We start from the raw sequence: 57671 nt of genomic DNA on the forward strand, positions 1-57671 counted from the left end.
TAAATCCGATAAGCATGAAGCACTATATAATTGGGGAAGTGCTTTAGCTGATCAAGCGAGGGCATTGGCGCAGCAAGATGCACAGGCAGCTCAAGCTGCTTGGCAACTCGCTGGAAAGAAATACGCAGAAGCGTTGCGCATTAAACCCGACATGCATGAAGCACTACATAGTTGGGGAAGTGCTTTAGATGATCAAGCGAGGGTAATGGCGCAGCAAGATGCCCAGGCAGCACAAGCCGTTTGGCAACTCGCTGGAGAGAAATACGCAGAAGCGTTGCGCATTAAACCCGACATGCATGAAGCACTACATACTTGGGCAATTACTTTAGCTGCGCAAGCGAGGGTAATGGCGCAGCAAGATGCCCAGGCAGCACAAGCCGTTTGGCAACTCGCTGCAGAGAAATACGCAGAAGCGTTGCGCATTAAACCCGATAAACATGAAGCACTAAATAATTGGGGAATTACTTTAGCTGCGCAAGCGAGGGCATTGGCGCAGCAAGATGCCCAGGCAGCACAAGCCGTTTGGCAACTCGCTGGAGAGAAATACGCAGAAGCGTTGCGCATTAAACCCGACATGCATGAAGCACTACATAATTGGGGAATTACGTTAGCTGCGCAAGCGAGGGCATTGGCGCAGCAAGATGCGCAGGCAGCACAAGCTGTTTGGCAACTCGCTGGAGAGAGATACACAGAAGCGTTGCGCATTAAACCCGATAAACATGAAGCACTAAATGATTGGGGAATTACTTTAGCTGCGCAAGCGAGCGCATTGGCGCAACAAGATGCGCAAGCAGCACAAGCCGCTTGGCAACTGGCAGGGGAGAAATACGCAGAAGCGTTGCGTATTAAACCCGATACGCATGAGGCGCTACATAATTGGGGAAATGCTTTAGATGATCAAGCAAGTGCATTGGCGCAGCAAGATGCGCAGGCAGCACAAGCCGCTTGGCAACTGGCAGGGGAGAAATACATAGAAGCGTTGCGTATTAAACCCGATGAGCATGAGACGCTACATAATTGGGGAAATGCTTTAGATGAACAAGCAAGTGCATTGACGCAGGAAGATGCGCAGGCAGCACAAGCCGTTTGGCAACTGGCAGGGGAGAAATACATAGAAGCGTTGCGCATTAAGCCCGATAAGCATGAAGCACTAAATGACTGGGGAATTACTTTAGCCATGCAAGCGAGTGCATTGGCGCAGCAAGATGCGCAGGCAGCACAAGCCGTTTGGCAACTCGCTGGAGAGAAATACGCAGAAGCGTTGCGTATTAAACCCGATAAGCATGAAGCATTAAATAATTGGGGAAATACTTTAGATGATCAAGCGAGGGCATTGGCGCAGCAAGACGCACAGGCAGCACAAGCTGTTTGGCGACTCGCTGGAGAGAAATACGCAGAAGCGTTGCGCATTAAACCCGACATGCATGAAGCACTAAATGGTTTGGGGAGTGTTTTGCTGAATCAGTGTCATATGAGCGAAGATGATAATGATAAGGTGAGGTTGTTAGAGCAAGCTGAAGAACTAATCCAGAAGGGTGCAGAAATCAATCGAACTGAAGCGTTGTATAACCTAGCGTGTGTCTACGCGATGAAAAGAGACAAAGAGAGATGTATCTCTTATTTGGAAGAAAGTCGATGTGCAGGAGTTTTGCCGAATCAGAGTCATATCGATACCGACAAAGACCTTAATTTTGTCCGACAGACTCCGGATTTTCAGGTGTGGTACAAGTCCGTATTTCCAACTACATCAGGTGTAGATGTTAATATTGAACAGTGATTGAAATCGAGACACACTCGCATATTGTTGTTTATCTGAGTAGGATGGCGCCATTTGTAGGATTTTTGTCGGTTTCTACATTTCAAATAGAGAAATTTTTTATCATGAGAAAACGCTTCGTGTGTTACCACCCCGAAGCGTTTATCTGAATCCATTAAAAGTTCGACTAAAACCCAATCAACCCAACTTAGCAAACTGCTCCTTCATCTTGCTTAAAGTCGCGGAGAAATTCGCCATGCGTTCTTTCTCTTGTTCGACTACAGCGGCTGGAGCGCGGGCGACGAAACTTTCATTGCCTAGTTTCGCTTGCGCTTTGTTGATTTCTGCTTCGAGCTTTGCCATCTCTTTGGAGAGGCGTTCGCGTTCTGCAGCGACGTCGATTTCGACTTTCAACATCAGCTTGGTTTCACCAACGATGGAGACTGGGGCTGGTGATTCTGGCAGTGTGTCGAGGATTTGCACTTCGGAGAGTTTCGCCAAAGCGGCCATGTATGGTGCATAGCTTTCCATGCGGGCTTTGTCGGCAGCGTTGGCTGGTTGCAGCAATAGCGGTACGCGTACTGCTGGTGACAATTGCATTTCACCGCGCAAGTTACGGCAGGCGTCGGTGCTGGCCTTGAGGCCGGTCATCCAACGTTCTGCTTCTTCGTCGATGGCTTCCGCATTGGGCAAAGGATAGCTTTGCATCATGATGGAATCGCCTTCGGCTTTCAATGTCTTACCAGCCAATGGTGCGACTGTTTGCCACAACGCTTCCGTCACGAATGGAATGATAGGATGGGCCATACGCAAGGTTACTTCCAAGACGCGCAGCAAAGTGCGACGTGTGGCGCGTTGTTGTGCATCGTTGCCTTGTTGGATTTGTACCTTGGCGACTTCGAGGTACCAGTCGCAGTATTCATCCCACACGAACTTGTAGATGGCGGATGCGATGTTATCGAAGCGGTAGTCGGCGAAACCTTTTTCGATTTCAGCTTCAACGCGTTGCAAGGTGGAGATGATCCATTTGTCCGCTTGCGAGTACGCTAAATCATTGTCAGTTGCAGTACCGGTGAAGCCGCAATCTTTGCCTTCGGTGTTCATTAAGACGAAGCGGGTCGCGTTCCACAATTTATTGCAGAAATTACGATAACCTTCGCAACGGCCTAAGTCGAAGTTGATGTTGCGACCTAAGGATGCATAGCTCGCCATCGTGAAGCGCAAAGCGTCGGTGCCGTAAGCGGGAATGCCGTCGGCGAATTCTTTGCGTGTGGCTTTGTCGATGCTTGCGGCTTGTTTTGGGTTCATCAAACCGACAGTACGTTTGGCTGCCAAATCATCGACACTGATGCCATCGATCAAATCGATAGGGTCTAGCGTATTGCCTTTGGACTTGGACATTTTTTGGCCGCTGGAATCGCGTACCAAGCCATGCACATATACCGTGTGGAATGGTACTTTGCCAGTGAAGTGCGCAGTCATCATGACCATGCGCGCTACCCAGAAGAAGATGATATCGAAACCTGTGACCAAGACAGAGGATGGCAAGAACAGTTTGCTATCGACGGTCAATTCTGGCCAGCCCATGGTCGAGAATGGGACGAGTGCAGAAGAGAACCAAGTATCGAGCACGTCGTTGTCGCGATTCAATGCGCCCGTGTAACCCGCGGCTGCGGCTTTTTCTTTCGCTTCTGCTTCATTGCGCGCCACGAAGACTTCGCCGTTCTCGCCATACCATGCTGGGATTTGATGGCCCCACCATAATTGGCGTGAGATACACCAGTCTTGAATATTGTTGAGCCATTGGTTGTAAGTGGTGTTCCAGTTTTCTGGGACGAATTTCACTTCACCATTCGCGACTTTTTCGAGTGCGACTTCAGCAATCGATTTGCCTGGGAAGTGGGTACCTTCTGGAGCAGGTTTGCTCATCGCCATGAACCATTGGTCCGTCAACATTGGTTCGATGACGACATTCGTACGGTCTCCACGTGGCACCATTAGTTTGTGTGGCTTGACAGATTCGAGCAAACCTAATGCGTCGAGATCCGCCACCATTTGCTTACGCGCGACGAAGCGGTCCAAGCCTTGGTAAACAGTAGGGCCGTTTTCATTGATCTTGGCATCCAAAGTTAAGATGCTGATTAAGGCTAAGTTATGACGTTGACCTACAGCGTAATCGTTGAAGTCGTGTGCTGGTGTGATCTTGACGCAGCCGGTGCCGAATTCTTTATCGACATAGCTATCAGCGATGACAGGGATTTCTCTATCGGTCAAAGGCAGTTTCAACATCTTGCCAACGAAAGCGGTATAACGCTCGTCAGTTGGATCAACCGCCACGGCGACGTCACCGAGCAAAGTTTCTGGACGTGTGGTCGCTACAGTCAAATGACCGCTGCCATCGGCGAATGGATAACGGATGTGCCACATCGAGCCGTCTTCTTCTTCCGATACTACTTCCAAATCGGATACCGCTGTCCCCAATACTGGGTCCCAGTTCACCAAACGCTTGCCGCGATAAATCAAACCTTGTTCGACCAAGCGTACGAACACTTCGGTCACGACTTTGGAGCGCTCTGCATCCATCGTGAAATATTCACGATTCCAATCAGCAGACGCGCCCATACGACGCATTTGGCCCGTAATTGTGGAGCCGGATTTTTCTTTCCATTCCCAGACTTTTTCTAAGAACTTTTCACGGCCTAAATCATGACGCGAAATTTTTTGAGCATCGAGTTGGCGTTCCACTACGATTTGTGTCGCGATACCGGCGTGATCGGTGCCTGGCACCCATGCCGTGTTGTGACCACGCATACGGTAGTAGCGTGTCAAGCCGTCCATAATGGTTTGGTTAAACGCATGGCCCATGTGCAAAGTGCCCGTGACGTTGGGTGGCGGGAGTTGAATACTGAACGATGGTTTGGACTCATCAGTCGTGGCTGTAAAGTAACCGCGTTTTTCCCATTCCGTGCGCCAAAACGATTCAATATTGGCGGGCTCAAAAGATTTGGCTAATTCCATGATGTGCAATGTCGAGTAATTGTTTGCCTATGCTAAGGGCTGCATAGTGCAAGAAGTTAAATAGCGAAACCTTTGATTATAAATGAGTGAGACTGTGGTGTCCCGATTTATAGGGAAATATAGGTCATATCGGTAATTCTGACCGCACATGTCTTAGTGATGAATCACGCCGATGAAAGTAGCGGATTGGCCAGCCGTAAGCTGGGAAAAGTATTTCAGCGAACACCTTGATCGGATCGCTTGTATCGCGGATACGCGCCGAACAGAAGCCGACATCGAAGTCTGGTCAGCATTGGTTTAGGCTATATTCTTGTGCCTTCGACTGGGTGGCGGAGATCTTGTTGGTCAAAATGTAATATCGGCTCATCGTGGTTGGCGAAGATCCCGAGGTCGAGAGAACTATCCTAGATTCTTATTGATAAAAAATACAAAGCATTTTGAATTGTTGTTTTGAAAATTCGACGATTCGCACTAAAACTGTCGCTTATCCGCGAGTCTGGCAAAAAAAAGTAATGATGCTTTTGGGAAAATGCTAGCATACGATCTCTGCACAATAAAATATAAAACAAGCAAACGGCACATGATGATCGGCCCTGCGAGACCAGCTTTTTTCGTGCACGCAAAGCAACGTGAACGAGGTATGAGACACATGAAACGCTTACACAATATGAATGCAGCAGCGAGCGCTGGGTTAGTGCGTATTGTTGCTGATTTAAAATACTACTTATTGTTGCAAGTTTTTGTGCTGTTTGGCTGCCTAGCTTTTTCTCAAATGAGTTGGGCGGATGACAAAGCCATCATGGCTGAGTTGGATGCGATCCAAACTTTGTCTGACAAAAATAATCAAGCGGGATTGCTACGCCTGCTTGAATTCAAAAAAAATCTCCCTGCTGAAACCAAACCCGAAATTCGACTAGAAATTTTGGCGGTATTGAGTGGTCTCTACTATGACGCCGGAAAAGCGAAATTGGGCGAGGAGACGGTCAAAGAGCTGCGCGATCTAGCTAAGCAGATGAAGAATAAGAATGCTTTGTTAATGTTAGAAATTTTTGAGGCCTACGATATTTTTGAAAAGGCAGGGTATGCAGCTGGATTCGCGCACTTGGAAAAGTTAGGTCCTGTCGTTGCTCAATCGCCTAGTATTGAAGTGAAGTTTCGGTACTGTGCGGCCTTAGCGGGTTTTTATAGCAGCAATCTCAAATTTGATGACGCATTGAAGCAGTATCTTGAGATGCTGAAGCTAAGCGAGAAATTATCACGTCGTCAGATCCAAGCGAAAATGTCAACTTGGGGTTCGATTTCTGGTCTGTATTTGCAAATGAAAGATCCGGAAAAGGCTTTGGCCGCGACCACAGAAGCATTGGGGGTGTCGTCTGCCAGCGCTGCACCAAAATCGTTTATCGAGATCTCGATTTCGCGCGGTGTGGCGTTGAGTGCTCTAAAGCGAAATGATGAAGCACTCAAAGAATATGAAACCGCGTTGAAGATCGCAACAGAGGAGAAGTTGCCTTATTCGGTTGCTTTGACGTTGTTTAATATCGCTGACCAGTATCTCATTAAAAAAGATTACAAACGCGCCGAATCCTATGCGCGTGAGGCTGTAGCAAAGTCTGAAGCACTCGAAGATAAATGGGGTGTTGCGGGCGCTAAGGTCAATCTTGGATTGGCATTGGGGTATCAAGGAAAAGTTAAACAAGGCGCTGATTTGGTGAAAGAAAGCATCGCTTTTTTTGAAAAGGGCCATGCGAAATCCGATGTCGAGACCATCATGGGTGAGTTGTCGCACATGTATGAGGCCGCTGGCATGTATAAAGAGGCCTTAGATCAAGTGCGCGAGCAACAAGAGCTGGGAAGTGAAATTTTTCAATCCGATCGTGCGAAGGCGGTTGCAAAACTGCAAGAGGAATTCGATTCTGAACAGCGTAAGCGGCAGATAGAAATCCTAGCGAAGGACAATGCGCTGAAAGATGCCGATATTAAGAATCACCGTCTGCAGCAAATGGTTGCACTGTTGGCGTCGCTAGTCGGCATTTTGGCGGGTAGTTTTATTTATATGCTGTATCGCCGCAGTAAGAAACTCAATGAGCAATTACAAGAAGTGAATATGCAATTGGAGTTTCATGCAATTCGTGATGCATTAACTGGCTTGCATAATCGTCGTTCGTTCATTAGTTTGATGGCTAATCGCGTCAATCGAGTTGAGGTTGAACGTCGCGAAGGGAGCTATCGTAATCCAGACTGCATGGTCTTAATGGATATCGATCACTTCAAGAATATTAATGACACATGGGGTCATGCGGTCGGCGATGCTGTTTTGAAAGAAGTCGCCAATCGCTTAAAAACAGTGGTGCGGGATGAGGATATGGTGATGCGATGGGGCGGCGAAGAATTCCTCATTTATTCGCCCAAGTCGAATCCAGAGCAAATCACCAGTTTGGTTGATCGCGTTTTAAGAACGATAGGCGAACAAACATTTGCGCATGGCGATTTGGCGATCTCTGTCACAGTCACTGCGGGTTTCATCTCCGTTCCATTTTCAGATGTACCTGAAGAATTTTGCGATTGGGAGCGGGCATTGCAGATTGCAGATATGGCCCTTTATTTGGGCAAAACCCACGGACGGAATCGGGCATACGGTTTGTCTCGTTTACTTGTGTCACATGAGTTGGCGATTCCGACCTTGACCCATGATCTCGCTGCTGCGATCAAAGACAATATGGTTGAAATGATCGAGGTGATCGGCCCCGTGCAAGAACATCCAACCGTACTGACCTCTTTGAGTAATACACTTTCCTAATCGACTTCTCGTCATAGAAAAATCGCGAATACATTTTATTTTCCGATTTGCCGAGTCTTAGTTTGGTAAATAGAGAAATAAAAAATAAATTTGTGAAACGAATTTGTTCGACATATAATCGCGCCGCAGTACAGTTCGAACCATGCAATGCAATTCAGTTGAGTTTTCTCGACCTTAGGGGCTTGGTTCGATTCGTATTTGCCGTTGAAATGCCTAAGGGCCTGATTCTGTCATACAGATCACATCGATCGTAATGAGTGTGTAGATTGATGCGTCGCGTGTGTCCACAGAGCAGTCGCTTAGAATTAAATTAGTAATCATCGTAATGCTAGGGGTCCTGAGTGCGAGTCACTCGGGTGAGAAATACCCTTGAACCTGATCTGGATAATGCCAGCGAAGGGAAGCAGCCAAAGTCGTGATGCCACCTCAACTGTATAGAAGGTGCACCATCGCCCAACTTGGAAACTCCTTTGCTGGCTCCGCGCCATCAATAAAGCAAAGGAGCCAAATGAACGCCAACCCACAATTTTTGTCCGCTACCGCCAAGGTGGACGAAGCCGCTATTCAAGCTTTACCCAATTCTCGAAAAATCTATGTGACGGGAAGTCGTCCCGACATTCGTGTGCCGATGCGCGAAATTGCGCAAGCGGATACACCAGCGATGTTCGGTGCTGAGAAAAACCCGCCGATTTATGTTTACGATACTTCAGGTCCTTATACTGATCCTGATGTGAAAATCGATATTCGCTCTGGCTTAGCTTCCGTGCGTGGGGCGTGGATCGCTGAGCGCAATGACACAGAAGAATTAGCTGGTCCAAGTTCTGCATACGGCATAGAGCGTTTGCATGATCCCAAGCTGCATGAACTGCGTTTCAATTTGCAGCGCAAACCGCGTCGTGCATTCGCGGGTAAGAACGTCACGCAAATGCATTACGCGCGACAAGGTATCGTTACACCAGAGATGGAGTTTGTCGCGATACGCGAAAATATGCGGCGCCAAGAATATTTGGACAATCTAAAAAGCGCTGGTCCTATGGGTGAAAAACTCGCTGCGATGATGGGACGTCAGCATCCGGGGCAATCTTTCGGTGCCTCGATTCCAGCGCAGATTACGCCTGAATTTGTACGTGATGAAATCGCGCGTGGTCGTGCGATTATTCCTGCGAATATTAACCATCCCGAAGTCGAACCGATGATTATCGGTCGTAATTTCTTAGTCAAGATTAACGCAAATATCGGTAACTCTGCGGTGACTTCATCGATCGGCGAAGAAGTCGAAAAAATGACGTGGGCGATCCGTTGGGGCGGTGACAATGTGATGGATTTGTCGACAGGTAAACACATACACGAAACACGTGAATGGATTATTCGTAATTCGCCAGTGCCGATTGGTACCGTGCCGATTTATCAAGCTTTGGAAAAGGTGAACGGTAAAGCGGAAGACTTAACGTGGGAAATTTTCCGTGATACCTTGATCGAACAAGCTGAGCAGGGCGTTGATTATTTTACGATCCATGCCGGTGTGCGTTTGCAGTACGTACCACTGACCGCAAAACGTATGACAGGTATCGTCTCGCGTGGTGGTTCGATTATGGCGAAGTGGTGTCTCGCCCATCATAAAGAGAGTTTCTTGTATGAGCATTTCGAAGAGATTTGCGAGATCATGAAAGCTTATGACGTGTCATTCTCATTAGGTGATGGCTTGCGCCCAGGTTCGATTTACGACGCCAACGATGAAGCCCAACTTGGTGAGTTAAAGACCCTAGGCGAACTCACGCAAATCGCGTGGAAGCACGATGTGCAAGTGATGATAGAAGGGCCAGGTCATGTGCCCATGCATTTGATCAAAGAAAATATGGATCTGCAGTTAGAGCAATGCCATGAAGCACCGTTCTATACCTTAGGCCCACTCACCACGGATATCGCACCTGGCTACGATCACATCACATCCGGTATTGGTGCCGCGCAAATCGGTTGGTACGGCACCGCCATGCTTTGTTACGTCACACCGAAAGAACACTTAGGTTTGCCAAATAAAGTCGATGTGAAAGACGGCATTATTACCTACAAAATTGCCGCCCATGCCGCCGATTTGGCAAAGGGACATCCGGGCGCACAAATTCGCGATAACGCTTTGTCGAAAGCACGTTTTGAATTCCGCTGGGAAGATCAATTTAATCTCGGCCTAGATCCCGATAAAGCACGTGAATTTCACGATGAAACCCTGCCGAAAGACTCCGCTAAGGTTGCGCACTTTTGCTCTATGTGCGGGCCACATTTTTGCTCTATGAAGATTACACAAGAAGTGCGTGATTATGCCGCAACCCAAGGCATCAGTGAGATCGAAGCCTTGAAGCAAGGCATGGAAGTCAAAGCGATCGAATTCGTCAAGTCTGGCGCTGAAATCTATAAAAAATCTTAGGTGTGACCATGGAAATTGCGATGGAAATTCAGCTTAATGGCGAGCTACGTGTTTTGCAATCAGAAACGGATTTACATAGTTTGATTACTGAGCTGCAATTAGACAATCAAGCCATCGCTGTCGCTGTGAATCGACAAGTTATACGTCGAGCGCTGTGGCAGCGACATATTTTGCAAGCCGGTGATCAGGTGGATGTGGTACGGGCGATTGGCGGTGGGTAAGTTGGGAGGTACGAAAAATTCTATTTTGGGGATGCTGTGCTAGGCGCAAAGCACAGCGCCCCATAATTGAATTTATCGAACCTCCCAAATGCCAACAGAATTCTTTAGGTGAGCATTGTCTTTCTCATAGAGATCATGACGCTTTGCGTTTTGGGAATAACTCGGTGAGTACAGGATTTTGTTATAGGGAATTATTGGCATATTGAATTGAGGAAGATGGATTTTACGCAAATCAAAGTAGAAAAAACAAATCAGGATAAAAACCATGACAACAGAAGCAAAATCAGACAGCCTGACTATCGCAGGTAAAACGTACAGCTCACGTCTCTTAGTCGGCAGTGGGAAATACAAAGACTTAGAACAAACTAAACTCGCGACTGAAGCGAGTGGAGCGGAAATTATTACGGTCGCAATCCGTCGTGTGAACATTGGTCAAGATCCGAATGCACCGAGTTTGCTCGACGTTGTACCGATGTCGAAGTACACCATTCTGCCAAACACAGCAGGATGCTATAACGCGAAAGACGCGATTTATACTTTGCAACTCGGTCGTGAATTATTGGGTGGACATAAGTTGTGTAAGCTTGAAGTCTTGGGCGACGAAAAGACATTATTCCCGAATATGCCTGAAACTTTAGAAGCTGCCAAAGTGTTGGTGAAGGAAGGATTCGATGTGATGGTGTATTGCAGCGACGATCCTATCCAAGCGCGTATGTTGGAAGACATTGGCTGTGTCGCGGTGATGCCGCTCGCTTCCTTGATTGGTTCTGGAATGGGTATCTTAAATCCATGGAATCTGTCTTTGATTATTGAGCAGGCAAGTGTTCCTATCATCGTCGATGCGGGCGTAGGTACTGCATCCGACGCTGCGATTGCAATGGAGCTTGGCTGCGATGGCGTATTAATGAATACCGCCATTGCTGGCGCTCGTGATCCTATCCGCATGGCATACGCTATGGGCCTGGCAGTGGAAGCGGGGCGTGCTGCGTATATGGCGGGGCGAATTCCGAAAAAATTTGCGGCATCGCCTTCTTCTCCGATGATGGGACGCGTTGCCTGATGCTGTATGCATGGAAATCAACTTCGATGAGACGCGATGTGCAGCATCTTGAGCGTCCCTGTGTCCTAGTGTTCGCGGGACATGATCCCAGCGGCGGAGCTGGAATACAAGCCGATATCGAAGCAATAGCGGCGCAGGGGGCGCATGCTTTACCCATCATCACGGCATTGACAGTGCAAGACAATAACCAAGTGTATGCTGTACATCCTGTGGCAGCCAGTTTGATTGATGCACAGGCACAGGTGCTCATTGCAAATATGCCGATTGATGCAATCAAACTGGGAATCGTAGGGAATCGTGACAACGCAGAGACAATTGCTAGACTGATTGATCAAATTCAGCGACATGATCGTGACAGGGCGCAGCCTATCCCAGTTGTTTTGGATCCAGTTTTAGCAAGTGGACATGGCAATCGATTGTCCGCTGAAGATGCGAGTTTTGCGATGTCGCCATTGTTAGGTCGTGCGACTCTCATTACGCCTAATTTGCCCGAACTGACTAAATTGGCTCCTCATGGTCTATCCATAACACAACAGGCTAGGGCCTTGCTCGGTGGCGATTGCTCTGATGTGCTAGTCAAAGGTGGACATGGGCACGAAGCGCTTGTTATTAATCGATGGTTTTCGACCAATCCTCTTCAAGCTGAGATGGAGTGGAGTTGGCCAAGATATACGGGTGGTTTTCACGGCAGCGGTTGTACTTTGGCTGCGGCGATCTCGGGACTATTGGCCATGGGTTTGCCGATGGCTTCGGCATTGCTGCATGCGCAGGAGTTTACGCAACAATCTCTACAACATGCTTATAAAATAGCACCAGGACAAATGATCCCTTTGCGCTCGGTAACTCAAGGTAGAAAATGAATACGATACATCACAGTGACAATCAATTGCGTGGCTTATATTTGGTTACGCCGAATTGGGATGATACACAACGTCTTTTGGAAGTGACCGAAGCTGCCTTGGCCGCAGGGGCGGGTATTCTGCAGTATCGGCACAAGTCGGCACAGGTAGAGTTACGTTATGCGCAGGCGGCTGCCTTACAGAATTTATGCCGAAAGTACGGGGTGCCTTTCATCATTAATGATTTTGTCCAACTTGCTGCGCAATTGAATGCTGATGGTGTGCATTTGGGTGGTTCTGATATTTCAGTTGCACAGGCGCGCGCTATTCTAGGAAAGAATAAGATTATTGGCGCTTCTTGTTATGGCGATTTAGGCTTGGCACATCTAGCGCAATTGCAGGGAGCGAACTATGTAGCGTTTGGAGGGTTTTATCCTTCACAAGTCAAACAATATGCGGTCACCACGCATCCGGATATCGTTTCAATCGCAAAAAAGGAAATTAGTTTGCGGCAAGTTGTGATCGGCGGAATGACTGTGGATTTGGCTCGCCCTTTAGTTGCACGCGGTTGTGATATGGTGGCAGCGATTAGCCATGTTTATTTGTCGGACCGTCCCGCCGATGTTGTTCGTGATTTTATTGCTCTGTTTCAATAAAAAATTTGCTTGGTTGTGCTTCTGCAAAAATTGATTGCGACGGCTTGATGAAGGATCGCTTTGTTTGTTGCGTAAATTGCTCAAAATCGAAACGTATGCGGGTTTTAAATGCTTATCACCACAATAAAATTGGCTTTTTAGCTATTTTTGAACGCTTTATTGTATGATTCTTGGACTGCTAAGCAACAAATCCGAACCAGGCAAAGTAATGACTCAATCTACCTCGATGATGGCGGCACCGAAAACCAGCCGTCGTTTTATTTTAGAAATGCGCGGTTTTTCAGATGCAGAAAAAAGCATGCTGACTTCGACTTTTCGCTTGACGAGTCGACGTGAAATGTCTTACGTCGAAGCAAGTGATGCAGAATGCCGTGCCGATATTTACCTGATCAATGCCGATAATCCAGAAGCGTTGGAGGATTTATCGAAGCGGGAAATCGGCGTGCCGAACGTTCACTCGCCTGCAGTCGTGATTGGGCGTACGCCCGTCGAGACACCTTGGCCATTTGTCGCGAAACCGATTCATTGGATGCGCTTGTTTGAAAATCTTGATACAGAGATGCAACGCGCATTGCGCGAACGCAGTGCTCGGCAGAGTCATCAAGGCGGGCAGCATGGTTGGGACGGCGCGACCTTACGCCGTTCGAGTGACCAAAAAGTAGCAGCGGTTCCATTGATTGTTGAAGCGCCAGCGCGTGAAACGGTTCTCGTTGTCGACGATAGTGCGACCGTACGTGCTTTTATGCGTATCAAGTTATCCCCATTTCAATTTGATGTCGACTTTGCAGAAACAGGCGAACAAGCTGTCGAGAAAGCGCTAGCTAAGGCGAAGGAAAAGCCCTACAACTGTATTTTTCTCGACATTATGATGCCGGGGATCGATGGTTACGAAGTGTGTAAGAAAATCAAGGCCAATGCAACGACGAAACCATCCGCAGTGGTGATGTTGACGAGCAAGTCTTCCATTATCGATAAATTGCGGGCAAATTGGTCTGGATGTGATGCATTTTTAAGTAAACCTGTCGCAGAAGACGATTTGTTGGCGACGATTGCGAAGTTCTTGCCAAGTGCATTGGATAGTATCCGCAATTGAGCTAAGGTTGTGCGAACGATCCAAATGTTATACCTCCGATTATGATGGTCTTGCTTGCTTATCGCATCAAGGCCATTATTTATTCTCAAAAACGCCTGATTAATCGCAGTTTGCTATCGAAAAGGTTTTCGCATGTCTACACTCGCCTCTGTTGTTCAACGAACTTTAGGAGATGAGATGATGAAGACTTGGAAATTGCTATTGGCTACCCTTGCCACGGTTGCTGCCCTGAATTTTTCCTTTGCAGAGCAAAATAGCGTGGCGGTCCCTCAAGGCTGGATCGCGAATGGCCACGTTTTTTCAGGCACAAAGTTCTTTTTTTCTGCCATTTATTGCGCATAAATCGTAGGTGTTAAATACCCTCTCATTGGGCGCAAATGCAAGTAGATATGCAACCCAACAATGTGTTGAGTAATGTCTTTTTTCGCTTCCAAATGGTGGACGTAATCTTGCCATCAAACGCACTCCATTTTAAAATTTAAAAAGAAGTGTTCCATCACTGCATTATCCCAACAATTACCTTTCCGAATCTGACTGCACACTATCCCATGCATTTCCAGCAAGCTGAGGCTTGTCATTGCGGATGCGCGACTCGGATGAATGGTTACCCGTATCGCAGTCTTTCCAATCGCAATTTCGCCAAATGTGAGGTCATTTGATCGGCGCAACATGTCGCGCATCGCACTCCTCTGCGAGAATGTTCACCTCACGCTTCACCTAAATTTGTTTACTAAACCTGCTAAACTGAACCTCGCTATCGCCAGTGCAGTTGACCTTGATTTTGCGCTAGAACTACCATAGCCGCTAAAGTACGCCGTGTTCCGTTGGAATCTGATTCTTGTTTATTAAAATAGCGCGAAACGGCTCAGAAAATAGGAGAGAGTGGGACATGCGCGTCACCATCCGCGATATTGCAAAGACGACGGGCTTATCGCTCGGTACGATTTCGCGCGCGCTCAAAAATCAGAGCGGACTGACTGAGTCAACCCGCATGCGTGTGTTTGAAGTAGCTCGTCAGCTTGGCTATGACTTTTCTAAATTGAAGAGCGGCCGTGTACGTCGCATCGCTTTTCTTTTGCATCGTCAGCACAATACCTTATCGAGTAGCCCCTTTTTCTCACCGGTTCTGCATGGCGCGGAAGCGGCTTGTCGACGCGAGGGCATCGCTCTATCGTTTGTGGCGATCGGCCCCGCTGAACCCGTCATGGAACAGATTCGAGTACATCAACCCGATGCAATTCTTTGCGCTGGTTTTTTCGAGCCAGAAATCTTGCATGCGATTCGTGCTGCAGGTAAGCCGCTTGTCCTGATCGACATGTATCTCGATGACTTCACTTCGATCAACCCTGACAATCGTTTGGGTGGTTACTTGGCGACACGGCATTTGATTCAATCCGGACGTAAGCGCATTGCGATGTTGAGCGGCCCCAGCGCGCACTACAGTATTCAAGAACGTGTGCATGGTTTTCGTAAAGCTTTGTATGACGCCAAAATGTTGGCTAACCCTGAGCTAGAAATCGCGATCGCGCATCATGCAAATGAAGAAGCGAGTGTGAAGAAAGCCATGCTGAAATTGCTCGCAATGACGCAACCACCGGATGCTGTCTTTTGCTACAACGATAATACCGCTTTGACGGCGATGCATGCCTGCTTGGATGCTGGCTTAAAGATTCCACATGATATCGCCATCGTCGGCTTTGACAATATTAGTGCTGCGGCAAAGTCGAATCCCCCATTGACGAGTATTCACGTCGATAAGAAAGCACTTGGAGAGGAAGGGGTGGCAATGCTCTTGTGTACAGCCCAAGGTGAAGCAGTCGACAAGACGTTAGCAGTGCAATTAATGGTCCGCGAGAGTAGTACGGACGATCTTTAATTTATGTTCGCTCGAGCATAGTCTACGAGCTCTTTGGAAGGAACATCATGCCAGTATTTCTTCGCGCCAGCGCATCGCCTCTTGTGCACTTGGTTTCCATCTTTGTCCCCAGCCTTATGCTTTGTCTCGCGTTGCCACAGATGGGTATCGCTGCTGTCAGTTCCAATTTGGAGACCAAACTCAGTGCCAAGCCGTCTGCTGTAGTCAATGTCTTTATCGGCACGGGAGGCGATGGGCATACTTTTCCTGGAGCGACCCGTCCTTTTGGTATGGTGCAACTCAGTCCAGACACGCAATTACGTCATTTTAAGCAGAGCTATCCTTGGGCAGCCGGGTATCGTTACGAAGATGATTCGATTTTAGGATTTTCGCATACTCATTTTTCAGGGACCGGGCATTCGGATTTAGGTGACGTTTTATTGATGCCGTATAGTGGTGAGACGAAATGGGAGCCAGGCTATCCTGAGCGCGCGTTTAGCGGTTATCGTTCCCGATTTAGTCATCAGCAGGAGAAAGCCGAACCCGGTTACTACGCAGTCAAATTGCTTGATCATGAAGTGGACGTCGAGTTGACTGCGAGTGAACGCGTGGGTTTGCATCGTTACCATTACGGAAAGGGCGTCGAGGCGAAGTTGCTCGTCGATATGCGGAGTAGCATCTATGATTACAAATCCAAAAATCTGTGGTCAAGCCTTCGTGTAAGAAGTAATACCTTGGTCACCGGAATGCGTATCACGCGAGGTTGGGCACCGGGGCGGCAGGTTTATTTTGCTATGCAGTTTTCTAAGCCATTCCAGCAACGTGAAATTCAAAATCGCGAAGATGCTATCGAATATCGTGGTTTTGCTGGGCCGGGCTCTGGTGCAAAAGAGAAAGTAAAGGTCGAAGGTAAAGCCTTGGTTGCCGCCTTTAATTTTGGTATTCCCAACGATCAATCTTTAATGGTCAAGGTGGCGATTTCCGCCGTTAGTGAGGAAGGTGCCATCGCGAATTTACAGGAAATGAGTGATTGGGATTTTGCGGCTGAGCGACAAAAGGCAAGCGATGCTTGGAACACCGCGTTATCGGCTGTCAGTATTGAAGCCGCACCCGATATGCGGACAAAGGCCTACACTGCCTTGTATCACAGCATGATGGGTCCGAGTCTGTTTATGGATATTGATGGGCGTTATCGCGGTCCCGATAATGAAGTCCATCAAGCCCAAGGATTCCGATTCCATTCCACCTTCTCTCTCTGGGACACTTATCGAGCATTGCACCCATTGTTAACCTTGATCCAACCCACAGCGCGGAATGCTGACTTTATTCAATCTTTGATCGCGTCGCAAAAAGTAAGCCCGGAGGGGATTCTACCCGTATGGCAGTTCCATGGTTTGGAAACTTGGTGCATGATTGGCTATCATGCAGTCCCCGTGATTGCAGATGCGTATTTAAAAGGAGTGACAGGTTTTGATGCGGAAGCCGCTTTAAAAGCCATGGTCAGCAGTGCGGAATATGGCGCATACGGAGGACTGCGGCATTATATGCAATACGGTTATGTGCCAACGGACTTAGAGCCGGAAGCAGCATCCAAAACAGTTGAATATGCGTTTGATGATTGGACCATCGCACGTATGGCGGAAAAGATGGGCAAACTCGATATTGCGAAGAAATTTTATGCGCGAGCACAAAATTATCGGAATGTATTTGATGTGAATACTGGATTCATTCGCGCTCGCAAAGCGAATGGTGAATTCCGTGTCCCATTTGATCCAGCCGTTTCAAACTTCGGCAGCGACTACACTGAGGGGAGTGCATGGCAGTATTCTTGGTATATGCCGCACGACAATGCGGGGTTGATTCAAATGCTAGGTGGAGATTCGGCTGCGATTGCGAAAATTGATCAAGTATTTGATGCCAAAGTTGACGAAAAAATCTATGCGCATATGGAAGATATTTCTGGCTTGATTGGCCATTATGCACATGGTAACGAACCATCACATCATGTTGCCTATCTCTATAACTATTTTGGTGCACCCTGGAAGACGCAACAGCGTTTGCAACAAATTATGGACAGTCAGTATCATGCGAAGCCAGACGGTTTGTCGGGAAACGATGATTTGGGGCAAATGTCCGCATGGTTTGCATTCACGAGTTTCGGATTTTATCCAGTAGCGCCGGGCAGCAATGAATATATATTGGGGCGACCGTTCCTCGATAAAACGAGTTTGAATTTGCCGAACGGAAAACGGTTTGTGATTCGGGCAGAAAATCTCAGCAAGGCAAATCAATATGTCGGCTCGGTTAGCTTGAATGGGAAGCCTCTGGAGAAAAATTTCATCACCCATACGCAAATTACTGAGGGTGGCGAATTGCTGTTCAAAATGCAAAGCACACCGAATAAAAATTGGGGAAGTCAATCGAACGCACGCCCTTATACGCAAACGAAGTATCGAGTTGATTGAGCGTAGTTCGGCAAATTGCTTTGCAGCGATGTCGAAAAAAAAGGAATCAGGCTTATGGGTCATATGCCTGATTCCTACAGTCGATAAAAATCAAAAGTAAGGGAGTTAACTCAAACGAGCGCGACGCCGTTGCTTAGAGTGCATTCTTGAGTTGAAGTACTTTTTCTTTTGAGTTATCCAGTGCTTTGAGCAAATCCACGGAGAAAAATATGCCTGTTTTTCCGTCACGGCGTGTAACTCCCAAGGCATATTTGTTGTCGACATAGATCGTTACACCGTGTCCAACGGACTTCAGGTCGGCACGATCAGAATACAAGCTGGTTAAGCTCAACCCCAAAGGAATCCTTCCCCCATTTTTCTTCCAAAAATTGACACCTATCCACTCGATACTTAGCGCTTCTTTTGTCCTCTGACCATTGGGCGCTCCCGAGACATGTTCGAATACAATATTGGGATGAAGAACAAACCATTGACGTGCTGGCGGCCCAGTCAAACTGGTGGCCATTGTGCTTGATTCATGCTCAATGAAGCTGGTCAACGCGAGATCGAGAAAGCTCAGTGCCCGTGCATTTTTCCAATAGTTATCCCAATCTTTCTCGACTTTTTCTAATTCTTGCACTACCAGTCCAGAACTGAGTTTGATCAGCGTGGTTTGGTATGGCGCAATCGCCTTACTGAAATCATGCAGCAATGCACTGCATTTGATTTTATTCGAGGTGCTTGCAATACAATTGGTTTCATCGGAATCAGTGATAGCTAGCACCTCTGCAAAGTTAGAGAAACGAAATGCTGATCTGTTCTCGCTCTTTAGGTGGGTGAAGGTTGACAGTTTCTTCGGACGTTCCAATTGCAGGAAATAGTAGCTTGCACGATCTTGCATTTCTTTTTCGAAATAGTCAGCTTGACGATTTACATTGTCCGCAATTTGGGTATTCGAGAACGTACTGCCTAGCGATTTTCGCACCATAGAACCGAATTCGGTGAACGCATTGGCGAGCCCTGAAAGATCCTTTTCCGTCGTTGTTTGCTTGAGTTGTTCACATACCTTTTTATCGAGCGCAATGGCGGCGTTGTGCAAGTCAAGGAAATACGTTGATGTTGGGTCATATTGATGTGCTTGGCATTCCTTTTGAATTGCTGCTATTTTTTGCGCGATAGGATCTGCGGCTGCATTTTCTTGCTGTGCAAGACAGCTCGTGCTCAAGAAAAAGGTGGAAATCAGTGTTCCAATTTTGATCCAAGTGATTGTTTGAGTTTTCGATAGCATGATGTGCCTCGCTTTATAAGTGTTCAATCAAATCAGCGGCGGCTTGCACTGCTTTTGCTGTATTGAGCCAACTTGTCCAGTGCTGGATGTCGGATGTGTCCAAATCTTTAAATAAAGAGTCGGTGATTTCTCGTACAGAGCCTTTGGCATTGTTTGCATAGCGTTGTTTGAACGCGAGAATTTCGCTTTGCTTTGGATCAAATTCTTCAATCAATTGGTAGAGTAGGGGGGCGGCCACCAGCGGATCAGAGACGTATGCAGTGAAGGAATGGGTGTTCGGTTCGACGACAATGCGGGTTTGAATATCACTAAAGCAGTTTTCGTAGTCTGCTTCGGTAACCCATGTGCCGTTTTGTGGAGGACTAAATCGAGAGATCCAAGTAAAAGGATCCAGTTCATGATGAACATTGAAAAAGCTACTTGTACACCCAGCAGAGCCTGGTTTGACGATACTGTTGTAAGGCGAAGTTAAATGGTTAAAGTGATTCAAAATTCGCGAGACATTTGCGATCATTGTGATGGACCTTAGTTTGTGTTGGCCTATATCTAAATTGGAAAACTGGTTCTCAGGATCGCTTTCTGGTCGATACAAAAGATGTAAGGTATCGTGTAAAACAGCGGTGCCCAGGCTGTGCGCTACAACGTGAACTTTATCTTGGCCATATTCGTTCACGAGCTGGGCTATTTGTTTGCCTAGGCTGACACGGATACTATTGCCGATCAGCGTGGTGTAGAAAATGACGTCTAGCCAGTGGGTATAAAACATGCTGTCAGAGTTAAAATTCTTATCAAGTCCAATCAGAGTGGCGGTCAATGAGCTGATATCCCCAGCACCCTGAATTGCTGCCAAGCGGGTTTGAATTGTCTGGCCGTTTTTGGCCATTTTGTTGCGCATTTCATCAAAAAAAACGCTGTAGTTGAATTCGACGAGATCGACGTAATCGGTAATTTTTTTCTTTTTGAACTTTTCGAATTCTTTCAGGCTAGTGTTGATGCTAGTCACAAATGATTCCCCAAATTTTCCGAGCGCTTGATCAGGCGCCTTCGCGAAACTACCCATTCCATGAATCAATAAGACAACCTGTTCTTGTGCCATTGGGTACCTCTTTCTGCTTCGTTAAGTTAAAAAAATAGCAGCGATGTCAAAAGATGGCGCTGCAGACCGAAAATGCTTGATGCACGAACACGGGATTTCATTCGAGGAAACGGTGTATGCAAAGTAGGATTAAAAAAGCAAAAAGACAAGCTTATTTTATATTTTTAGGTGAAAACGCTTATCTTATTGAATGCGTAAATAGGAAAAATATGATCTGATTGATAATTTCCACGCACTAGGCGTGCCAAGTTGCCCGGCATGATTACTCACAGGAAATGGATACAGAGAAGGGGAAAAAACGAAGAATTGGCTAGAAGTTTTTGATGAGCTTGCGATAAATCATTGCTAAAACAAGACCTTAGCAAAGCTTTCAGGTATAATCGCGGGTTCTGTCCAAAATTTCCTCATCAAGTGGTTTTTATGAATCGCTTGTTGTTCCTTGTTTGAATTTTCGACTCTGGTGAAAATCATTCGAAAATAGGTTTTTGTGGATTCTTTCTCTCTTAGGTTGGTGCAAATTAATTTGGGGGGTGGGGATGTCCGATCTGGCTTCTTTGTCTACATTAGCGCGTTCTGACGCGCAACTTCCGGTGCATGTCTATTTTGATCAAGGCTTATTAGAGCGCGAGATCAAACAATTATTTCAATCTGGCCCGCGTTACGTTGGTCATGAATTGATGGTTCCTAACGTCGGTGATTATGCGACCCTCGCTTCTGAAAACGAAGGGCGTATGTTGGTGCGCGGTAAAGACGGAATTGAATTGCTGTCGAATGTTTGCCGCCATCGTCAAGCTTTAATGTTTGGTGGTCCAGGCACGACTGGGCGTGGTAACACGAATCACATTGTTTGTCCTTTACATCGCTGGACTTACGACCTCAAAGGTGAGTTGATCGGCGCGCCGCATTTCAAAGATACACCTTGTCTGAATCTCTCACGTACACCTATTCAAAATTGGAATGGTCTACTGTTTGAACAAAACGGTTACAACGTGATGGAAAAGATGGCGAGCTTATCGGTGACCAAGGATTTGGATTTCACCGATTACATGCTCGATCATGTTGAAGTGCATGAATGTGATTACAACTGGAAAACCTTTATCGAAGTGTATCTCGAAGATTATCACGTTGAGCCCTTTCATCCAGGCTTGGGTAGCTTCGTCACCTGCGATGATTTGAAGTGGGAATTTGGCGAAGATTACAGTGTGCAAACCGTCGGCGTACACAAAGGTTTATTGAAATCTGGCTCGCCAAAATACCAAGCTTGGCAAGAGCAAGTTTTAAAATTCCGTCGTGGTGAACCACCAAAATACGGCGCTATTTGGCTCACTTTGTACCCGAATATTATGGTCGAATGGTATCCGCATGTGTTGGTGGTATCAACACTATGGCCGACTGCGACAGGTAAAACCAAGAACGTGGTCGAGTTCTACTATCCAGAAGAAATCGTTTTATTCGAGCGTGAGTTCATTGAAGCAGAACGTGCGGCATATATGGAAACCTGTATCGAAGACGATGAGATCGGGATGCGTATGGATGCGGGACGTAAGATTTTGCTCGAGCGCGGTCAAAATGAAGTGGGACCTTATCAATCACCAATGGAAGATGGCATGCAACACTTCCATGAATGGTATCGAAGTAAAATGCAATTCTAAATAAATTGAAGAAATGGGGAAGCGATGCTTCCCCATACTTTTTTCTGCTAGTCGTTTGTCAAAACAAATAGTTAATTCAGTTAAAGAGGATGTATGCAAGCACTTTGGATGTTGATCGCCACCTTTTTGTTTTCTTTGATGGGTGTCTGTGTCAAGCTCGCCTCTGAGACTTATAACACCGCTGAGATCGTCACGTATCGTGGTGCGATCGGCGTGATCGGCATTTATTTCCTTATGCGCTGGCAAAACGGTACATTACGCAGCTCCATGATTAAGGGGCATATCTGGCGCGGTATCTTCGGCGTGACTTCGCTGTGGCTCTGGTTTTATTCAATTTCGAAATTGCCTTTATCTCTATCAGTCACCTTGAGTTATATGTCTTCGATCTGGGTTGCGGTGATTTTGTTTGCAACTTCTTGGTGGAAAAATCGCGGTAAAGATGTGGTTCATCTTCCACCGCATCTAGTGTGGTCTATCTTGTTGGGATTTGTTGGTGTCGTGATGCTGTTGCGTCCGACTATTCGCGCAGATCAATTGTTTGATAGCCTGATTGCTCTATGTTCCGGCTTTATTGCAGCCCTCGCGTATATCCAAGTGCGTCAAATGGGTGTCGCTGGCGAGCCAGAATATCGGGTGGTTTTTTATTTTTCTTTAGTCTGTACCGCGATGGGATTGCTTGGTCAATTTTGGCATTTCAATACCTTTACCGCATCGCAGTTAGCGGCGCATCAAGATCATCAACTGTGGAATGTCAAAGGGATCGCTCTCTTACTGGGTGTTGGTCTTTTCGCGATGATTGCGCAGTTGGCGATGACACGTTCCTATCGCCTTGGTAATCCTTTAGTCGCGGCGAATTTGCAGTATGTTGGGATAGTCTTTACTAGCACCTTAGACGTGATGATTTGGAAGCTCAATTTGAGTTGGATCAGTTGGTTAGGAATTGCAGTAATTTTAGCGAGCGGTATGATAGCGTCTTCGTTTAATAGTAATACTGGTACGAAGTCGGCAGAAGGCGATCGCCCCAGTGAATCTCTTTAAGGAAAATTCATGTACACAACTTTGATTAGCGCACAGCAGCTTGCCGTAGAACTGAAGAATCCAAGCACAGTGGTGGTGGATTGTCGCCATGATTTGATGGACGCACAAGCAGGTAAAAATGCTTACGACACCGGACATATTCCGGGTGCAGTATTTGCTAATCTTGATATCGATTTGTCCGGTAGTAAATTGGATGCAGCGGGTGTTTTTGCAGGTCGCCATCCTCTGCCTAAGACAGAGGATTTATTAGCAGCTTTGCGCAGTTTGGGAATCAATCAAGATTCACAAGTAATCGCTTACGATGCACACGGGGGTATGTTTGCCGCCCGCTTGTGGTGGTTGTTGCGATCAATTGGGCACGCACAAGTTGCCGTGTTGGATGGCGGTATTGCTGCTTGGATTGGTGCTGGTCATGCAGTGCAAACTGAGTCTGTAAGCCTTGAGGCTGGGAATATTCAAGCGAAAGAAAGTCTGACTAAACAAGTTAATGTGCAGACAGTTTTGCAGAATCTTCAAGCGAGCGCGGATGCCCAATTGCAAGTCATCGATGCTCGTGCCCCAGATCGTTTTCGCGGAGAAAATGAAACCATGGATCCGGTTGGTGGCCATATCCCCGGCGCCAAAAATCGCTTCTTTAAAGACAATTTGCAAGCCGATGGACGTTTTAAATCGGCACAAGAATTACGTGATGAATGGCAAGGCTTGATTGCTGATCCATCCAAAGCGATTATGCAATGCGGCTCAGGCGTAACAGCTTGCCATAATTTATTGGCATTAGAAGTGGCTGGCTTAGGTGGTGCTGCTTTATATCCGGGATCGTGGAGTGAATGGTGTGCTGATGCGTCACGCCCTGTTGCAAGCGGCGCGGCGTAGAAGCTAATCAATGTTGATGCTGGGTCATAAATAACACCAGCATCACACCACAGCTCACCAAGATAATTTGCGGGATTGTTTCTTTGAGCGTTGCGCGGCGCTGCATTTGTGGCATTAAATCACTGACCGCAATATAGATAAACCCAGACGAAGCGAGTACCAGCACGTAAGGAATCAAATTGCTGGCTTTATCCAAAGTGAAATAACCGAGAACGCCGCCGACCACCGCCATCAGGCTGCATAAGAGATTGTAAATATACGCTCGTGTGCGCGAGAAACCCGCATTCAGCAACACAATAAAATCACCAATCTCTTGTGGAATTTCATGCGCAATAATCGCCAGCGCGGTCACCATCCCTAATCCCGGATCTGCCAAAAACGCTGCTGCAATCAAGATCCCGTCGGTGAAATTGTGCATCCCATCACCGATTAGAATCATCCAACCAGCTTTGCCCGCTTCATGCGCATCATGCCCATGTTCATGATGATGCCCATCGCCTTCGTGGTGATGCGAGTGGCGTAAGATCGCGAACTTTTCCAATAGGAAGAACGCCAATAGTCCACCGAGTAAACAGGCGAACAATGAACGTGGGTCGGTACCGGATTCAAAAGCTCGCGGCAAGGCGTGTAAGAGGGACGTCGATAACATAATGCCGACGGATAGACTGACCATACGTTCAACGATTTTCGACAATAATGTAAAGGAGAAAATCGCGGCAAGGCTAATGCTCAGGACACCAGCAATTGTTGTGGTGAAAATGATGGAAGTGAGAACAGATTGAATTTTATGCCTCGAACGGGTTGGATCTAGAAGTCAGCAAGTGCAAGGGCAAAAGCAAGAACGACATGTTGACTGCACTTAACAAGGGAACTGATGCCTGTTTGAATCAAATTCTACTAATTGCAACTTTGTTGCAATTAGACCACAAGTTGCGCAAATTCGCAATGCAACCATGCCGCTTGCTAGCCTCGGCTTTTAATCAGTGGATTTACATTTGCTCAGTTTTTCTTTGATCTTTTTAATTTCTTTTACGCGATCTTGGTCTTCCATAAAAATAGGGTCGCCTGTTTTTGTTTCGCCTGTTTTATAGGGTAAGCCGTTCTCTAAGCTCACCAATTTTTTCTTATTTTGATAACATTTTTCGTCGTCGGCCCGCTCTAGGGTTCGCGCTCTTTCTTCTTGTTCAGCCTTGAATTTTTGGCGTTCTTTAAACTCGATTTCTTTCGCCCATAAACTCTGGGTCGGCACTTTCGCCTTGGGTTGTTGACCTAAACCATTGGTCACAGGAGTAACTTCGACTTCCTTGACTTGCGTACTGCCCGCTGGACAACGGCTCGCCAGAATCTTCCGCCCCTGTGCATCCTTGCATTCAAGAATTTGGGTCTGTGCATGGGCGTTTGTGGACATCCCAGTTAATTGGATGCTGAGTAGTGATGCCATTAGGAAACCACCTACTTTCCCTACAGCCTTTTGATTGAATCGATTTTCGCGCATCAACATCGATGATCCTTCACATGGGTTTATTGGGAGAAATTAAATACGCGAGACATTTCTATCTTGGCACTTTAGTATTTGAAAAAATGACAAATTATTTGACTTTTTTGAAATTAATTAAAGGTCAACTTGTTATAATTTCGTTCTATTTCTTTTGTCTATTCAAAAAGGTTGGTAATGAAATTAAAGTTGCGTCTCCTCAGTGCCCCGTCTCTCGCACTTTTATTGAGTGCGTGTGGTGGCGGTAATTATAACGATGGTTCAGGCTCGATAACGCCAGCGTTGCCACCTGTTGTTCAAGAAAAGCCAAATAACGACGATCGCTTGTCGAGTCATTATCTTCATACCTTGGCATTAGCAACGGATGGAAACGTCTTTGCTTGGGGTGAAAACCAATTCGGTCAACTAGGGAATAATACGCTGAACTATTCTACTGTGCCTGTTCGTGTCCTAGGTTTGAGTGCGATTAAAGCCGTGCAAGCAGGTGAACGTCATTCAGTCGCTTTACATAGTGATGGCAATTTATGGGTTTGGGGTAGTAATGCTAGTGGGCAGTTGGGTATGTCACAGGTGATGGCAAGTCGAATTCCACTTCGCTTATCTGGGATTAGCGCCGTGAAATCGGTGGTTGCTGGCCAAAATCACACCGTCGCCTTAAAAACGAACGGCTCTGTTTGGGGTTGGGGACGCACTGCAACTTCTTACTTGAATTTGCCACAAGCAATAAATGTTCAAAACGTTCAATCTTTGGCGGCAGGTGCCGACTTCACGATCGCGCTGAAGAACGACGGCACAGTTTGGTCCTGGGGGGCGAATGACGCTGGTCAGCTTGGAAATGGGAGTTATGTGAATTCTAGCGTCCCAGTTCAAGTGTTAGGGCTCACCCAAGTCAAAGCAATTGCGGCAGGGGGCGCGCATGTACTCGCATTACGCAATGACGGCACCGTGATGTCGTGGGGGCGCAATCAATTGGGTCAATTGGGTAATGGTGGTCGCAGCACGAGTAATATCCCCACGGTCGTCGTAGGGTTAAACGCGGTGAAAACCATCGCTGCGAGTGCAGCGAATAGCATGGCTTTGCTCGCTGACGGTTCGGTCGCGGTTTGGGGTTCCAATCAACAGGGGCAGCTCGGAGGTGGCAGTGCGTCCAGTGCTTTCCAGATGAAGCCTGTTAAAGTCAGAGAGGTGAGCGACGCAGTATCGATATCCGCTGGCAATGGTTTTAGTTCTGTCATTTTGGCAGATGGGCAAGTCATGGCTTTTGGTTTTAATGGTACGGGTCAGTTAGGAAATAACTCGACGGCGAGTTCGGCGAAACCAGTACGCGTGGCAGGACTAAGTGGCATAAAAACTCTGAATTTGGGTAAGTCGCAAAATTGAATTTGCTAAACGCACGCAAGTACCGCTTATCCTAGCTGATGGCACGGTAAGTCGTACTTTGCGCGCTGAGCGGGAGGCGTACTGTCGACTTTGCTTAAGGACAGTGCCAGCGGAAGTCATCAAATGGGGCCATTGTCCAAAGCTCGCATTCTCTTTTCGTATTGGGTCAGCTTTAATTTAGATCTCCAAGTGAAATTGCTTTCCGGTCATAGACCTTGCCCGAAACCACAAAGTTGACAATGATTTCAATTCGCCACCGTATCCCTATGCATGCAGCACGTGCTTTGTTGGCGCTCATGCTGTGCGTGCCTTTCTTGCTGCCTTGGCACACTTTACCTATTCCTTCGTTTTATTCAGAAGTGTCGGCAGGGCTGTTCGGTCTGATGGCGACAGCCGCGTTGCTTGTTCATTCCTATTTTTCTGGATCGAAATTCACTGTCCCCGTGATTGTGACCTTGCCCTGTGCTCTCTTGCTCGTCCTCGTAACACAATGGCAAGCACAGTACTTTGCCTATGTAAGCCAAGCGCTGATGGTCGCGATGTATTTGGTTTGGAGTCTGTTCTTACTTTGGTGTGGACATGCGCTAGCAAATTGGGATGCTCAACAGCGTGGGTATTGGACGAGTCTGCATTTCATCGCGTGTGCAATCTTGTTTGGTGGAGTGGTGAGCGCACTGTTGGCTTTTATTCAGTTCTTTGGCGTGCCGCCAATTTTGGCGTCGTCAATTAATCAGCCTTTGTCAGCGCAAGCTGGCGTGTTCGCCAACATTGCACAGCAAAATCATTTCGCGAGTTATTTGGCTTTGGCGCAGTGTGCGCTTATTTACCTCGTCAATCAGAACTTTTTGAAGCCGAAGCTCGCAATGTCTACTTTTCTGTGGCTCGGCGTGGCCATGATTTTATCCGCATCGCGCAGCGTGTATCTCTATTGGATTTGGATTGGTTTACTTTACTTCACTGGTTTTGTCGATCGACGCTCTCGACTAAAGAAAATTGGTCGTCGCGGTATTGGTATGTGCGTGTTGGGCTTGCTCTGTCTGTGGGGATTGACGCAGTTGCCAATTCCACAGTTTGCTCGGGTCTTCCATTTTTCAGAAACGGTTGGTACGCGTTTTTTCTTATGGCAACATGCCTGGCAAATGTTTTTGGATCATCCTTTGCTTGGTGTCGGCTTTGATGGTTTTGCTTATACTTTAATTCAGCAAATAGCAAAAGTGGGTGAGGTAAATCCTTGGGGTATCGATCAATTTGCACACAATTTGCTTTTACAAATTCTTGCAGTTTCTGGGATTGTCGGCTTGCTTAGCTTCATTTTGCCCTTAGGCAGATTTGTCTTGAAGCAGCGCGGCTGTCCGTTTACTCCAGCGCGTCGCTATTTACTATGTAGTCTTGGTATTCTAGCGATCCATAGTTTGCTAGAGCAGCCGCTTTTTTTCAGCTATTTTTTGGGAGTTGCGGCATTGATGCTTGGATACATGGAGCGGGAAAGTTTTGCACCTAGCCGGGCGGTGATAATGCAATGGGGCTTAGCAGGATTACTGATATTTTCTTCTGTGTTGTTGGTCAAAACAATATTCGATTATGTTGCAATCGAGAAGGCTATTTATACCGATGCCACGATGCAATTGGCGCATCTTAGTGAAGAGAGTTATCGTCAGCAGAGAAAATGCTTAAGTGGCCTGAATCAACGCACTTTGTTGCAGGCTGAGATTGAAGCCTTGGATCCTTCGAGTTTTGTAGCAGATGAGGAGTCTGCTGCTCAAAAACTACGTTTGAATCAAAGATTATTGCGTGCATCGCCTGTTGATGAGGTCATGTTCAGACAGGCTGCATTACTGGCTGAAAATCGTCAACTGATGGCCGCCAAAGCGCAGATGCGTGCTGCCATGTTAGCCTATCCTACTGCAATTGATATTTTTATGCCGCGCTTTATCTGGCTTGCAGAAAGCGAGCCAGATGTTTACGCAGAGCTAACAGAATTTGCGCATCAGCAAGCGAGAGTCGTACATCTTCGGAGCCAGACTTTGTCGCAGTTTACGCCTTGATCGCGTAGAGACTTTTGTTGAAAGAGGTAGATAGATGACAGTAGATCGCAAAGATTTCCCTAGCCCAGATCTCGCTGGGGTGGAATATTGGGTCAGTATGTGCGGGTTTGTCGAAAATTTGGGATTCAAGGTGATCCCTCGTGTATTGACCGAACCCACTTTTCTTCCAGGCCTAGAGTTAGGCCCCAATTGCATTTATGTCGATTTTCAACGATTGCGCTACCCCGGTGACCTCCTGCACGAAGCAGGGCATTTGGCGGTGACGACGAGTGAGCAAAGAGCGGCGATAGGGAGTGACGCTTTGGTTTTGCCATGGCCCACCGATGGAGAAGAAATTGCTGCGGTGCTATGGTCGTTCGCTGCCGCTCGATACCTCAACATACCTCTGGATGTCGTGTTTCACGCAGATGGCTATAAACAAGATTCTACTTGGTTGATTGCGCAGTTTGAGCGTGGTGAATATATTGGGCTCCCATTTTTACAGTGGGCTGGCTTGTGTTTTGATCCCGTGCAGGCTGAAAAACAGCAGGCACTCGCTTTCCCTGTCATGCAGCGTTGGGTTCGCACTTAATTTGATAGTTGAGGGGAAATTCGGTTTTTGTTGAGAAGTTGTTGAATATCTGAACGAATGTCCTCTGGCCGTGTCGTCGGTGCATAACGGCGCACCACATGACCATCTTGATCAACTAAAAATTTGGTGAAATTCCATTTGATTGCCTTGGTACCCAGTATTCCAGGTGCGTGTGTCTTGAGGTATTGGAAAAGGGGATGAGTCTGTTTCCCGTTGACATGAATTTTGTCAAATAGGGGGAAACTCAATCCAAATTTGCGCTGACAAAACGTGGCAATCTGATCACCGTCGCCCGGCTCCTGTGCGCCAAATTGATTGCATGGAAAACCGAGTACCGTAAATCCCGAGGCACGGAAGTCGCGATACATGGCCTCCAAATCGTGGTATTGATCAGTAAAGCCACAAGCACTTGCTGTGTTGACGATCAAGCTAACTTGACCCAAAAATTCTCTTAGTGGCAAGCCTCGACCCGTTATTGTCGAGGCTTCAAAATCGTAGGCACTCATAGTCTGGATTTACAACCGATCCTCAAACGGTTCGCCTAGATAATACCTAGATGTTGAGTGCCTGCTGATAAATCACGATTGCTGGCATCTTTGCCTCGCAATTTAATCGCAAGACGTAATTCATTGACGGAATCCGCATTCCGCAAAGCGTCTTCGTAGGTGATTAAATCGGCTTCGTGCAGATCGAATAGTGATTTGTCAAAAGTCATCATGCCGAGTTCTTCTGATTTTTTCATGATCTCTTTGATCTCGTGCACATCGCCTTTAAAGATTAAGTCAGAAATTAATGGTGTGTTCAGCATAATTTCGATGGCTGCGACGCGACCTTTTTGCCCACGGAGGGGAACTAAACGTTGCGAAATCACTGCTTTTAAGTTGAGCGACAAGTCCATTAACAATTGCGCACGCCGCTCTTCGGGAAAGAAGTTAATCATGCGATCCAAAGCCTGATTGGCACTGTTGGCATGTAAAGTAGCCAAACACAAGTGGCCTGTTTCAGCAAAAGCAATCGCCAAATCCATCGTTTCGCGAGAACGAATCTCGCCAATTTGAATAACATCGGGTGCTTGTCGTAAGGTATTTTTCAGCGCAACATCCCAATCTTCAGTATCGATTCCAACTTCGCGTTGCGTAATGATGCAATTGCCGTGTGGATGAACGTATTCGATCGGATCTTCAATCGTGATGATATGTCCATAGCTATTCGCGTTGCGGTGGCCAACCATAGCAGCGAGTGTCGTTGACTTACCAGAGCCGGTTGCACCAACCATAATCACGAGACCACGCTTAGTCATGGAGATTTCACGCAATTGATTGGGGAGGCGCAGTTCTTCAAAGGTCGGAATAGTGGAAGTAATCGTCCGCGCCACCATTCCAACTTTTCCTTGTTGCAAAAATGCCGAAACACGAAACCTTCCTAGGCCGGGAGGGTTGATTGCGAAATTACATTCTTTGGTTGATTCAAATTCCGATGCTTGCTTGTCGTTCATGATCGCGCGTGCCAAATCGACAGTATGCGCAGGCGTCAGTACCTGATTAGACACCGGCGTTACTTTACCGTCGATTTTAAAGGCAGGCGGAAAATCTGCGGTGATAAACAGATCTGAGCCATTTTTGCTCAACATGAGTTTGAGCAAATCGTTCATAAATTTGGTGGCCTGATCGCGTTCCATGAAAATTCCTCAGTTCAATTTTTGTCGTTGTAATGTAGTGAATGATGAGCAGACGTCATTCCTGTCCCCAGCTTCGATTAGCCTGGGAAGTTTTCTGGAATCTTGGCTGCTGCGCGTGCCGTGGCGGACGAAATCACATTCCGGCGAACCAAGTCTGCTAGATTTTGATCGAGCGTTTGCATACCGACGTTGCTACCAGTTTGAATAGCAGAGTACATTTGAGCAATTTTTGCTTCGCGAATTAAGTTACGGATCGCGGGAGTGCCGACCATGATCTCGTGCGCTGCGACACGACCAGAACCATCTTTCGTTTTCAGTAAGGTTTGAGAAATCACCGCTTGTAAGGATTCAGAAAGCATGGAACGAACCATTTCTTTTTCTTCCGCTGGGAAGACGTCAACAATACGGTCGATGGTTTTTGCAGCAGATGACGTATGTAATGTACCAAAGACCAAGTGACCCGTTTCTGCAGCGGTCAAGGCTAAACGGATAGTTTCCAAATCACGTAACTCACCAACCAGGATGACATCAGGATCTTCACGCAGTGCAGAACGTAAGGCATTGGAAAACGAATGAGTATGTGGTCCGACTTCACGTTGGTTGATCAGACATTTCTTTGAGTCATGGACAAATTCGATTGGATCTTCGACAGTCAATATATGGCCATACTCGCTTTCGTTGACATGATTGACCATGCCAGCCAAAGTCGTCGATTTGCCTGAGCCTGTTGGGCCCGTTACTAACACCAAGCCTCGGGCTTTTAGTGCAAATTCCGCAAAACACTTTGGTGCGTTGAGTTGTTCTAATGTCAGAATTTTTGAAGGAATTGTCCGCATAACGGCAGCAGCGCCGCGCTCTTGATTAAATGCATTCACCCGGAATCGTGCCAAGCCTGGGATCGCGAATGAAAAGTCGCATTCTAAATTTTCTTCAAAATGCTTGCGCTGACCATCGTTCATAATGTCGTAGATGAGGGCGTGCACATCTTTGTGTTCTAATGGCGGCAAATTGATGCGACGCACGTCACCATGCACGCGAATCATCGGTGGTAGGCCGGATGACAAGTGTAAATCGGATGCGTTATTCTTGACTGAGAATGCGAGAAGTTCTGAGATATCCATTTATAATCCGATATGAAATGAGTTTGGTTGGCCGATTTACGATTTGACTCGCCAAGCAGATGACCGTGGGTGATCAAATTGAATGATGCCTGAAACCGAAAATTGCTGTTCTACGTCCTTGATTATGTCCTCAATCCGACAAAACTTGCAAGCCGTGCATGAGGCAATTGCACTCAGCGCCGCGCGCTATGGTAGGAATCCAACTGAAATTGCTTTATTGGCAGTATCTAAAACCTTTGGTCCAGAACAGGTGCTGGAAGCATGGAAAGCTGGTCAACGTGCATTTGGGGAGAATTATCTTCAGGAAGGTGTGGAGAAGATCGCGGCTGTTCAATCCCTACTTGTCGCTGAACCAGGATATTCGTTGGATCCGTCGGATCGGATTAATTGGCACTTTATTGGACCGATACAGAGCAATAAAACACGACCGATTGCTGAGCATTTTTCTTGGGTACATTCGGTCGATCGTGCGAAAATTGCCACTCGTTTGTCCGAGCAAAGACCTGCAGATCTGCCGCCCTTACAAATTTGTTTGCAAGTGAATATTAGCCGTGAGCGAAGCAAGAGTGGTGTCTTAGCCGAGGATCTGTTGGAATTGGCCTTGCACACTACACAGCAATCAAATTTAGAATTGCGAGGTTTGATGTGTGTGCCAGAGGCGACCCTTGACGATCAGGCACAACGCCGAGCGTTTGCTGAATTAGCGGTCTTATTGGTAAATTTGGGGGAGAGATTGCCTCAATACGCGAAGCAGCTTGATACTTTGTCGATGGGAATGAGCGGGGACCTTGATGCTGCGGTGGCAGAAGGAAGTACGATGTTGCGAATTGGTAGTGCGATTTTTGGGAAGAGGCAGTATGCAGTCTAGTGAAAATAATTTGAAAATGATGCGCATTGGTTTTATTGGCGGCGGCAATATGGCTGGTGCGCTGATTGTTGGCTTGGCTGATAAATTAGATTCCGGGCGACAAATACATGTGGTCGATCTCAATCAAGAGCATTTAAAAAAGCTAGAAGATCAGTTCGGCGTTGGTATCAGTGTGGATATCGATCATCACATGCGCGATCTAGATGTCATTGTGTTAGCAGTCAAGCCACAACAAATGCATGCAGTTGCATTGAAATTGGCGCCGTTCTTGGATCAACAAATTGTGCTGACTGTGGCGGCAGGAATTCGTGCTGCTGACTTGTCGCGCTGGTTGAATGGCTATGCAAGAATTGTGCGGACCATGCCGAATACGCCAGCTATGGTGGGACAAGGTATGAGTGGACTATACGCGATGGATGCAGTCAATCCGACGGAACGTCAAGCAGCGGAATCGATCATGCAAGCAGTAGGACAAACGCTTTGGGTAGAACAAGAGCATTTGATCGATAGTGTGACAGCCATTTCCGGCAGTGGGCCGGCTTATGTTTTCTATTTTATTGAAGCCTTGCAAGAAGCTGCACAGCAACTTGGTTTTAATGCCGACCAAGCACGCCAACTTTCGCTTGCAACTTTTCAGGGCGCAGCCCAATTGGCGATGCAATCTGAAGAGCCAGTACATCTTTTACGCGAGCGTGTGACTTCCAAAGGTGGCACAACTTTTGCCGCCTTGTGTAGTATGGATGCAAGTCATGTGAAAACCGCCATACACCAAGCCGCGCAGGCTGCTGCCGTGCGCGCGGCGGAACTAGGTGACGAGTTTGGTCAACAATAAGATGGAATACAAGACTCCAACGTCATTTCACCCCATTTGCAACCCCTTACTTTTCTTTGTTGAAAAGCGATACGCCTAGATGAAAACACCGAAACGTCTACAGCCTCTAATTGATGAAGGCATGATCGATGAGGTCCTTAGTCAATTGATGAGCGGTAAGGAAGCAACTGTTTATGTCGTGCGGTGCGGCGAGGAGATTCGTTGCGCCAAAATGTATAAAGAGGCTGGTCAAAGGAGCTTCAAGCAAGCAGCTGCCTACCAAGAAGGACGGACAGTTAAAAATAGCCGGCAGGCTCGAGCAATGCAAAAGGGCTCCAAGTATGGGCGCAAAATGCAAGAGGAAGTTTGGCAGAATGCGGAGGTTGATGCCTTGTTTAAACTCGCGGCTGCAGGCGTCCGTGTACCAACCCCGTATATTTGTTTTGAAGGCGTCCTGTTGATGGATTTGGTCTGCACCGAGGATGGCCAGGTCGCGCCACGATTGAATGATGTACAGCTCAGTCACGCCCAAGCCTTGGTGTATCACGAAGATCTCATTCAACAAGTGGTACTGATGCTATGTGCTGGGATAGTGCATGGTGATTTATCCGAGTTTAATATTCTACTGAACGAGCAAGGCCCGGTGATTATTGACTTACCTCAGGCTATTAATGCCGCTGGTAATTTGGGGGCAGCTAGTATGTTGTATCGTGATGTCAATAATCTAAAACACTACTTTAGCCAATTTGCGCCAGAGCTAGCGCGAACCCAGTATGGTAAGGAAATTTGGTCCCATTATGTGGCCGGTCGTTTGCATCCAGACTTGGCGTTGACTGGCACTGTTCCAGAGGACAAACGTCCAGTGAACGTCAGTGCAGTGATCGAAGAGATTACATTGGCACGTATGGAAGCGGAGGAAGAAGAGCGCCGCCGCATGCAAAACGCAACGAATTAGCGAGCTAGAGGCAGATCAATTGGCGTTTTTCCCAGACGAATTGTTTGATGTCTGCAGTTCGTGAACCGATTGGTCTATTGGTTGCTCAAGATGGATTTGTATGCTGTTGACGATGGTGCGGTCGGAGGTCTCCGTCTTTTTTGTGGACCTGATCGATTTCAGTAATCCGGTTTGTCGACCTGTTCATCTTGATCGCGAGCTGAGGTACGAAAACAAGCGGCAATGCCCGCACCCAATCTGTTTTTCAAATCGGTGGGTAAATAGTGCCATATTTTCTGTAGGCGTAGACCTATTTTAACGACGCGATAAAGTGCGGTGCGTGGTGCGAAATAGAGCGCTGCAACGGAAGCGGCAACTGAGGCTGCGGTGACTAAGGGAGAATGGCGTACGTTGAAGCGTATAGTCGAGGCGACCTGGAGGCCTAATTCGACGAACTTCAATTCATGATGAATCTGCGCAGCTTGCCAAATGAGCTGCTCGCGCTGTTGTCGACAACGTTCAAGCACTGCTTTCTTTCGCGCTACCAGCGAAGTCGCTTGGTTCTGCTGATGCTTGGATTGCTCAGTCATTTGTCAAAAACCCTCGTTGTCTTCAGCACCTTCATTCGAGTTCGGTCTTGCCATGCCGGCGGATTGTCGTAAGCTCGCAATATCCTGGCGTAGTTCTTTTAGGCTGGCAGATAAAAAGCGCGGTTTTTGACGAATCGCTGATCTTAAATACATAATGATGGCAACGGTGCTGATGCTAAAGACTGCGAGCATGCAAGATAATGCCAATTCACGATGGGTGTCCCAAAACAGAATCAGGACGAATAAAATCAGTAATAAAAGGCTAACGATTCCACAAAACAAGGCGGCAAGAATGAGTACGAGATAGTTTGCATAACGTCCGAACTCTTCTTCCACTTCGATTGAGGCAAGTTCTAATCGGGTATGCAAACTGTCTAGCAAGCTCGCGCCGAAGCGCGCTATGGAATCGGTAATCGCCATGACGATCTCACTTATTTCGACCGATCAGCAGTCCGATTAATAAACCGACACCTGCCGCGATCCCCGCTGTTTTCCAAGGGTTTTCATGGACATAACTGTCGGTTGCTTGTGCTGCCTCTTTCGTTTTTTTGACAACGACTTCTTCGATTTTGTGGATCTCTTGTTTAGCACTCTTGAGGCTCGCTTCCAGTTTCTCTTTGGCTTGATGAAAGCCGTCGCCTGCTTGCTGTTCTGAGCTCTTTAGTAATTCTTCGGCATCTTTTAAAATCTGATTCAGTTCACGCATCAATTTGGCTTGTTGTTCGCTGGAGTGCATACAATTTCCTCTTTAATAAATATGACCAAACACACGGTCACTCAACTTATCGTAATACCGTGTTGCTACCTTTAGCATAGTCTAGTTGCTAAAAGCTAGATGGATTTGCGTTAGCGCAATTGAGGTAGCGGAATTTGACAATTCACACGATCGCAGTTACCTAGCGCAACAAAAAATCCAATACAAGTCCAAGAAATATCACGGCGCCAAACCAATTATTGTGTCGAAAAGCAGCGAAACAAGCCATGCGCTCGCGGCCTTTTATGAGCGTGTAATGGTAAGCAGCGATAAACGCCGCCGCAACCAGGCCAATGAGTGCGATCCAGCCAAGTTGAAAAAGCCATCCCGCCCATGCGCTGAGGATGAGGGTGAGTGCGTAGCTGAACATGATGGCAGTCACATCCCATCGCCCAAACGTGATTGCCGAGGTTTTGATTCCGATTTTTAAGTCATCTTCGCGGTCGACCATGGCATATTCCGTATCATAGGCGATCGCCCAAAAAATATTGGCGACGAGTAAGATCCACGCCGAGTAAGGGATTGCATTGGTGATTGCCGCGAATGCCATCGGAATTCCAAATCCAAAAGCGATACCTAAATAGGCTTGAGGAATCGCAAAAAAACGTTTGAGATAGGGATAAGTTCCTGCGACAACGACAGCGATGATCGACAGCTGTTTGGTGAGCCCATTCAGAGGCAAAATCAATAAAAAAGACAGGATCGCTAAGGTCGCCGCGACCATTAACGCCTCCCAAGCGTGAATTTTGCCACTCGTCAGTGGTCGTTGTGCAGTTCGTAGTACGTGTTTATCAAAATCGCGATCTGCGTAGTCATTGATCGCACAGCCTGCTGAACGCATCAGTGCAGTGCCGAGGCAAAAAATGAGCAGATGCTGCCAATCCGGTTGGCCATTTGAGGCGATCCATATTGCACACAAAGTTGGCCACAGCAAGAGCAAGATGCCGATGGGTTTGTCTAAGCGAACCAGTTGGTAGTAGAGCCTTAAGCGGGAGAGAAGGGCATTCATGAATGGGTAGGTACTTCAGAAATCCAAGAGAGGCACATTATATGTGAAACGTCGATGATAACGCTCTCAGCGAGTCGGACGTATCGCCTTATTGCGCGCTCGCTTTTTCGTCCAGCATGGTGACACCGGGTAAATTGCAACTCAGGATAGCTTGTCGAATCGCTTCAATCGCAGCATGACGGGTAAAACTCTTACGCCAAGCGATAACGACACGTCGATCAGGTGCGCGATCACTAAAAGGAAGATATCGCAACATCCCATCTTTGGATTGCATGTCGCTGACTGAAGCTCTTGGCAAAACCGTCAGGCCTATCCCAGATGCGACCATGTGGCGTATCGTTTCCAATGATGAACCTTCAAAGGTCCTCGCGATGCCATCACTCGCGGTGGAGAAGCGCGCCATTTCTGGACAAACTTCCAGCACTTGGTCACGAAAACAATGACCATTGCCTAGCAATAGCATGGTTTCGGTTTTTAATTCTTCTGCGGAAACAGAGTCGCGGTTTGCCCACGGGTGCTCTTTTGGCATGGCGATGACAAATGGTTCGTCGTATAAAGGCTGAACCATCATACCTTGGTCGGGTAATGGCAAGGCCATAATCGCTGCATCAAGTTCCCCTTGGCGTAGCAACTCCATTAATTTAACGGTGAAGTTTTCTTGTAACACGAGCGGCATTTGCGGATATTGATCGATCATGGTCTTGACCAAGTTCGGCAATAGGTAAGGGCCGATCGTATAAATGATTCCGAGCCGGAACGGTCCGCTTAAGGGATCTTTGTTCTGTTTGGCTAATTCTTTGATTACTGCTGTTTGTTCGAGTACACGTTCTGCTTGGGCGACGATTTGTGCCCCTAATGGCGTCGTTGAAACTTCTGTTCCGCCACGTTCAAATATGGTGACGCCTAATTCATCTTCGAGTTTTTTGATGGCAACGGAAAGTGTTGGTTGCGCGACAAAACAAGCTTCTGCAGCATGCCCAAAATGTTTTTGGCGTGCGACCGCGACGATGTATTTTAATTCTGTGAGTGTCATGTGTTGAGTGTGGCACAGAGTGCGTATGAAGTCAGTAGGTGCATTTGCATTTTTACCGAAAATATCAACAAATCAAACGATAAGTTTGAACTAGTTAATCTTTGTATATTGGGATTACATCAATTCATAGGCATTATAGATTGTTGGCTCAAATGTATGCGGATACACGCCTCCCATGTCTGCCTTGATCTCCATGATCTAGAAATTTGTAAGATAGTTGCGGCTATATTAAAAACGAAATTGGCTATTCGGATTTAATACCCGTCTCGAATTGCATTACATACCTTTGAAGCGCCAAGCATAAGTTTGACTCACTTTGAGCTGTTCCTTGTGATTTTTCAGTTCGACCAAAATATTTCCTAATTCATCTTTACGTGCGCGTGCAATCGCTTTGGGGTTGACCATGATGCTCCTATGGATTTGCCAGAACAGATCAGGTGCGAGACTTTTTTGTAACTCTTTGATCGAAGTGCGAATGTGGCCTTCATCCTCAGCGCTGACCACCCGTGTGTAACGTAGGTCGGATTCAAAGAACAAAATGTCTTCAATTGAAAATAATTTAATGGTAGTTCCGGAGCTTGCGCTGATCCAGCGTAGTGTCTCGGTTTCTTGTGGGAGACGGAGACGTTGGTTCAGTGCTTCCATGACGTGGATAAGGTCTTTCGGCAAAACACCGGATGAAGATTGTTCTTGGATACGCGCGATTGTGTGAGCTAGGCGCTCTTCCGTGATTGGTTTGAGTAAATAGTCGATGGCACCTAATTTAAATGCCTCGATTGCATGGGTATCATACGCGGTGGTAAATACGACTCGGCATTTGCCGTCACTCGCGCGGGCAACATCAAGGCCACTTAACTCGGGCATACGGATATCGAGAAAAGCGATGTCTGGTTGAAATTGGACGATGGCTTCTAAGGCATCGCCCCCGTCTTCGCAAGAGGCAAGGATATGAAGCTCAGGCCAAAGTAGTTGCAGCATGCGCTGTAGATCGCCACGTTGTAGATCTTCGTCATCTGCGATAATTGCGGTCGGCATAGTTGGCGCTTTCCAATTGTAAGATAGAAGTTCGTTACTCGGCGAACTTAGGTAAAGTGGTTTCTTCTCTGCTTAATGGCAATACGATTCGCACTTCGGTTCCACCTTCTTCCCGCATGCAAATGTCAAGTCTCGCCTCACCCGCGTAGAGGTGCTTGAGACGTTCACGAATATTGCTAAGGCCGATACCCGATCCAGATACACCGCTACCGAAACCGACGCCGTCGTCAATGACGCTGAGGCACAGTAACTCTGTGTGCTGATTTTGGCTAGAATTGGATATAGGCATATTGTCGATTGTATTCGCGCGGACCTTGATGTGAACCGCCCCCTTTTTGGGTTCGATACCATGTTTTACGGCATTTTCAACTAAACTGATCAACATCAATGGAGGAATCTCGCAATCGAGTAAGTCGGATGGGCATTCCACGGTATAACTGAGGCGGGGAATTCGCATGTGAATGACACCCAAATAAGAACGCACTGAATCAAATTGGTTGCCGACGGTGCTCAGCATGAGATTACCATCATCACGCATTTGCGGAATTGTAGAACGTAAGTAGTCAACCAAATGATCAATGATTGCAACGCCGCGAACAGGATCGCTCAACATCGCAGCGCGCACGCCAGAGAGGGTGTTGAATAAAAAGTGGGGTTCGACTTGGCTGGCTAGTACGGACAGTCGCATTTGTGCCAAATTCCGTTCATTCTTATACTGATCAATTTTTTCTTGCGTTCGGGCGTCGTCTAACTCTCGCCTTTGTTTCAGGTAGATTCGAAAATCTCCTGCGCCACCCCACCAAGATAGAAGGACTAGCCAAAACAAGATATTCACGCCGTTGATCTTTTTTTCCTCCTCGGAAGTGATGACGAGCCCCACTTTCACTTCATTACTCTTACTGAGTTGTTCAAGCTTTTTTTTGGTTGCGGCGCTGGTTTTTTGTACTTTCTTGTCTAAGAAAAGGTCTGCGGTTTCGACGATCACGAGTGAGATCAATATGCCAAACAAGAGTGCGCCCGCAATACCCAATATTTCATTTTGTTTTTGCCATTGCTTTTTCTTTACCTGCGTTGCCAGCCAGCGCCCCGCAAGCAAATTGAATGCAATGCCAAAATATAACGCGAGAAACATTTTGTAGGGATTGATCAATTCCGTAGGCGGCGTGTCTTCATTCGCAACGATTAGGGATATCGTTGATAAAATCAGCGCCAATACAAGCATGGGCGTAAAAAAACTAAGTGCGCGGTACCGAAACCAAGTCTGACTGAATGTCGGGTAATGATGAGCTTTGAGTGCCCAGCCCCCCAATTTATTAATAAGTTTGTCGGGTAATGGCTGATCGAGCATCGTCGGGTGGTTTTTAGAATTCGCCATATTCATGCGGTGATGATTTGATGGGTAGATGGACAAAAAATTTAGAACGGGTAATTGCAGTATTCCAGATCAGACGTTTTTGGTGCCTGATTGCGTTGGATGGCGCAAAAAATGTCGCGAGTTGATGGTTTCTTGATACGAACACGGGAAGGTACGTTGGAAATGCCCAGTCTCAACTTGCAAAATTTGTAAAGCCGTTGCGGTAGATTTGTAAAACTGCGGCGACCGAAACTCAAGAGTGAGTGGTGTGCCGATCCCAGAATCGTCGATGCGCTCGGTGATTCGCCTATAGGCCTTGATGCCTTTAACGATAACCCATGCTTGGCGATACAGGTTATCGTAAAGCATCCAATTTGCTTGAAAATTAGTCTCGATGTGCGTTCATCGCCGCCATAATTTCTTGATGTCCTTGCGCGATACCATTTTCTGGAAAAATTTGTCCATCGCTGGATTTGACCTCAGCCAATTGCGCTAACAATTGTTCATCGATATTCTCACCACGTCCCAGATAGACGCCTTTGGTTAAGCTGATATGTGCCGCTTCAAAACTGCCAGCACCTGCACACAAGATGGTGCGGTTAGGCGCATCTTGCGCTGCGAGTACCAACATCGCGGGCACCACATCGCTAGCTTGAATTGCATTTAACATTGCTTCTGGATACAGGCCATTGGTCATGCGGGTCGCTGCGGTTGGTGCTAAGGCGTTCACGCGGATATCGTGTTTCGCACCTTCGATTGACAGCGTTTGCATCAGACCAACCAAACCTAATTTGGCTGCACTGTAGTTCGATTGACCGAAGTTACCGTACAAACCGGAGGAGGAAGTCGTCATCATAATGCGACCATAGTTTTGTGTCGTCATGATAGGCCAAACCGCTTTGCAACAATTCACGCTGCCCATCAAATGGACTTCGATCACGAGACGGAAATCATCGAGTTCCATTTTGCCAAATGACTTGTCGCGCAAGATGCCGGCGTTATTAATCAAGATGTCGATGCGGCCCCATTTATCCATGGTCTCTTGCACCATCGCTAGGACCGCCGCGAAATCAGTCACAGAAGCGCTATTAGCAATTGCTTCACCGCCGGCTGCAATAATTTCATCGACTACGGCTTGCGCTGCGCTCGCTGACCCGCCAGATCCATCGCGCGCACCGCCAAGATCATTCACGACCACTTTCGCACCACGTTTGGCGAGTGCCAAAGCGTGTTCACGACCAAGGCCACCACCAGCACCCGTGACTATCGCAACGCGACCTGAAAAATCTAAGCTCATGCAGACTCCTATTTGATTAAATGTGGTTTGTTAAGTGAAATAAATTTTTGCAATGTCGTTTTGTGTAAGTAGCGTGATTGTTTTTTTGTAAGGGCAGTTGCGCAAATCAAGTTGAAACGATAGCCAGTTTCTCAATCCTGCCGACGACAGAAGCGATACGATAACTGAAATTGCCTTAGTAGAGATCACAAATTTCCTGAGGAAGTCGTCTAGCTGACATGCATCAATCTTTAAACCCGCAACTTAAACCCGCAAAAACTCTTCTCTATGCCCCATCCAGCGTTGCAAATGTGCCTCGACAGTTGGCACATCATTGGCCAGTAATTGCACCGCGAGGTTGCGGGCTTTTTCGACCAGATATTGGTCTTTTTCTAAATTGGCAAAACGCAGTAATGCTTCGCCCGATTGGCGCGCACCGAGAAATTCGCCCGGACCGCGCAATTCTAAATCCTTACGCGCAATTTCAAACCCATCGGTGCTTTCGCGCATGGTCAGCAATCTTTGTTTGGCAGTATGCCCAAGTGGGCCTTGATATAGCAAAAGACAAACACTGGCCGCAGCGCCACGTCCCACCCGCCCGCGTAATTGATGCAATTGCGATAGCCCGAAGCGCTCTGCATGTTCGATCACCATCAAGCTTGCGTTCGGCACATCGACGCCGACTTCGATCACGGTGGTCGCGACCAACACTTGCACTTCATTGCGGGTGAAGGCATCCATCACGATTTGCTTTTCAGCAGGCTTGAGCTTGCCGTGCACTAAACCGACACGGCAGTCGGGCAAGGCAGCGCTCAGCATCGCATGGGTATCCGTCGCCGTTTGCAGTTGTAGCGCTTCGGATTCTTCGATCAGCGGACAAACCCAATACACTTGTTTGCCTTCCTGCGCGGCGGCATGAACGCGTTCTATCACTTCCTCGCGACGATTTTGATCGACCACGCGCGTGACGATAGGCGTGCGTCCCGGTGGTAATTCATCAATCACCGACACTTCGAGATCGGCGTAGTAGGTCATCGCCAGCGTGCGCGGAATGGGCGTAGCTGACATCATTAATTGATGCGGTGTTTTGCCTGCTTCGGCTTTATTGCGTAGCGTCAGCCTTTGCGCTACGCCGAAGCGATGTTGCTCATCGACGATGACTAAACCGAGTTTGGCAAATTGCACGGTGTCTTGAATCAGCGCATGGGTGCCGATCACCAATTGCGCTTCGCCAGAAGCGATCAGGGCGTTGGCTTGCTCTTTTTCTTTCTTTTTTAAACTACCTGTCAACCATGCGGTTTTGATCCCCAAGGGTTCTAACCAACCCGCCACTTTGCGGAAATGTTGTTCCGCTAAGATCTCGGTCGGTGCCATTAAAGCAGCTTGATAGCCACTATCAATCGCTTGCGTGGCGGCGAGTGCAGCCACGATGGTTTTTCCGCTACCGACATCACCTTGTAATAAGCGTTGCATAGGAAAAGCTTGTTTCAGATCAGCGCGAATTTCCTCCAGCACGCGCTCTTGCGCGCCGGTAAGTTTGAAAGGCAAGGTCGCTAAAAAAGCCTGGGTCAACGCGCCGACGATGGGCAATGCTGTCGCGCCTTGCGATCTGCGTGAGGCTTGTGCGCGTTTGAGTGAGAGTTGTTGTGCTAACAGCTCGTCAAATTTCATGCGCTCCCAAGCCGGATGCTCGTGTTCCAGTAGCGCATATTGATCGACATCGGGTGGCGGATTGTGCAGTAACTTTACTGCCGATTCAAAATCTTGCAAACCGAGTTGTTGCAGTAAAGTAGGGGAGAGCGTGTCGTACCATTGCACTTTGTTGAGCGCGCTGGTGATAGCTTTGCGCAGCATGGTTTGCGAAACACCATCGCCAGCGTGATAAACAGGTGTCAGCGCAGTGGGTAGGGCAGCACCTTCATTCACCATCCTATAAGTTGGATGCACCATCTCCGCACCAAAGAATCCATGTCGCAATTCCCCTCGCGCCCGCACCCGCATCCCGACTGCCATTTGCTTGATTTGACTGCCGTAAAAATTCAAAAAACGTAACACCACTTGCCCAGTATTGTCGCTAATCGTGACGACTAATTGACGGCGCGGGCGATATTGAATATCACATTCCGTCACTTCGCCTTCGACTTGGACCGAACTACCGCCTCGAAAACCGGCATCGCGCATAGAGACAATTTCCGTCTCATCTTCGTAACGCATCGGTAAGTGCAAGACAAAATCCATGTCAGAACGTAGACCTAGCTTGGCAAATTTCTCTTCCAAGCGCACAGGTTTGGCAGGTGCAGTTTTTTTCTTGCTGGCAGGCTGAATAGGTGCGCTTGCTGACATAGGGTAAAATGGCGGGTTGGTCTGAAACGAAACGGTGATGATTCTACTGGTTTTTTGTACAGTAGTGGGGCTTTTTTAGTCATGCACCCTAGACCTCTCTCATTGAAAGGGAGGGGACTTTCAGCAGCACACGTGCAATGAAGATTTTATTTTGGTGTAATTATGTACTCACTCAGTGATTTTGATTTTGAACTTCCTCCGGAGCTGATCGCGCAAACGGCTTTGCCGGATCGTACCGCATCGCGCCTTTTGCACGTGAGCGCCACAGGCATCGTGGATCGTCAATTTGCCAATATCGTGGAGCAACTCGATGCGGGCGATTTATTGGTCTTCAACGATACCCGCGTCTTGAAAGCGCGTTTTTTTGGTGCCAAAGAAACCGGCGGTAAGGTCGAAATGTTAGTCGAACGCGTAATCAAGAACACCGCAGATGAACACATCGTACACGTCCAATTACGCGCCTCAAAATCGCCACTGGCTGGCAGCAAGATACGCTTGGCGGAAGCCTTCGACGTGACAGTCGGCGAACGTGCGGGAGAATTTTTCACCTTGCATTTTCCAGGTGATGTGTTTGAACTCATAGAAAAATACGGTCGTTTGCCATTGCCGCCGTATATCAATCACGAAGCCGATGATTTCGATGAACATCGCTATCAAACTGTGTACTCGCGGGTACCAGGTGCAGTTGCAGCACCGACTGCGGGTTTGCATTTTGATGAAGCGCTTTTGGAAAAATGTAAAGCCAAAGGCATACAACTCGCTTTCGTCACTTTGCATGTAGGCGCTGGCACGTTCCAGCCAGTGCGTACTGAAGATCTCAGTAAGCACGACATGCATAGCGAGTGGTACACGGTACCTGAAGAGACAGTCGCGGCAGTGCGTGCGACTAAAGCAGCGGGTAAAAACGTGATCTGCGTTGGTACTACTAGTATGCGAGCGATAGAATCGGCTTCACAAACTGGTGAGCTGGTGGCAGGCAGCGGTGATACGCGTCTCTTCATTACGCCAGGATATGTCTTCAAAACAGTAGATCGTTTGATTACCAATTTCCACCTACCAAAATCAACATTAATGATGCTAGTCTCAGCATTTGCAGGTTACGATGCGATACGTGAAGCCTACGCGCATGCGATCGAGCAGAAGTATCGTTTCTTTAGTTATGGTGATGCGATGTTATTGACTAATAGATCGGGTTAATTACATGCATGTTCACGTTATCTACACTGATTCAGGTATGTTCATTTCAAAGAAAAACTATGACTCTTGGCGTCAAATTCAAGACGAAAATCCTGATTACAAAGCGTCACTAGGACCTTGGTCGAAGACCGAAGTAATTGATTTCTTGATCCACGAATATAAATTGGATCTGCAATATGCGACAAGCGAGATCACTTCGTTTTTTTGAATCAGATTTGATGGTGTGCGAATTTAAGATTTAGTGCTTTTCATAATTCTCATTTTGGTTACGAATAATCATTTCTAAATGTCAGTGATGTTAAGTAGTAGTTCCATAATTATTTCAATTTTTATCTAGGTCGGTAAACCCTATGCTCGAATTTCAATTAATCAAAAAAGACAAAACCACTGCCGCGCGTCGTGGTCGCGTTACCGTGAATCATGGCGTGATCGAAACGCCGATTTTTATGCCAGTGGGAACGTATGGTTCAGTGAAGGCGATGTCGCCGCTGGAACTCAAAGAAATCGATGCTCACATCATTTTGGGCAATACCTTCCATTTATGGTTGCGTCCAGGCTTAGATGTCGTGAATAAATTTGGTGGCCTGCATGACTTCATGGGCTGGGATAAACCTATCTTGACTGATTCTGGTGGCTTTCAAGTATTCTCGCTCGGTGCCATGCGCAAGATTACCGAAGAAGGTGTGAAGTTCGCTTCACCGATTAGTGGCGAACGTTTGTTCTTGTCACCGGAAATTTCCATGCAAATTCAGCGTGCTTTGAATTCCGACATCGTGATGCAATTCGATGAATGCACACCTTATGAAATCGATGGACGTCCAGCGACGAGTGAAGAAGCGGGCAAATCCATGCGTATGTCTTTGCGCTGGGCGCAACGCTCGATGAATGAATTCAAAGGCGGCGAAAATCCGAATGCCTTGTTCGGTATCGTGCAAGGCGGCATGTTCGAGAACTTGCGCGACGAGTCTCTGGCGGCGTTGAATGAAATGGGTTTCGATGGCATGGCAATCGGCGGCTTGTCCGTTGGTGAACCGAAAGAAGACATGCTGCGCATCCTCTCGCACGTCGGTCCTAAACTACCAGAAAACAAACCGCACTATTTAATGGGCGTCGGCACACCAGAAGACTTAGTTGCGGGTGTGGCGAACGGTATCGATATGTTTGACTGCGTGATGCCAACCCGTAATGCACGTAATGGTTGGATCTTCACCCGTTTTGGCGACGTTAAAATCAAGAACGCACGTTATAAAGAAGACAAAGCGCCATTAGACGAAACTTGCACCTGCTATGCCTGCAAAAACTTCTCCCGCGCTTATTTGCACCATTTACACCGCACTGGCGAAATCCTCGGCGCACGGCTAAATACCATCCACAATTTGCACTATTACCTAGAATTGATGCGTCAGATTCGCTTGTCCTTGGATGAAGATCGCTTCCCTGAGTTCGTGGTGCAATTTAAAGCAGATAGGGCACGTGGGGTGTAGCTTGGAGGTCTTGCCGTTGTTGATACCGAATTTGCTATGAAGAACCGTTTGCACAACAAGTTTTCGCGATACGCTCTGCAATTGTCAGAAACTAGGGTTCCTAATGCTAGAATGTTGCGCTTTGTTGCAAGGCATGAAAATGCTGAATGTTTTGGCAAGTATGTTGTAGGGCTTTAAATCTGCAACTTCGCCCCAAGATGCATGCAAGTCACTGATTTGTTTTAAAAAAATTATTCAATGGAGTTTTATCGTGTTTATTTCTAATGCTTATGCTCAAGCTGCTGGCGCAGCGCCAGAGTCCTCTTTGATGAGCTTTTTGCCTATCATTTTGATGTTTGTGGTTTTGTACTTCGTCATGATTCGCCCACAAATGAAACGTCAAAAAGAACAAAAAGCCATGTTGGACGCCTTGGCGAAAGGTGATGAAGTGATCACGGCAGGTGGTGTTGCGGGTAAAGTGACGAAAGTTGCGGATGCCTTTGTTTCTATTGAAATCAGTCATGGTGTCGAGATGCAAGTGCAAAAGAGCGCAGTCACGACCTTGTTACCAAAAGGCACGCTGAAATAAGATTGAATCACCTAAGCTAAGGGGCAAATTCACAGTTTGCCCCTTCGTTATTTTCAGCTAATTAGTTTTATGTAGTTTTTTTCAGACTCTCGCTATGAATCGTTATCCTCTCTGGAAGTACATCATCATTTTGATCACTTTGGTCTTTGGTGCTTTGTACACTGCACCGAATTTTTTCGGTGATTCTCCCGCTGTACAAATTAATAGTGCGAAAGCCACCATTAAAGTCGATAACGCAATGATTGCGCGCGTCGAGCAGATTTTGAAGGACGCTGGGATCAGTTCAACTGGATATTCCTATGATTACAACGGCATCCAGGGTTCTGTGCGAGCACGATTCTTGAATACTGATGTGCAATTCAAAGCCAAAGCAGCTCTGGAGAAAAACTTAAATCCTGATCCTAGCGATCCGGTCTACACAGTCGCCTTGAATTTGTTGCCGAATACGCCAGAGTGGATGCAAAAATTGCATGCCTTTCCTATGTACTTAGGTTTGGACTTGCGTGGTGGTGTGCACTTCTTGATGAAAGTCGATACATCAGCGGTTTTGAATAATCGTTTGAATACTTTGCAAGCAAGTATCCGCAGCACGCTGAAGGAAAAAGAAGTTCGTCATGCCGGCATTTCTCGTGATGCCTCGTCGGTTACCGTTAAGTTTCGTGATGCAGAGATACGCGCAAAGGCACGCGATATTTTGGCTCGCCAAATGAATGATGTCAGTTTGGTTGATAGTGTGGTGACACCAGAGAACCCAGAGATTTCGTTCAAAGTGAGTATGAAGCCAGATGCTTTGACGAATCTGATGAACGAAGGCGTCAAACAAAATATTTCTGCTTTGTCAAAACGCGTGAATGAAATTGGTGTAGCGGAACCGATTATTCAACAACAAGGCGCAGATCGTATCGTTGTGCAATTGCCGGGCGTGCAGGATGTGGCACGGGCAAAAGCAATTATCGGGCGGACAGCAACGTTGGAAGTTCGATTAGTGGATGAATCCGTTATCGGTCCTGTCGATGAAAATACCGCAGTCCCATTTGGTTCTGAAATGTTTAAGGTTGGACGTGGTGGTCCAGCGATTTTGTATAAAGATCCGATTGTGACGGGTGACGCGATCACGGGTGCGCAAGCGAGTTTCGACCAAAATCAGCAGCCTGCAGTAAGTATCGACTTGAATAGTGAAGGTGGCCGTCGTATGGGGGAAGCAACCCGTCAAAACGTTGGCAAACGCATGGCTTTTGTACTCTTTGAAAAAGGCAAAGGTGAATTACTTCAAGTGGCGACAATTCAGGGCGTTTTTAGCAATAAATTCCAAACAACTGGGATGCGCTCGACCAACGATGCCAATGAATTAGCTTTGCTGTTGCGCGCTGGTGCATTAGCAGCGCCAATGGAAGTGATTGAAGAACGTACAATCGGCGCGCAATTGGGTGCGGAAAATATTACTAAGGGTATACATTCCACGATGTACGGCTTCGCCGCGATTGCTGTATTTATGATTATCTACTACATGATGTTTGGTTTTTTCAGCGTGTTCGCACTCGCGGTCAACTTGCTCTTGTTAGTGGGTATTTTATCGGTCATGCAAGCGACCTTGACCTTGCCAGGTATGGCTGCGATTGCCTTGGCACTCGGTATGGCGATTGACGCCAACGTTTTGATCAATGAGCGTATCCGTGAAGAACTGCGTGCTGGCAATTCACCGCAGAATGCGATTTTGCAAGGTTTTGACCGCGCTTGGGCTACGATTCTTGATTCCAACGTGACAACCTTGATCGTTGGTTTGGCATTGTTGGTATTTGGCTCTGGCCCGATCAAAGCGTTCGCGATTGTGCACTGTTTAGGTATTTTGACTTCGATTTTCTCTGCCGTCTTTGTGTCGCGCGGTGTGGTCAATTTGTGGTACGGCCGTAAGAAGAAATTGGCTTCTGTTTCCATTGGTCAGATTTGGAAACCTGCTGATTAGGTATCGAAGTAGGTATCGAAATCAAGTTCGAAGCGATCAGCAACTAGTCAATTACAGAAAAGATTTAGGAATTCATCATGGAATTATTCCGTATTAAACGCGACATACCATTCATGCGCAATGCGCTGATATTTAATGTCATCTCCGCTTTAACGTTTGTCGCCGCCGTTTATTTTTTGCTCGCAAAGGGTTTGCATTTGTCGGTCGAATTTACTGGTGGTACTTCGATGGAAGTGAGCTACAGCCAAGCGGCAAATACAGACAAGATCCGCGACAGCATTAAAGCACTCGGCTTGAATGAAGTTGTGGTGCAAACCTTTGGTAAGGCGCAAGATGTCGTGATTCGTATGCCCTTGCCGAAGCTTGCAGAGGGTGCCGCAAAGCCAAGTGAGAAAGAATTGAACGCGATGATCACCGCGCAAAATGATCGCGTGATGAGTGCTTTAAAAGCGGACCATCCTGACGTGGTGTTGCAAAGAACGGCATTAGTTGGCGCACAAGTTGGTGACGAATTGGCACACGATGGATTGATGGCTTTGTTATTCGTTGTGGTTGGCGTGATGGCCTATCTCGCGATTCGTTTCGAATGGAAATACGCGGTCTCAGCGATTATTGCGAACTTGCACGACGTGGTCATTATTCTTGGCTTCTTTGCATTTTTCCAATGGGAATTTGATCTTGCCGTGTTGGCTGCGGTGTTGGCTGTTTTGGGCTACTCTGTTAATGAGTCCGTGGTTATTTTTGACCGTATTCGAGAAAACTTCTTGAAGCTGCGTAAAGCAAGCGTCACCGAAGTGATCGATAACGCGATTACCAGCACCATTTCACGTACTGTGATTACCCATGGCTGTACACAAATGATGGTGTTGTCGATGTTGTTCTTCGGTGGGCCAACATTGCACGGTTTTGCGATCGCCTTGACGATCGGTATTTGCTTCGGTATTTACTCTTCGGTATTCGTTGCCGCAGCGATTGCGATGTGGTTGGGCGTGAAGCGCGAAGACTTGATCAAGCCAGTCAAAGAAAAAGATGATACGGATGGGGCTGTTGTCTAGTTTGAATGTTTTTGCAGCCATTTCGTAACAAAAAGTATAAAAGAACCAAGCCAGCCTGAGTGCTGGCTTTTTCTTTGTTAAGATTCCATGCATCAATAAATTCGAAAAAATTGGCGGTGACTGCGTGTAGCCTACAAAAGAAGCTAGGTAACACATTGTTGAACCGACTTTTTGCACTCAAATTGCGCACAGTGATCGAACTTTCTGTGTATCAACTGTCTAAAGTGCTCTCACCAGAACAATCAAATCAATATGAAAAACGCAAAAATTCCGGTACTTGCTTTGTCCGTCGCCGTTGCTGCAGGCGCTTATTGGATGTGGAAAAAAAATGGAACTGAGGGCACGGAGATCGTTGCTGGTCAGACGATTGGTGCTAAAGGGGAAAAAAATCGTCCGGTAACTGTGAATACCGTACTGGCGACAAAACGAGATTACGATGTTAAGTTGAGCGCGAATGGCATAGTGTCCTCATTGAATATCGTGGAGGTCAGACCGCAAGTGAGCAGTGTGATCGATAAAGTGCACATCAAGGAAGGGCAGTTTGTCAAAGCGGGAACTTTGTTGTTCACTTTAGATAATCGGGTGGATAGTGTGAATTTGGCCAAGGCGCAAGCACAGCTCGATAAAGAACTCGCGACGCTAGCTGAAAACCAAAGGCAGTGGGAGCGCAGTAAAGAATTATTTGCGAAAAAATTTCAAGCACAAAGTGTCGTCGATGCAGCGCAAACTTCGGTACAGGCACAACAATCGGTCGTCGATGGAGCTAGAGCGGCAGTTGCCGCTGCAAAAGTGAATTTAGGCTATAGCAAAATTCTGGCACCAGTGAGTGGTCGCACCGGATTGATTAACGTGTTTCCCGGCTCATTGGTACAACCAAGTACGTCTGGTGCCGCGCTCGTGACCATCACGCAGATGGATCCCATTGCAATTACATTTCCGCTACCGCAACGCAATTTATCCGACGCCTTGGATAGTATGAAGCGTGGCGATAGTGTGGCGGTCGCAAGCTTGCCGGACAACAAGACTAGTTTTAAAGGCAAATTACAATTCATCGACAATGTGGTTGACGCGGTTTCAGGTACGGTCAAAGTCAAAGCCGTGTTTGAGAACAAAGAGATGAAGTTGTGGCCCGGTGCTTATGCAAACGTTGATTTGAGCGTCTTGACGTTGAAAGATGTGATCGTGGTGCCACGCGATGCGCTGGTGATAGGCGTGAATTCTGTGAGCGTATTTGTCGTCGACAGCGAAGGTAAAGCGGAACAGAAAAAAGTTCAAGTGCAATACAGTTTTGAAAATGATGCCATCATTTCTGGCATCGAGGCAGGCATGAAAGTCGTACTAGAAGGTAAGCAGAACTTGCGTCCTGGGGTCCCGGTTAAGGAACGTGCCGATACCGATGCGAAGAGCGAGAGCAAGGCCGCCAAGAAATCGGACGATAAAGTTGATCCGAAAGCCGCAGCATCGTCAGGCGCCAGTGTCGCGGCCAGTTCTTCAGCAGCGAGTGCATCATGAATTTATCGGAGTTATTTATTCGTCGTCCTGTGATGACGATCTTACTGAATATTTCCGTGGTAGTCGCTGGGATTTTGGCTTACCGTTTGATCCCGATCGCAGCGCTACCAAGCTATAACACGCCAGTTATCAGCGTCGGTGCAGGTTTGCCTGGTGCGAGCCCAGAAACGATGGCAACATCAGTTGCTTTACCGCTCGAGAAACAATTTGCGACGATTCCCGGTTTGGCAACGATTAGTTCGAGTAGCACACTAGGCTCGACGTCTTTGACTTTGGAATTTGACGCAAGCCGGAATGTCGATGAAGCTGCGGTGGATGTACAAGCGGCGTTATTGCGTGCGCAACGCGCATTGCCGATAGAGATGACCTCGTTACCGTCTTATCGCAAAGTGAATCCGGCGGACTCTGCTGTGTTGGTGCTGGCACTGACTTCTCCCTCATTAAGTCTGGCAGAGCTCACAAATTACGCAGAGCATTTAATTTCCCCGAATTTATCGACACTGGCGGGTGTCGCGCAAGTGAATATTTTTGGTATTCGTCGGTACGCTGTGCGCATCCGGGTTGACCCAGGTGCTTTAGCAAGCCGTAATATTGGATTTGATGAAATCACAAGTAGTATCCGCGCCGCGAATTCTATTGCGCCAGTGGGAACGCTCGATGGCGATAAACAAACTTTGACCATCGTCGCCAACAAGCAGCTACAAAACGCTGCCGAATTTGCGAATATTATCGTTAGCAATAAAGGCGGACAAGTAGTTCGTCTGCGTGATGTGGCGAGTGTCGAGGATAGCTACGAAACCGTGAAGTCGGTCGGTAACTTTAATGGCGAGCCGGCGATCATGCTGGCGATACAACGGCAAACCGATGCGAATACGGTCAAAGTTGTAGACGCGATTAAGGCAGCTATTCCTGGTTTTAAAGCGCAATTACCGAGTTCTGTGAATATCACATTGGCGAATGACCGTTCGGTTTCTGTACGGGACGCCTTGCACGATGTGAATCTGACCTTGTTGTTGACGGTCTTTTTGGTCATTGTGGTGATTTTCTTGTTCTTACGTCACATGGTCGCAACAATTATTCCCGCGCTGTCTCTCCCGGTGTCTTTGGTAGGGGCGGTATTTTTATTGTGGGCATTTGGCTACACCCTTGATAATGTTTCCTTACTCGGGATCACTTTGGCGGTGGGGCTCGTGGTTGACGACGCTATCGTTATGTTGGAAAACATTATTCGTCATGTCGAAATGGGGGAGACCCCGTTTGAGGCTGCTTTGAAAGGGTCGCGTGAAGTCGGCTTCACTATTATCTCGATTTCGACTTCATTGATCGCCGTCTTCATTCCTATCTTTTTTATGCCGGGCGTGATTGGTCAATTGTTTCATGAGTTTGCTGTGGTCGTCAGTCTTGCGATCATCGTCTCTGCTTTTGTCTCGTTAACCTTAGTCCCGATGTTGGCTAGTCGCTTTTTGAAAGCGGAGAGCGAACACTTGCCGCCATCGAAATGGATGGGGGCGATGACACGCAGTTTTGAACGTGGATTTAATGCATCCCTGCATGCTTATACACGCGGGCTTGATATGGCATTGGCGCATCGCAAGTCGGTGCTTTTCATCGCTTTGCTCACCTTTGTCGCAACGGCGTATATGTTCAACACCATCCCTAAAGGTTTTTTTCCTGAGGAAGATATAGGTCAGCTGAACGTCTCGACTGAGGCGGCAGAGGACACTTCTTTCCCTGCGATGGTTGTCCTTCAAGAGCGCGTCGCGAAGATTTTACGGGAAGATCCAAACGTCTTGACGGTCTCGTCATTTCACGGCGGTGGTGGTTCGCAAAATACTGGTCGAGGCTTCATTAATTTGAAACCGCGCAATCAACGTAAGCCGATGAAAGAAGTGGTGGAAGGTTTGCGAAATAAATTGAAAGCCGTGCCAGGTATTACGGTATTTTTGCGGCCTGTTCAGAATTTGCAGCTAGGCGGACGTCCTAGTAAGAGTCAGTATCAGTACATCATGCAAAGTGTGGATGCGAGCGAATTAAGTAGCTGGGCATTTAAAATGCAAGATAAGTTACGAAATGATCCTGGCTTTAAAGACGTAACGACAGATTCTCAATTGAAAGGATTGCAGGCATCGATTGAGATTGATCGTGATCGAGCTAATTCTCTCGGTGTCGGAATTGATGCGATTCGTGCTGCTTTGTACAGTGCATTTGGCGAGCGTCAAATTGCAACGCTGTTCACAAGTGTCGATAGTTATGCTGTCGTCTTAGAGGTGGCGCCTCAGGATAAGAAAGATGAATCAGCAATCGGTGCCATTTATGTTCGCAGCAATACTGGTAACTTGGTTCCTATCTCCAGCTTTGCTACAGTGAAACGGACGGTAGGGCCGACGGCAATTAATCACGTTGGTCAGTTGCAAGCGGTGACAGTCTCGTTCAATCTTGCGCCCGACATGCCTTTGGGCGATGCCACCAATAAGATTGAAAAATACAAAGAGGAAATCAAATTACCCTCATCTGTGATTACTTCATATGGCGGTGATGCAGCCGTGTTTAAAGACTCACAATCGGGACAATTAATTTTGATCATTTCTGCCTTGTTGGTGATCTACGTCTTGCTCGGTGTCTTGTATGAGAGTTTCATCCACCCGATCACAATCTTGGCGGGATTGCCTTCAGCCGCCGTCGGCGCTTTGCTGATGTTAGAGTTATTCGGCAAAGATTTAACCCTGATCGCTACGATTGGTATTTTGTTGTTGATTGGTATCGTCAAGAAAAATGCGATTATGATGATCGACTTTGCACTCGACGCCCAACGTCATCGCAACATGTCACCGATGGAAGCCATTCGCGAAGCGTGTATCGAGCGTTATCGGCCGATTATGATGACGACCTTAGCCGCCTTAGTGGGTGCGCTACCAATTGCTTTAGGTCTTGGTGCTGGTGCGGAATTGCGGCAGCCACTTGGACTCGCGGTGGTTGGTGGCTTGATTTTCTCGCAAGCGATTACTCTGTTCATTACCCCTGTGATTTATTTGGCACTAGACAAATACAGCGGCAAGGGGCCAATTGTTGGCAACACAATTTAGTGTTTGAAGATGTGTCACCACAAGGTCGATTGAATGAATCTTGTGGTGATGCAAACTTGTTAAACGCTTTTTGAAGACACAGTTGCTAGACGCTCGAGTACGTGACTTGTCATCCCTTTCGCCAATTCTTCTTCAGCCAAAAAGACGGTCTCGGCGCTATCTTCTTTCAGCATGCGCATTTCCTCTTCACTATCTGCTCGCAAAATAATCTCAATGTTCGGATTGAGTGTGCGGGCCGTTTTTAACATTTGACGGGCATGCATGGTGTCAGGAATGGCGACGATGAGAATCGCCGCGTTGCTGATATGGGCTTGCACTAATACGACAGGATCTGCGGCGTTACCTGACACAGCGACGATTCCTTGAGTCCGGATTTTTTCCACTAATTCTCGATTTTGTTCGGCTACCACATAGGGAATCTGACGGGCATCGAGCGCGGCAGCGATGCGCCTCCCAACTCGGCCGAATCCAACCAAGACAATTTGGCCGCGCAGGTACTTATTGTCGGTTGATTGCGGAAGTTCAGCATAGGGGTCTTGGCGTTGTTCCAAATTGCGCGCTAATTGAGAATTGGCTAAAGCCCAATGTCGAATCGGTTCAACCGCAGCGAACACAACGGGATTTAAGGCGATGGAAATTAAAGCGCTTGCGAGTATTAAGCTCATACCCTCGGCAGGCATCAGACCTAATGCGACACCTAGGCCAGCTAGAATGAAGGAAAATTCGCCAATTTGCGCGAGGCTGGCGGCGACAGTTAACGCTGTATTGAGTGGATAACGTAGTGCGATGACCAAGATGACAGCTGCGATGGATTTGCCAAAGATAATAATTGCCACGACACCGAATACGCGTAGAGGTTGTTCCATTACGATTACGGGATCAAACAGCATGCCAACTGAAACAAAGAATAAGACAGAGAACGCATCGCGTAAGGGTAGGGATTCCTCGGCTGCGCGGTGACTGAACTCCGATTCTCGCATGACAGTTCCGGCAAAAAAAGCGCCCAATGCGAATGACACATTAAATAGAGCCGAAGCCCCATAGGCAATACTGATTGCGCACGCGATCACGCCCAAGGTAAATAACTCTCGGGAACCAGTACGGGAGACTTGCCACAATAGCCAAGGCAATGCGCGACGTCCGACCAGAAGCATCAGCGCAATAAAGGCAATAACTTGCAGTAGTGTTTTGCCTAGCGCCATCCAGATCGAGCTATCTTCTGATCCTGGCAGCGGCGATCCTCCAAGCACACCAGCGAGGGCAGGTAACAAAACTAAGAATAGTACGGTGGCCAAGTCTTCAACGACTAACCAGCCTACGGCGATTTTTCCATTCATTGAATCAAGAATCCCGCGCGATTCTAAGGCTTTCAGCAACACGACCGTACTGGCGCACGACAACGATAAACCAAAAACCAAGCCACTTCCGAAACTCCAATCAAACCACCACGCCATGAGCATACCGAGTCCAGTGGCAAAGCTCATTTGTAAAATGGCACCGGGAAGTGCAATTCGTTTGACTGCGAGCAAATCTTGCAAAGAAAAGTGCAGCCCGACACCAAACATCAACAACATCACACCAATTTCTGAAAGTTGCGAGGCAATTTCCCCATCAGCAACAAACCCGGGCGTTGCGGGTCCAATCAAAATTCCTGCAACCAGATAGCCAACTAAAGCAGGTAATTTGATTTTTTCAGCAATGAAACCAAAAACCAATGCGACGCCGAAACCCGCAGCTAAGGTCGTAATGAGCGAGATGTCATGAGTCATAGCTTGTCACTTTCTGATGAAACTGTGTTTGCGATACCAGTGCAATCTAAGCGAACCTAACCGACAGAGATGATGCAGTAGGAAAGATTGTAACACTGTTGTTTGTAAGCATTTTTTTAGGAGACAATCACTTTTTTAGGCCTATTTTCCTCCCTGCATTTTTTAATGTTGGGCAACATTCGCAGCAAAATATCCTACAATAACGGATTGTTTTCCACTCAAGGACTTTCATCATGGCAGTTAATTCTCCGATTCCACTCGCGGCCGATCTGAAGCCGGTTAAAGGTATTGAACTTGGTTACGCGCAGGCCGGTATTCGTAAAGCAAATCGAAAAGATTTGCTGGTGATGAAATTAGCTCCGAGCGCAACTGTCGCTGGTGTCTTCACCACGAATCGTTTTTGCGCAGCACCTGTGCAAGTGTGTAAAGCGCATCTGGAAAGTCCTCACATGGCTGTTGGCCCGATTCGCGCTTTGGTCGTGAATACGGGAAATGCGAATGCGGGGACGGGCGATGCTGGATTGGCTGCAGCTAATGCTACCTGTACTGCCTTAGCAGAATACTTGGGTTGTGAGCCGTCTCAAATTTTGCCATTTTCGACCGGTGTCATTCTCGAACAACTCCCAGTTGACCGT

The 57671-nt window shown here is 47.3% G+C and carries 48 protein-coding genes and 1 riboswitch (1 of these 49 running past the window's edge); of the genes, 29 read left to right on the forward strand and 19 right to left on the reverse strand.

The window, feature by feature from the left end:
* Positions 1 to 1777 (forward strand): TPR end-of-group domain-containing protein (locus KDM90_RS12930; RefSeq protein WP_438947437.1); only part of this gene is annotated, 1777 nt, incomplete at its 5' end.
* Positions 1778 to 1954: 177 nt separating this feature from the next.
* Here KDM90_RS12930 and KDM90_RS12935 read toward each other — a convergent pair.
* On the reverse strand, positions 1955 to 4774 hold the full coding sequence (locus KDM90_RS12935; protein WP_212676032.1) for a valine--tRNA ligase: 2820 nt from the start codon (positions 4772 to 4774) through the stop codon (positions 1955 to 1957).
* A 172-nt stretch (positions 4775 to 4946) separates the two neighbouring features.
* Between KDM90_RS12935 and KDM90_RS18165 the strand changes: the two genes are divergently transcribed.
* The 11 genes from KDM90_RS18165 to KDM90_RS12985 all read left to right on the forward strand — a co-directional run bounded on the left by KDM90_RS18165 (position 4947) and on the right by KDM90_RS12985 (position 18182).
* Positions 4947 to 5075 carry a hypothetical protein gene (locus KDM90_RS18165; RefSeq protein WP_268977750.1) on the forward strand — a complete coding sequence of 43 codons (129 nt, stop codon included), beginning with the start codon at positions 4947 to 4949 and terminating at the stop codon, positions 5073 to 5075.
* A 348-nt stretch (positions 5076 to 5423) separates the two neighbouring features.
* Positions 5424 to 7571, forward strand: a complete 2148-nt coding sequence (locus KDM90_RS12940) for a tetratricopeptide repeat-containing diguanylate cyclase (protein WP_212676033.1) — start codon at positions 5424 to 5426, stop codon at positions 7569 to 7571.
* A 320-nt stretch (positions 7572 to 7891) separates the two neighbouring features.
* A riboswitch (TPP riboswitch) is annotated at positions 7892 to 7990 on the forward strand.
* An 89-nt stretch (positions 7991 to 8079) separates the two neighbouring features.
* Positions 8080 to 9993, forward strand: coding sequence for a phosphomethylpyrimidine synthase ThiC (gene thiC, locus KDM90_RS12945; RefSeq protein ID WP_212676034.1), 1914 nt, complete (start codon positions 8080 to 8082; stop codon positions 9991 to 9993).
* Positions 9994 to 10013: 20 nt separating this feature from the next.
* Positions 10014 to 10214: a sulfur carrier protein ThiS gene (gene thiS, locus KDM90_RS12950; RefSeq protein ID WP_212676035.1), complete on the forward strand. Its 201-nt coding sequence runs from the start codon at positions 10014 to 10016 to the stop codon at positions 10212 to 10214.
* 265 nt (positions 10215 to 10479) lie between these two features.
* Positions 10480 to 11274: a thiazole synthase gene (locus KDM90_RS12955; protein WP_212676036.1), complete on the forward strand. Its 795-nt coding sequence runs from the start codon at positions 10480 to 10482 to the stop codon at positions 11272 to 11274.
* 26 nt (positions 11275 to 11300) lie between these two features.
* Positions 11301 to 12134: a bifunctional hydroxymethylpyrimidine kinase/phosphomethylpyrimidine kinase gene (thiD, locus tag KDM90_RS12960; RefSeq protein WP_212676037.1), complete on the forward strand. Its 834-nt coding sequence runs from the start codon at positions 11301 to 11303 to the stop codon at positions 12132 to 12134.
* A complete protein-coding gene (gene thiE / locus KDM90_RS12965; protein ID WP_230409785.1) occupies positions 12131 to 12769 on the forward strand; it encodes a thiamine phosphate synthase in 639 nt (212 codons plus the stop codon). Before thiD ends, thiE begins: the two co-directional genes overlap by 4 nt.
* Before the next feature lie 208 nt (positions 12770 to 12977).
* Complete coding sequence (locus KDM90_RS12970) at positions 12978 to 13862, forward strand: response regulator (protein ID WP_212676038.1); 885 nt, start codon at positions 12978 to 12980, stop codon at positions 13860 to 13862.
* Between the two features lie 132 nt (positions 13863 to 13994).
* Positions 13995 to 14204 carry a hypothetical protein gene (locus tag KDM90_RS12975; RefSeq protein WP_212676039.1) on the forward strand — a complete coding sequence of 70 codons (210 nt, stop codon included), beginning with the start codon at positions 13995 to 13997 and terminating at the stop codon, positions 14202 to 14204.
* A gap of 547 nt (positions 14205 to 14751) precedes the next feature.
* Positions 14752 to 15738 (forward strand): LacI family DNA-binding transcriptional regulator, encoded by a 987-nt coding sequence (locus KDM90_RS12980; protein ID WP_212676040.1) that lies wholly within the window; start codon positions 14752 to 14754, stop codon positions 15736 to 15738.
* A 47-nt stretch (positions 15739 to 15785) separates the two neighbouring features.
* A complete protein-coding gene (locus KDM90_RS12985; RefSeq protein WP_230409786.1) occupies positions 15786 to 18182 on the forward strand; it encodes a GH92 family glycosyl hydrolase in 2397 nt (798 codons plus the stop codon).
* A 133-nt stretch (positions 18183 to 18315) separates the two neighbouring features.
* Here KDM90_RS12985 and KDM90_RS12990 read toward each other — a convergent pair whose 3' ends face one another.
* Entirely contained in the window at positions 18316 to 19449 is a 1134-nt protein-coding gene (locus tag KDM90_RS12990; RefSeq protein WP_212676041.1) for a hypothetical protein, read from the reverse strand.
* 13 nt (positions 19450 to 19462) lie between these two features.
* Positions 19463 to 20545 (reverse strand): lipase family protein, encoded by a 1083-nt coding sequence (locus KDM90_RS12995; protein ID WP_212676042.1) that lies wholly within the window; start codon positions 20543 to 20545, stop codon positions 19463 to 19465.
* A 536-nt stretch (positions 20546 to 21081) separates the two neighbouring features.
* Between KDM90_RS12995 and KDM90_RS13000 the strand changes: the two genes are divergently transcribed.
* From KDM90_RS13000 to KDM90_RS13010, 3 genes are all read left to right on the forward strand, one after another.
* Positions 21082 to 22197, forward strand: a complete 1116-nt coding sequence (locus KDM90_RS13000; RefSeq protein WP_212676043.1) for an aromatic ring-hydroxylating oxygenase subunit alpha — start codon at positions 21082 to 21084, stop codon at positions 22195 to 22197.
* A gap of 93 nt (positions 22198 to 22290) precedes the next feature.
* Positions 22291 to 23235 carry a DMT family transporter gene (locus KDM90_RS13005; RefSeq protein WP_212676044.1) on the forward strand — a complete coding sequence of 315 codons (945 nt, stop codon included), beginning with the start codon at positions 22291 to 22293 and terminating at the stop codon, positions 23233 to 23235.
* A gap of 9 nt (positions 23236 to 23244) precedes the next feature.
* Positions 23245 to 24108 carry a sulfurtransferase gene (locus tag KDM90_RS13010; protein WP_212676045.1) on the forward strand — a complete coding sequence of 288 codons (864 nt, stop codon included), beginning with the start codon at positions 23245 to 23247 and terminating at the stop codon, positions 24106 to 24108.
* Between the two features lie 7 nt (positions 24109 to 24115).
* Here KDM90_RS13010 and KDM90_RS13015 read toward each other — a convergent pair whose 3' ends face one another.
* Together KDM90_RS13015 and KDM90_RS13020 are read right to left on the reverse strand one after the other, a co-directional pair.
* Positions 24116 to 24868 (reverse strand): ZIP family metal transporter, encoded by a 753-nt coding sequence (locus tag KDM90_RS13015; RefSeq protein ID WP_212676196.1) that lies wholly within the window; start codon positions 24866 to 24868, stop codon positions 24116 to 24118.
* A 216-nt stretch (positions 24869 to 25084) separates the two neighbouring features.
* Positions 25085 to 25549, reverse strand: a complete 465-nt coding sequence (locus tag KDM90_RS13020; RefSeq protein WP_212676046.1) for a hypothetical protein — start codon at positions 25547 to 25549, stop codon at positions 25085 to 25087.
* Between the two features lie 231 nt (positions 25550 to 25780).
* Between KDM90_RS13020 and KDM90_RS13025 the strand changes: the two genes are divergently transcribed.
* The 3 genes from KDM90_RS13025 to KDM90_RS13035 all read left to right on the forward strand — a co-directional run bounded on the left by KDM90_RS13025 (position 25781) and on the right by KDM90_RS13035 (position 29599).
* Complete coding sequence (locus KDM90_RS13025) at positions 25781 to 26983, forward strand: RCC1 domain-containing protein (RefSeq protein WP_212676047.1); 1203 nt, start codon at positions 25781 to 25783, stop codon at positions 26981 to 26983.
* Positions 26984 to 27222: 239 nt separating this feature from the next.
* The gene (locus KDM90_RS13030; RefSeq protein ID WP_212676048.1) at positions 27223 to 29028 is read left to right on the forward strand and encodes a PglL family O-oligosaccharyltransferase; all 1806 of its coding nucleotides are present in this window, start codon (positions 27223 to 27225) and stop codon (positions 29026 to 29028) included.
* 34 nt (positions 29029 to 29062) lie between these two features.
* Entirely contained in the window at positions 29063 to 29599 is a 537-nt protein-coding gene (locus tag KDM90_RS13035; RefSeq protein ID WP_212676049.1) for a hypothetical protein, read from the forward strand.
* Here the strand turns inward: KDM90_RS13035 and KDM90_RS13040 are convergent.
* The 3 genes from KDM90_RS13040 to KDM90_RS13050 form a co-directional block, all read right to left on the reverse strand.
* Positions 29596 to 30105 carry a glutathione peroxidase gene (locus KDM90_RS13040; RefSeq protein ID WP_212676050.1) on the reverse strand — a complete coding sequence of 170 codons (510 nt, stop codon included), beginning with the start codon at positions 30103 to 30105 and terminating at the stop codon, positions 29596 to 29598. The two genes, KDM90_RS13035 and KDM90_RS13040, sit on opposite strands and share 4 nt — an antisense overlap.
* Positions 30106 to 30140: 35 nt before the next feature.
* The gene (locus tag KDM90_RS13045) at positions 30141 to 31277 is read right to left on the reverse strand and encodes a PilT/PilU family type 4a pilus ATPase (RefSeq protein ID WP_212676051.1); all 1137 of its coding nucleotides are present in this window, start codon (positions 31275 to 31277) and stop codon (positions 30141 to 30143) included.
* Between the two features lie 77 nt (positions 31278 to 31354).
* The gene (locus KDM90_RS13050) at positions 31355 to 32398 is read right to left on the reverse strand and encodes a type IV pilus twitching motility protein PilT (RefSeq protein WP_212676052.1); all 1044 of its coding nucleotides are present in this window, start codon (positions 32396 to 32398) and stop codon (positions 31355 to 31357) included.
* 124 nt (positions 32399 to 32522) lie between these two features.
* On the opposite strand from KDM90_RS13050, the gene KDM90_RS13055 reads away from it, so the two are divergent.
* The 3 genes from KDM90_RS13055 (at position 32523) to KDM90_RS13065 (ending at position 35032) form a co-directional block, all read left to right on the forward strand.
* Positions 32523 to 33266 (forward strand): YggS family pyridoxal phosphate-dependent enzyme, encoded by a 744-nt coding sequence (locus tag KDM90_RS13055; RefSeq protein WP_212676053.1) that lies wholly within the window; start codon positions 32523 to 32525, stop codon positions 33264 to 33266.
* Positions 33256 to 34098, forward strand: a complete 843-nt coding sequence (gene proC / locus KDM90_RS13060; RefSeq protein WP_230409788.1) for a pyrroline-5-carboxylate reductase — start codon at positions 33256 to 33258, stop codon at positions 34096 to 34098. Before KDM90_RS13055 ends, proC begins: the two co-directional genes overlap by 11 nt.
* A gap of 79 nt (positions 34099 to 34177) precedes the next feature.
* Positions 34178 to 35032: a PA4780 family RIO1-like protein kinase gene (locus KDM90_RS13065; RefSeq protein WP_212676054.1), complete on the forward strand. Its 855-nt coding sequence runs from the start codon at positions 34178 to 34180 to the stop codon at positions 35030 to 35032.
* A gap of 158 nt (positions 35033 to 35190) precedes the next feature.
* On the opposite strand, the gene KDM90_RS13070 is transcribed toward KDM90_RS13065, so the two are convergent.
* From KDM90_RS13070 to recG, 10 genes are all read right to left on the reverse strand, one after another.
* A complete protein-coding gene (locus KDM90_RS13070; protein ID WP_212676055.1) occupies positions 35191 to 35601 on the reverse strand; it encodes a hypothetical protein in 411 nt (136 codons plus the stop codon).
* 3 nt (positions 35602 to 35604) lie between these two features.
* Positions 35605 to 36021 (reverse strand): phage holin family protein, encoded by a 417-nt coding sequence (locus KDM90_RS13075; RefSeq protein WP_212676056.1) that lies wholly within the window; start codon positions 36019 to 36021, stop codon positions 35605 to 35607.
* A 7-nt stretch (positions 36022 to 36028) separates the two neighbouring features.
* Positions 36029 to 36337: an ElaB/YgaM/YqjD family protein gene (locus KDM90_RS13080; RefSeq protein WP_230409789.1), complete on the reverse strand. Its 309-nt coding sequence runs from the start codon at positions 36335 to 36337 to the stop codon at positions 36029 to 36031.
* Positions 36338 to 36497: 160 nt separating this feature from the next.
* The gene (gene ubiA, locus KDM90_RS13085; protein ID WP_212676057.1) at positions 36498 to 37364 is read right to left on the reverse strand and encodes a 4-hydroxybenzoate octaprenyltransferase; all 867 of its coding nucleotides are present in this window, start codon (positions 37362 to 37364) and stop codon (positions 36498 to 36500) included.
* Between the two features lie 88 nt (positions 37365 to 37452).
* The gene (locus tag KDM90_RS13090; protein ID WP_212676058.1) at positions 37453 to 38397 is read right to left on the reverse strand and encodes a LysR substrate-binding domain-containing protein; all 945 of its coding nucleotides are present in this window, start codon (positions 38395 to 38397) and stop codon (positions 37453 to 37455) included.
* Between the two features lie 276 nt (positions 38398 to 38673).
* Positions 38674 to 39432 (reverse strand): LytR/AlgR family response regulator transcription factor, encoded by a 759-nt coding sequence (locus tag KDM90_RS13095; protein ID WP_212676059.1) that lies wholly within the window; start codon positions 39430 to 39432, stop codon positions 38674 to 38676.
* Positions 39433 to 39466: 34 nt separating this feature from the next.
* Positions 39467 to 40807 (reverse strand): sensor histidine kinase, encoded by a 1341-nt coding sequence (locus tag KDM90_RS13100; RefSeq protein WP_212676060.1) that lies wholly within the window; start codon positions 40805 to 40807, stop codon positions 39467 to 39469.
* A gap of 69 nt (positions 40808 to 40876) precedes the next feature.
* Positions 40877 to 41155, reverse strand: coding sequence for a hypothetical protein (locus KDM90_RS13105; protein WP_212676061.1), 279 nt, complete (start codon positions 41153 to 41155; stop codon positions 40877 to 40879).
* Positions 41156 to 41171: 16 nt separating this feature from the next.
* A complete protein-coding gene (locus KDM90_RS13110) occupies positions 41172 to 42083 on the reverse strand; it encodes an SDR family NAD(P)-dependent oxidoreductase (RefSeq protein WP_212676062.1) in 912 nt (303 codons plus the stop codon).
* A 243-nt stretch (positions 42084 to 42326) separates the two neighbouring features.
* A complete protein-coding gene (recG, locus tag KDM90_RS13115) occupies positions 42327 to 44405 on the reverse strand; it encodes an ATP-dependent DNA helicase RecG (protein WP_212676063.1) in 2079 nt (692 codons plus the stop codon).
* Between the two features lie 162 nt (positions 44406 to 44567).
* On the opposite strand from recG, the gene queA reads away from it, so the two are divergent.
* The 7 genes from queA to KDM90_RS13150 all read left to right on the forward strand — a co-directional run bounded on the left by queA (position 44568) and on the right by KDM90_RS13150 (position 55267).
* On the forward strand, positions 44568 to 45602 hold the full coding sequence (gene queA / locus KDM90_RS13120) for a tRNA preQ1(34) S-adenosylmethionine ribosyltransferase-isomerase QueA (RefSeq protein WP_212676064.1): 1035 nt from the start codon (positions 44568 to 44570) through the stop codon (positions 45600 to 45602).
* 350 nt (positions 45603 to 45952) lie between these two features.
* Complete coding sequence (gene tgt / locus KDM90_RS13125; RefSeq protein WP_212676065.1) at positions 45953 to 47086, forward strand: tRNA guanosine(34) transglycosylase Tgt; 1134 nt, start codon at positions 45953 to 45955, stop codon at positions 47084 to 47086.
* A 247-nt stretch (positions 47087 to 47333) separates the two neighbouring features.
* Complete coding sequence (yajC, locus tag KDM90_RS13130) at positions 47334 to 47654, forward strand: preprotein translocase subunit YajC (protein WP_212676199.1); 321 nt, start codon at positions 47334 to 47336, stop codon at positions 47652 to 47654.
* Positions 47655 to 47748: 94 nt separating this feature from the next.
* Positions 47749 to 49617 (forward strand): protein translocase subunit SecD, encoded by a 1869-nt coding sequence (gene secD, locus KDM90_RS13135; RefSeq protein ID WP_212676066.1) that lies wholly within the window; start codon positions 47749 to 47751, stop codon positions 49615 to 49617.
* Between the two features lie 77 nt (positions 49618 to 49694).
* Complete coding sequence (gene secF, locus KDM90_RS13140; protein WP_212676067.1) at positions 49695 to 50672, forward strand: protein translocase subunit SecF; 978 nt, start codon at positions 49695 to 49697, stop codon at positions 50670 to 50672.
* A 252-nt stretch (positions 50673 to 50924) separates the two neighbouring features.
* Positions 50925 to 52184 (forward strand): efflux RND transporter periplasmic adaptor subunit, encoded by a 1260-nt coding sequence (locus KDM90_RS13145; RefSeq protein WP_212676068.1) that lies wholly within the window; start codon positions 50925 to 50927, stop codon positions 52182 to 52184.
* Positions 52181 to 55267, forward strand: coding sequence for an efflux RND transporter permease subunit (locus tag KDM90_RS13150; protein WP_212676069.1), 3087 nt, complete (start codon positions 52181 to 52183; stop codon positions 55265 to 55267). Before KDM90_RS13145 ends, KDM90_RS13150 begins: the two co-directional genes overlap by 4 nt.
* A gap of 59 nt (positions 55268 to 55326) precedes the next feature.
* Here KDM90_RS13150 and KDM90_RS13155 read toward each other — a convergent pair whose 3' ends face one another.
* Positions 55327 to 57036 carry a cation:proton antiporter domain-containing protein gene (locus KDM90_RS13155; protein ID WP_212676070.1) on the reverse strand — a complete coding sequence of 570 codons (1710 nt, stop codon included), beginning with the start codon at positions 57034 to 57036 and terminating at the stop codon, positions 55327 to 55329.
* Positions 57037 to 57269: 233 nt separating this feature from the next.
* Between KDM90_RS13155 and argJ the strand changes: the two genes are divergently transcribed.
* Positions 57270 to 57671, forward strand: the beginning of a protein-coding gene (gene argJ / locus KDM90_RS13160; RefSeq protein ID WP_212676071.1) for a bifunctional glutamate N-acetyltransferase/amino-acid acetyltransferase ArgJ. 837 nt of this gene lie beyond the right edge of the window; only the first 402 of its 1239 coding nucleotides appear in the window; the start codon lies at positions 57270 to 57272; its stop codon lies beyond the right edge, outside the window.

Source organism: Affinundibacterium fentianense (assembly GCF_018139545.1).
GTDB lineage: Bacteria > Pseudomonadota > Gammaproteobacteria > Burkholderiales > Burkholderiaceae_D > Undibacterium > Undibacterium fentianense.

Excerpts from the sequence above, each read along its gene's own strand:
- secD (WP_212676066.1), top strand. The coding sequence starts at position 47,749 with ATGAATCGTTATCCTCTCTGGAAGTACATCATCATTTTGATCACTTTG.
- KDM90_RS13100 (WP_212676060.1), bottom strand. The coding sequence starts at position 40,807 with ATGGCGAATTCTAAAAACCACCCGACGATGCTCGATCAGCCATTACCC.
- KDM90_RS12970 (WP_212676038.1), top strand. The coding sequence starts at position 12,978 with ATGACTCAATCTACCTCGATGATGGCGGCACCGAAAACCAGCCGTCGT.
- KDM90_RS13035 (WP_212676049.1), top strand. The coding sequence starts at position 29,063 with ATGACAGTAGATCGCAAAGATTTCCCTAGCCCAGATCTCGCTGGGGTG.
- KDM90_RS13070 (WP_212676055.1), bottom strand. The coding sequence starts at position 35,601 with ATGACTGAGCAATCCAAGCATCAGCAGAACCAAGCGACTTCGCTGGTA.
- KDM90_RS12990 (WP_212676041.1), bottom strand. The coding sequence starts at position 19,449 with ATGCTATCGAAAACTCAAACAATCACTTGGATCAAAATTGGAACACTG.
- KDM90_RS13020 (WP_212676046.1), bottom strand. The coding sequence starts at position 25,549 with ATGGCATCACTACTCAGCATCCAATTAACTGGGATGTCCACAAACGCC.
- KDM90_RS13110 (WP_212676062.1), bottom strand. The coding sequence starts at position 42,083 with ATGAGCTTAGATTTTTCAGGTCGCGTTGCGATAGTCACGGGTGCTGGT.
- queA (WP_212676064.1), top strand. The coding sequence starts at position 44,568 with ATGTACTCACTCAGTGATTTTGATTTTGAACTTCCTCCGGAGCTGATC.
- tgt (WP_212676065.1), top strand. The coding sequence starts at position 45,953 with ATGCTCGAATTTCAATTAATCAAAAAAGACAAAACCACTGCCGCGCGT.
- KDM90_RS12940 (WP_212676033.1), top strand. The coding sequence starts at position 5,424 with ATGAAACGCTTACACAATATGAATGCAGCAGCGAGCGCTGGGTTAGTG.
- proC (WP_230409788.1), top strand. The coding sequence starts at position 33,256 with ATGCAGTCTAGTGAAAATAATTTGAAAATGATGCGCATTGGTTTTATT.
- KDM90_RS12955 (WP_212676036.1), top strand. The coding sequence starts at position 10,480 with ATGACAACAGAAGCAAAATCAGACAGCCTGACTATCGCAGGTAAAACG.
- KDM90_RS13055 (WP_212676053.1), top strand. The coding sequence starts at position 32,523 with ATGTCCTCAATCCGACAAAACTTGCAAGCCGTGCATGAGGCAATTGCA.
- KDM90_RS13080 (WP_230409789.1), bottom strand. The coding sequence starts at position 36,337 with ATGCACTCCAGCGAACAACAAGCCAAATTGATGCGTGAACTGAATCAG.
- KDM90_RS13075 (WP_212676056.1), bottom strand. The coding sequence starts at position 36,021 with ATGGCGATTACCGATTCCATAGCGCGCTTCGGCGCGAGCTTGCTAGAC.
- recG (WP_212676063.1), bottom strand. The coding sequence starts at position 44,405 with ATGTCAGCAAGCGCACCTATTCAGCCTGCCAGCAAGAAAAAAACTGCA.
- thiS (WP_212676035.1), top strand. The coding sequence starts at position 10,014 with ATGGAAATTCAGCTTAATGGCGAGCTACGTGTTTTGCAATCAGAAACG.
- KDM90_RS12985 (WP_230409786.1), top strand. The coding sequence starts at position 15,786 with ATGCCAGTATTTCTTCGCGCCAGCGCATCGCCTCTTGTGCACTTGGTT.
- KDM90_RS12995 (WP_212676042.1), bottom strand. The coding sequence starts at position 20,545 with ATGGCACAAGAACAGGTTGTCTTATTGATTCATGGAATGGGTAGTTTC.
- thiE (WP_230409785.1), top strand. The coding sequence starts at position 12,131 with ATGAATACGATACATCACAGTGACAATCAATTGCGTGGCTTATATTTG.
- KDM90_RS13030 (WP_212676048.1), top strand. The coding sequence starts at position 27,223 with ATGATTTCAATTCGCCACCGTATCCCTATGCATGCAGCACGTGCTTTG.
- KDM90_RS13000 (WP_212676043.1), top strand. The coding sequence starts at position 21,082 with ATGTCCGATCTGGCTTCTTTGTCTACATTAGCGCGTTCTGACGCGCAA.
- KDM90_RS13090 (WP_212676058.1), bottom strand. The coding sequence starts at position 38,397 with ATGACACTCACAGAATTAAAATACATCGTCGCGGTCGCACGCCAAAAA.
- KDM90_RS12975 (WP_212676039.1), top strand. The coding sequence starts at position 13,995 with ATGTCTACACTCGCCTCTGTTGTTCAACGAACTTTAGGAGATGAGATG.
- secF (WP_212676067.1), top strand. The coding sequence starts at position 49,695 with ATGGAATTATTCCGTATTAAACGCGACATACCATTCATGCGCAATGCG.
- KDM90_RS13025 (WP_212676047.1), top strand. The coding sequence starts at position 25,781 with ATGAAATTAAAGTTGCGTCTCCTCAGTGCCCCGTCTCTCGCACTTTTA.
- KDM90_RS13065 (WP_212676054.1), top strand. The coding sequence starts at position 34,178 with ATGAAAACACCGAAACGTCTACAGCCTCTAATTGATGAAGGCATGATC.
- KDM90_RS13050 (WP_212676052.1), bottom strand. The coding sequence starts at position 32,398 with ATGGATATCTCAGAACTTCTCGCATTCTCAGTCAAGAATAACGCATCC.
- KDM90_RS12980 (WP_212676040.1), top strand. The coding sequence starts at position 14,752 with ATGCGCGTCACCATCCGCGATATTGCAAAGACGACGGGCTTATCGCTC.
- thiD (WP_212676037.1), top strand. The coding sequence starts at position 11,301 with ATGAGACGCGATGTGCAGCATCTTGAGCGTCCCTGTGTCCTAGTGTTC.
- KDM90_RS13045 (WP_212676051.1), bottom strand. The coding sequence starts at position 31,277 with ATGGAACGCGATCAGGCCACCAAATTTATGAACGATTTGCTCAAACTC.
- ubiA (WP_212676057.1), bottom strand. The coding sequence starts at position 37,364 with ATGAATGCCCTTCTCTCCCGCTTAAGGCTCTACTACCAACTGGTTCGC.
- KDM90_RS13005 (WP_212676044.1), top strand. The coding sequence starts at position 22,291 with ATGCAAGCACTTTGGATGTTGATCGCCACCTTTTTGTTTTCTTTGATG.
- KDM90_RS18165 (WP_268977750.1), top strand. The coding sequence starts at position 4,947 with ATGAAAGTAGCGGATTGGCCAGCCGTAAGCTGGGAAAAGTATTTCAGC.
- KDM90_RS13150 (WP_212676069.1), top strand. The coding sequence starts at position 52,181 with ATGAATTTATCGGAGTTATTTATTCGTCGTCCTGTGATGACGATCTTA.
- KDM90_RS12935 (WP_212676032.1), bottom strand. The coding sequence starts at position 4,774 with ATGGAATTAGCCAAATCTTTTGAGCCCGCCAATATTGAATCGTTTTGG.
- KDM90_RS13145 (WP_212676068.1), top strand. The coding sequence starts at position 50,925 with ATGAAAAACGCAAAAATTCCGGTACTTGCTTTGTCCGTCGCCGTTGCT.
- KDM90_RS13010 (WP_212676045.1), top strand. The coding sequence starts at position 23,245 with ATGTACACAACTTTGATTAGCGCACAGCAGCTTGCCGTAGAACTGAAG.
- KDM90_RS13095 (WP_212676059.1), bottom strand. The coding sequence starts at position 39,432 with ATGCCGACCGCAATTATCGCAGATGACGAAGATCTACAACGTGGCGAT.
- KDM90_RS13155 (WP_212676070.1), bottom strand. The coding sequence starts at position 57,036 with ATGACTCATGACATCTCGCTCATTACGACCTTAGCTGCGGGTTTCGGC.
- KDM90_RS13105 (WP_212676061.1), bottom strand. The coding sequence starts at position 41,155 with ATGCTTTACGATAACCTGTATCGCCAAGCATGGGTTATCGTTAAAGGC.
- thiC (WP_212676034.1), top strand. The coding sequence starts at position 8,080 with ATGAACGCCAACCCACAATTTTTGTCCGCTACCGCCAAGGTGGACGAA.
- KDM90_RS13040 (WP_212676050.1), bottom strand. The coding sequence starts at position 30,105 with ATGAGTGCCTACGATTTTGAAGCCTCGACAATAACGGGTCGAGGCTTG.